The sequence below is a fragment of the Shimia marina genome, assembly GCF_001458175.1.
Classification (GTDB): Bacteria; Pseudomonadota; Alphaproteobacteria; order Rhodobacterales; family Rhodobacteraceae; genus Shimia; species Shimia marina.
This window is the reverse complement of the sequence record NZ_CYPW01000006.1, coordinates 227,287-284,957: the sequence shown is the minus strand read 5'-3', so window position 1 is coordinate 284,957 and position 57,671 is coordinate 227,287. Positions and strand designations below refer to the sequence as shown.

49 protein-coding genes and 1 tRNA gene (2 of these 50 only partly in view) are annotated in these 57,671 nt (G+C 59.0%); 32 read left to right on the top strand and 18 right to left on the bottom strand.

Features of this window, described 5'->3' with window-relative positions:
• The 3 genes from SHM7688_RS03210 to leuC form a co-directional block, all read right to left on the bottom strand.
• On the bottom strand, nt 1–125 hold the 5' end (the start) of the coding sequence (locus SHM7688_RS03210; RefSeq protein ID WP_058238555.1) for a GNAT family N-acetyltransferase. The gene continues 406 nt to the left of window position 1, outside the view; 125 of the gene's 531 nt are visible here — the first part of the coding sequence; the start codon lies at nt 123–125; its stop codon lies beyond the left edge, outside the window.
• Nucleotides 126–190: 65 nt separating this feature from the next.
• Nucleotides 191–796: a 3-isopropylmalate dehydratase small subunit gene (gene leuD, locus SHM7688_RS03205; RefSeq protein ID WP_058238554.1), complete on the bottom strand. Its 606-nt coding sequence runs from the start codon at nt 794–796 to the stop codon at nt 191–193.
• 12 nt (nt 797–808) lie between these two features.
• A complete protein-coding gene (gene leuC, locus SHM7688_RS03200; protein WP_058238553.1) occupies nt 809–2,215 on the bottom strand; it encodes a 3-isopropylmalate dehydratase large subunit in 1,407 nt (468 codons plus the stop codon).
• A 273-nt stretch (nt 2,216–2,488) separates the two neighbouring features.
• Here leuC and SHM7688_RS03195 point away from each other — a divergent pair, with 273 nt between their 5' ends.
• From SHM7688_RS03195 to rlmH, 3 genes are all read left to right on the top strand, one after another.
• Complete coding sequence (locus tag SHM7688_RS03195; protein WP_083498891.1) at nt 2,489–3,931, top strand: mechanosensitive ion channel family protein; 1,443 nt, start codon at nt 2,489–2,491, stop codon at nt 3,929–3,931.
• Between the two features lie 281 nt (nt 3,932–4,212).
• A complete protein-coding gene (rsfS, locus tag SHM7688_RS03190; RefSeq protein WP_223229161.1) occupies nt 4,213–4,596 on the top strand; it encodes a ribosome silencing factor in 384 nt (127 codons plus the stop codon).
• A 53-nt stretch (nt 4,597–4,649) separates the two neighbouring features.
• A complete protein-coding gene (gene rlmH, locus SHM7688_RS03185; protein WP_058238978.1) occupies nt 4,650–5,120 on the top strand; it encodes a 23S rRNA (pseudouridine(1915)-N(3))-methyltransferase RlmH in 471 nt (156 codons plus the stop codon).
• 27 nt (nt 5,121–5,147) lie between these two features.
• Here the strand turns inward: rlmH and SHM7688_RS03180 are convergent, their stop codons facing one another.
• On the bottom strand, nt 5,148–5,846 hold the full coding sequence (locus tag SHM7688_RS03180; RefSeq protein WP_058238552.1) for a DUF599 domain-containing protein: 699 nt from the start codon (nt 5,844–5,846) through the stop codon (nt 5,148–5,150).
• Nucleotides 5,847–6,007: 161 nt separating this feature from the next.
• Here SHM7688_RS03180 and SHM7688_RS03175 point away from each other — a divergent pair, with 161 nt between their 5' ends.
• The 4 genes from SHM7688_RS03175 (at nt 6,008) to SHM7688_RS03160 (ending at nt 9,670) form a co-directional block, all read left to right on the top strand.
• Complete coding sequence (locus SHM7688_RS03175; protein ID WP_083498889.1) at nt 6,008–6,799, top strand: trypsin-like serine peptidase; 792 nt, start codon at nt 6,008–6,010, stop codon at nt 6,797–6,799.
• Between the two features lie 32 nt (nt 6,800–6,831).
• Nucleotides 6,832–7,650 (top strand): trypsin-like serine peptidase, encoded by an 819-nt coding sequence (locus tag SHM7688_RS03170; RefSeq protein WP_058238551.1) that lies wholly within the window; start codon nt 6,832–6,834, stop codon nt 7,648–7,650.
• A 190-nt stretch (nt 7,651–7,840) separates the two neighbouring features.
• Nucleotides 7,841–8,314, top strand: coding sequence for an Hsp20 family protein (locus tag SHM7688_RS03165; protein ID WP_058238550.1), 474 nt, complete (start codon nt 7,841–7,843; stop codon nt 8,312–8,314).
• 153 nt (nt 8,315–8,467) lie between these two features.
• Nucleotides 8,468–9,670 carry an MFS transporter gene (locus tag SHM7688_RS03160; RefSeq protein WP_058238549.1) on the top strand — a complete coding sequence of 401 codons (1,203 nt, stop codon included), beginning with the start codon at nt 8,468–8,470 and terminating at the stop codon, nt 9,668–9,670.
• Between the two features lie 55 nt (nt 9,671–9,725).
• On the opposite strand, the gene SHM7688_RS03155 is transcribed toward SHM7688_RS03160, so the two are convergent.
• Entirely contained in the window at nt 9,726–11,912 is a 2,187-nt protein-coding gene (locus SHM7688_RS03155; protein ID WP_058238548.1) for an esterase-like activity of phytase family protein, read from the bottom strand.
• 170 nt (nt 11,913–12,082) lie between these two features.
• On the opposite strand from SHM7688_RS03155, the gene SHM7688_RS03150 reads away from it, so the two are divergent.
• The gene (locus SHM7688_RS03150; protein WP_058238976.1) at nt 12,083–12,862 is read left to right on the top strand and encodes a hormone-sensitive lipase; all 780 of its coding nucleotides are present in this window, start codon (nt 12,083–12,085) and stop codon (nt 12,860–12,862) included.
• Here SHM7688_RS03150 and SHM7688_RS03145 read toward each other — a convergent pair.
• Nucleotides 12,859–13,830, bottom strand: a complete 972-nt coding sequence (locus SHM7688_RS03145) for a P1 family peptidase (RefSeq protein WP_058238547.1) — start codon at nt 13,828–13,830, stop codon at nt 12,859–12,861. The two genes, SHM7688_RS03150 and SHM7688_RS03145, sit on opposite strands and share 4 nt — an antisense overlap.
• A 229-nt stretch (nt 13,831–14,059) precedes the next feature.
• Here SHM7688_RS03145 and SHM7688_RS03140 point away from each other — a divergent pair, with 229 nt between their 5' ends.
• Nucleotides 14,060–15,268: an aminopeptidase P family protein gene (locus SHM7688_RS03140; RefSeq protein ID WP_058238546.1), complete on the top strand. Its 1,209-nt coding sequence runs from the start codon at nt 14,060–14,062 to the stop codon at nt 15,266–15,268.
• Between the two features lie 81 nt (nt 15,269–15,349).
• Here the strand turns inward: SHM7688_RS03140 and SHM7688_RS03135 are convergent, their stop codons facing one another.
• Entirely contained in the window at nt 15,350–15,775 is a 426-nt protein-coding gene (locus tag SHM7688_RS03135) for an organic hydroperoxide resistance protein (RefSeq protein ID WP_058238545.1), read from the bottom strand.
• Nucleotides 15,776–15,898: 123 nt separating this feature from the next.
• On the opposite strand from SHM7688_RS03135, the gene SHM7688_RS03130 reads away from it, so the two are divergent.
• Nucleotides 15,899–16,363, top strand: coding sequence for a MarR family winged helix-turn-helix transcriptional regulator (locus SHM7688_RS03130; RefSeq protein ID WP_058238544.1), 465 nt, complete (start codon nt 15,899–15,901; stop codon nt 16,361–16,363).
• 427 nt (nt 16,364–16,790) lie between these two features.
• Here SHM7688_RS03130 and SHM7688_RS03125 read toward each other — a convergent pair whose 3' ends face one another.
• From SHM7688_RS03125 to deoC, 3 genes are all read right to left on the bottom strand, one after another.
• Entirely contained in the window at nt 16,791–18,896 is a 2,106-nt protein-coding gene (locus SHM7688_RS03125; protein ID WP_058238543.1) for a methyl-accepting chemotaxis protein, read from the bottom strand.
• Between the two features lie 230 nt (nt 18,897–19,126).
• Nucleotides 19,127–21,472 carry an aldehyde dehydrogenase family protein gene (locus tag SHM7688_RS03120; protein ID WP_058238542.1) on the bottom strand — a complete coding sequence of 782 codons (2,346 nt, stop codon included), beginning with the start codon at nt 21,470–21,472 and terminating at the stop codon, nt 19,127–19,129.
• 12 nt (nt 21,473–21,484) lie between these two features.
• Nucleotides 21,485–22,477 carry a deoxyribose-phosphate aldolase gene (deoC, locus tag SHM7688_RS03115; protein ID WP_058238975.1) on the bottom strand — a complete coding sequence of 331 codons (993 nt, stop codon included), beginning with the start codon at nt 22,475–22,477 and terminating at the stop codon, nt 21,485–21,487.
• Between the two features lie 215 nt (nt 22,478–22,692).
• Here deoC and SHM7688_RS03110 point away from each other — a divergent pair, with 215 nt between their 5' ends.
• From SHM7688_RS03110 to SHM7688_RS03095, 4 genes are read left to right on the top strand one after another with little or no spacing between them, the layout of a single operon-like run.
• Nucleotides 22,693–23,631 (top strand): metal ABC transporter solute-binding protein, Zn/Mn family, encoded by a 939-nt coding sequence (locus tag SHM7688_RS03110; RefSeq protein WP_223229162.1) that lies wholly within the window; start codon nt 22,693–22,695, stop codon nt 23,629–23,631.
• A 10-nt stretch (nt 23,632–23,641) separates the two neighbouring features.
• Complete coding sequence (locus SHM7688_RS03105; protein WP_083498947.1) at nt 23,642–24,448, top strand: metal ABC transporter ATP-binding protein; 807 nt, start codon at nt 23,642–23,644, stop codon at nt 24,446–24,448.
• Between the two features lie 3 nt (nt 24,449–24,451).
• Complete coding sequence (locus SHM7688_RS03100) at nt 24,452–25,657, top strand: metal ABC transporter permease (protein WP_058238540.1); 1,206 nt, start codon at nt 24,452–24,454, stop codon at nt 25,655–25,657.
• Nucleotides 25,654–26,580, top strand: a complete 927-nt coding sequence (locus tag SHM7688_RS03095; RefSeq protein WP_058238539.1) for a metal ABC transporter permease — start codon at nt 25,654–25,656, stop codon at nt 26,578–26,580. Before SHM7688_RS03100 ends, SHM7688_RS03095 begins: the two co-directional genes overlap by 4 nt.
• Nucleotides 26,581–26,591: 11 nt before the next feature.
• Here the strand turns inward: SHM7688_RS03095 and SHM7688_RS03090 are convergent, their stop codons facing one another.
• Nucleotides 26,592–28,340, bottom strand: a complete 1,749-nt coding sequence (locus tag SHM7688_RS03090; RefSeq protein ID WP_058238973.1) for a SulP family inorganic anion transporter — start codon at nt 28,338–28,340, stop codon at nt 26,592–26,594.
• A gap of 264 nt (nt 28,341–28,604) precedes the next feature.
• Nucleotides 28,605–29,957, bottom strand: a complete 1,353-nt coding sequence (locus SHM7688_RS03085; RefSeq protein WP_058238538.1) for an aminotransferase class III-fold pyridoxal phosphate-dependent enzyme — start codon at nt 29,955–29,957, stop codon at nt 28,605–28,607.
• Nucleotides 29,958–30,152: 195 nt separating this feature from the next.
• Here SHM7688_RS03085 and mutL point away from each other — a divergent pair, with 195 nt between their 5' ends.
• From mutL to SHM7688_RS03070, 3 genes are all read left to right on the top strand, one after another.
• A complete protein-coding gene (gene mutL, locus SHM7688_RS03080; protein WP_058238537.1) occupies nt 30,153–32,096 on the top strand; it encodes a DNA mismatch repair endonuclease MutL in 1,944 nt (647 codons plus the stop codon).
• Nucleotides 32,096–33,415 carry a DNA recombination protein RmuC gene (locus SHM7688_RS03075; protein WP_058238972.1) on the top strand — a complete coding sequence of 440 codons (1,320 nt, stop codon included), beginning with the start codon at nt 32,096–32,098 and terminating at the stop codon, nt 33,413–33,415. The genes mutL and SHM7688_RS03075 overlap by 1 nt, the downstream gene beginning before the upstream one ends.
• Nucleotides 33,416–33,643: 228 nt before the next feature.
• Nucleotides 33,644–33,970 carry a DUF3775 domain-containing protein gene (locus tag SHM7688_RS03070; protein ID WP_058238971.1) on the top strand — a complete coding sequence of 109 codons (327 nt, stop codon included), beginning with the start codon at nt 33,644–33,646 and terminating at the stop codon, nt 33,968–33,970.
• Between the two features lie 17 nt (nt 33,971–33,987).
• Here SHM7688_RS03070 and SHM7688_RS03065 read toward each other — a convergent pair whose 3' ends face one another.
• Entirely contained in the window at nt 33,988–34,566 is a 579-nt protein-coding gene (locus SHM7688_RS03065; RefSeq protein ID WP_058238536.1) for a TetR/AcrR family transcriptional regulator, read from the bottom strand.
• 103 nt (nt 34,567–34,669) lie between these two features.
• Between SHM7688_RS03065 and SHM7688_RS03060 the strand changes: the two genes are divergently transcribed.
• Nucleotides 34,670–35,263: an NAD(P)H-dependent oxidoreductase gene (locus tag SHM7688_RS03060; RefSeq protein ID WP_058238535.1), complete on the top strand. Its 594-nt coding sequence runs from the start codon at nt 34,670–34,672 to the stop codon at nt 35,261–35,263.
• Between the two features lie 73 nt (nt 35,264–35,336).
• On the opposite strand, the gene SHM7688_RS03055 is transcribed toward SHM7688_RS03060, so the two are convergent.
• Both SHM7688_RS03055 and SHM7688_RS03050 read right to left on the bottom strand, forming a co-directional pair.
• On the bottom strand, nt 35,337–36,479 hold the full coding sequence (locus tag SHM7688_RS03055) for a saccharopine dehydrogenase C-terminal domain-containing protein (RefSeq protein ID WP_058238534.1): 1,143 nt from the start codon (nt 36,477–36,479) through the stop codon (nt 35,337–35,339).
• 14 nt (nt 36,480–36,493) lie between these two features.
• Complete coding sequence (locus SHM7688_RS03050; RefSeq protein WP_058238533.1) at nt 36,494–37,549, bottom strand: saccharopine dehydrogenase; 1,056 nt, start codon at nt 37,547–37,549, stop codon at nt 36,494–36,496.
• 293 nt (nt 37,550–37,842) lie between these two features.
• Between SHM7688_RS03050 and polA the strand changes: the two genes are divergently transcribed.
• Nucleotides 37,843–40,641: a DNA polymerase I gene (gene polA / locus SHM7688_RS03040; RefSeq protein WP_058238531.1), complete on the top strand. Its 2,799-nt coding sequence runs from the start codon at nt 37,843–37,845 to the stop codon at nt 40,639–40,641.
• A 74-nt stretch (nt 40,642–40,715) separates the two neighbouring features.
• On the opposite strand, the gene SHM7688_RS03035 is transcribed toward polA, so the two are convergent.
• Complete coding sequence (locus tag SHM7688_RS03035; protein WP_058238530.1) at nt 40,716–41,468, bottom strand: hydroxypyruvate isomerase family protein; 753 nt, start codon at nt 41,466–41,468, stop codon at nt 40,716–40,718.
• A gap of 101 nt (nt 41,469–41,569) precedes the next feature.
• Complete coding sequence (locus SHM7688_RS03030; protein WP_058238970.1) at nt 41,570–42,172, bottom strand: DUF1285 domain-containing protein; 603 nt, start codon at nt 42,170–42,172, stop codon at nt 41,570–41,572.
• Between the two features lie 67 nt (nt 42,173–42,239).
• On the opposite strand from SHM7688_RS03030, the gene SHM7688_RS03025 reads away from it, so the two are divergent.
• The 12 genes from SHM7688_RS03025 to SHM7688_RS02970 all read left to right on the top strand — a co-directional run bounded on the left by SHM7688_RS03025 (nt 42,240) and on the right by SHM7688_RS02970 (nt 57,071).
• Complete coding sequence (locus SHM7688_RS03025; RefSeq protein WP_058238529.1) at nt 42,240–43,247, top strand: AAA family ATPase; 1,008 nt, start codon at nt 42,240–42,242, stop codon at nt 43,245–43,247.
• Complete coding sequence (locus SHM7688_RS03020; RefSeq protein ID WP_058238528.1) at nt 43,244–44,146, top strand: DUF58 domain-containing protein; 903 nt, start codon at nt 43,244–43,246, stop codon at nt 44,144–44,146. Before SHM7688_RS03025 ends, SHM7688_RS03020 begins: the two co-directional genes overlap by 4 nt.
• Nucleotides 44,143–46,959: a DUF4159 domain-containing protein gene (locus tag SHM7688_RS03015; RefSeq protein WP_058238527.1), complete on the top strand. Its 2,817-nt coding sequence runs from the start codon at nt 44,143–44,145 to the stop codon at nt 46,957–46,959. Before SHM7688_RS03020 ends, SHM7688_RS03015 begins: the two co-directional genes overlap by 4 nt.
• Nucleotides 46,956–49,013, top strand: a complete 2,058-nt coding sequence (locus tag SHM7688_RS03010) for a hypothetical protein (protein WP_058238526.1) — start codon at nt 46,956–46,958, stop codon at nt 49,011–49,013. The genes SHM7688_RS03015 and SHM7688_RS03010 overlap by 4 nt, the downstream gene beginning before the upstream one ends.
• Nucleotides 49,014–49,147: 134 nt before the next feature.
• On the top strand, nt 49,148–50,677 hold the full coding sequence (gpmI, locus tag SHM7688_RS03005) for a 2,3-bisphosphoglycerate-independent phosphoglycerate mutase (protein ID WP_058238525.1): 1,530 nt from the start codon (nt 49,148–49,150) through the stop codon (nt 50,675–50,677).
• Between the two features lie 32 nt (nt 50,678–50,709).
• Complete coding sequence (locus tag SHM7688_RS03000; protein ID WP_058238969.1) at nt 50,710–51,822, top strand: murein hydrolase activator EnvC family protein; 1,113 nt, start codon at nt 50,710–50,712, stop codon at nt 51,820–51,822.
• A gap of 3 nt (nt 51,823–51,825) precedes the next feature.
• Nucleotides 51,826–53,163: a S41 family peptidase gene (locus tag SHM7688_RS02995; protein ID WP_058238524.1), complete on the top strand. Its 1,338-nt coding sequence runs from the start codon at nt 51,826–51,828 to the stop codon at nt 53,161–53,163.
• A 263-nt stretch (nt 53,164–53,426) separates the two neighbouring features.
• Nucleotides 53,427–53,909, top strand: a complete 483-nt coding sequence (locus SHM7688_RS02990) for an RNA pyrophosphohydrolase (RefSeq protein WP_058238523.1) — start codon at nt 53,427–53,429, stop codon at nt 53,907–53,909.
• Nucleotides 53,910–53,962: 53 nt separating this feature from the next.
• A tRNA-Arg gene (locus tag SHM7688_RS02985) sits at nt 53,963–54,039 on the top strand.
• 154 nt (nt 54,040–54,193) lie between these two features.
• The gene (locus SHM7688_RS02980; RefSeq protein WP_058238522.1) at nt 54,194–55,051 is read left to right on the top strand and encodes a hypothetical protein; all 858 of its coding nucleotides are present in this window, start codon (nt 54,194–54,196) and stop codon (nt 55,049–55,051) included.
• Nucleotides 55,052–55,191: 140 nt separating this feature from the next.
• Entirely contained in the window at nt 55,192–55,518 is a 327-nt protein-coding gene (locus tag SHM7688_RS02975; RefSeq protein ID WP_223229163.1) for a plasmid mobilization protein, read from the top strand.
• The gene (locus SHM7688_RS02970) at nt 55,515–57,071 is read left to right on the top strand and encodes a relaxase family protein (protein WP_058238521.1); all 1,557 of its coding nucleotides are present in this window, start codon (nt 55,515–55,517) and stop codon (nt 57,069–57,071) included. Before SHM7688_RS02975 ends, SHM7688_RS02970 begins: the two co-directional genes overlap by 4 nt.
• Nucleotides 57,072–57,245: 174 nt before the next feature.
• Here SHM7688_RS02970 and SHM7688_RS02965 read toward each other — a convergent pair whose 3' ends face one another.
• The gene (locus SHM7688_RS02965; RefSeq protein WP_083498887.1) at nt 57,246–57,593 is read right to left on the bottom strand and encodes an ArsR/SmtB family transcription factor; all 348 of its coding nucleotides are present in this window, start codon (nt 57,591–57,593) and stop codon (nt 57,246–57,248) included.
• Nucleotides 57,594–57,624: 31 nt separating this feature from the next.
• Here SHM7688_RS02965 and SHM7688_RS20130 point away from each other — a divergent pair, with 31 nt between their 5' ends.
• Nucleotides 57,625–57,671, top strand: partial view of a PhzF family phenazine biosynthesis protein gene (locus tag SHM7688_RS20130; RefSeq protein ID WP_199556608.1) — the 5' portion only. The gene runs 439 nt beyond the window's last position; the window shows 47 of its 486 coding nt (coding positions 1–47); it begins with the start codon at nt 57,625–57,627; the stop codon falls past the right edge of the window.

Below are 57,671 nucleotides of genomic sequence, written 5' to 3'. Positions count from 1 at the left end.
GGCCAGGCGGCCACCCACTTGCTGATCGAAGGTGTCATCAGATTGGTGAGGGCCGAAGCATCTTGCAGCCGACACGCGCGCACCAAGAGGCGGCTGGTTTCAAAAGAGGCCGTGTTTAGGCGCATCGCCCCCTCCAAAAGAAAAAACGCGGCGCATCGGGGGCGCCGCGTTTGATTGACTTAAACTTAGGTCAGACCCAAGGGCGCTCTGCGCCGGCCTTGGCTTCATAAGCGTCGATGGAGGTTTCTTTCTCCATGGTCAGGCCAATGTCATCCAAACCGTTCAGCAGGCAGTGCTTTTTGAAGGCGTCCACTTCGAACTTGATCACTTCGCCATCCGACGTTGTGATCTCTTGGGCTTCCAGATCAACGGTCATGCGCGCGTTGGCACCTTTTTCCGCATCGGCCATCAGGATATCAACCTGCTCTTGTGGCAGCGCGATGGGCAGCATGCCGTTCTTGAAGCTGTTGTTGAAGAAGATGTCGGCAAAAGAGGTGGAGACAATCACCTTGATGCCAAAATCATCCAGCGCCCATGGCGCGTGCTCACGCGAAGAGCCACAGCCGAAGTTGTCACCCGCGATCAGGATCTGAGCCTCGCGATACTGCGCTTTGTTCAGGACGAAATCCGGGATCTCCGTGCCGTCGCGATTGTAGCGCATCTCATCAAACAGGCTCACACCAAAGCCGGTCCGCTGGATCGACTTCAGAAAGCGCTTGGGGATGATCATGTCGGTGTCGATATTCACCAGCGGCATGGGCGCTGCGATACCGGAAAAGGTTTCGAATTTTTTCATAACGCTGGCTCCTTACATCAGCTCGCGAATGTCGGTGAGCTTGCCGGTGAGTGCGGCAGCTGCGGCCATGGCTGGGGACACAAGGTGTGTGCGGCCCTTATAGCCCTGACGGCCTTCGAAGTTGCGGTTTGAGGTGGAGGCGCAACGCTCGTTCTCAGACAGCTGATCGGGGTTCATTGCCAGACACATGGAGCAGCCTGCCAGACGCCATTCAAAGCCCGCCTCACGGAAGATATCCGCCAGACCTTCTTCTTCGGCCTGTGCGCGTACAAGGCCAGAGCCCGGCACGATCATGGCGCGCATGCCTTCCTTGATCTTCTTACCCTTCAGCACTTCGGCGGCGGCACGCATGTCTTCGATGCGACCGTTGGTGCAGGAGCCGATGAAGACGGTGTCGATCTCGATGTCGGTCAGCTTCTGGCCCGGGGTCAGACCCATATACTCAATGGAGCGACGCGCAGCTTCGACCTTGCCGCCTTCAAAATCTTCTGGCGCAGGCACAACACCAGTGATCGGCAGTACATCTTCCGGGCTGGTGCCCCAGGTCACAACCGGCTGAATGTCTTCGCCCTTCAGGGTCACCACTTTATCGAAATGTGCGCCTTCGTCGGTGTAGAGCGTTTTCCAATACTCCAGCGCCTGCTCCCAAGCACCCGCCTTCGGAGCGTGTGGGCGGCCTTTGCAATAGTCAAAGGTGGTTTCGTCTGGGGCGATCAGACCGGCACGGGCGCCGCCCTCAATGGCCATGTTACAGACTGTCATGCGGCCTTCCATGGACAGATCGCGGATGGCCTCACCACAATATTCAATGACATAGCCTGTGCCGCCACCGGTGCCGGTTTCACCAATCACAGCCAGTGTGATGTCCTTGGCGGTCACGCCCGGCTTCAGCTTGCCGGTGATCTCCACCTTCATGTTTTTGGATTTTTTCTGGATCAGCGTCTGGGTGGCGAGCACGTGCTCCACCTCAGAGGTGCCGATGCCATGCGCCAGCGCGCCAAATGCGCCGTGGGTCGCGGTGTGGCTGTCGCCACAGACCACAGTCATGCCCGGCAGGGTCCAGCCGTTTTCCGGGCCAACGATGTGCACGATGCCCTGACGTACGTCAGACACCGGATAGTAATGCACGCCAAACTCTTTGGCGTTTTTGTCCAGCGCCTCAACCTGAATGCGCGATTCTTCGGTCATCTGCGCAGGGTCTTCGCGACCCGCCGTGGTGGGGACGTTGTGATCCGGCACGGCAATGGTTTTTTCTGGCGCACGCACCTTGCGTCCCGCCATGCGCAGGCCTTCAAACGCCTGCGGGCTGGTCACTTCGTGAACAAGGTGACGGTCAATATAAAGCAGGCAGGTGCCATCGTCAGCTTCGTGGGCGACATGGGCATCCCAGATCTTATCATAGAGCGTTTTGGGGGACATTGGTCCTCTCCATTCTGTTTGTATAGCTAGAAGAAATGGCTGTCAGAAAGGCGCAGCAATGCTGCGCCGCAAGCTCATAGCGCGGCGACGACGGATTTCGACTGACCAAAGAATCGCCATGGCAAAAAGGCGCGGTCAGAGATGTCGTAGATGCGTTTCATATGATCCCAGTACACGGACAGGCGGATTCCTTCAAGCAGAAGCCACAGAGAAGTGACGCAGGGTGCAGAATGCTGCGTTGCCTCGACGCAGGGCCACGTGCAAGGATGATGCATGGAAGAAGAGCTCCAGACATCCGCCGCCGATGCCGTTGATCCCTCTGCGGCGACGGACGAAACCGAGTTGGATCGTATCGCAGGCGCCGAGCGCCACGTGCCTGATACGGACGTTCCGCAAGATAGCACCGAAACAACCGAGATCGCGCTGGGCATATGGGCGCGGTTGGTGGATTTCTCCGAGAGCCTGTTGCGCCCTTGGGCGGCTTATCAGGTGGTGATCGCGCTGGTCCTCATAGCAGTGGCCTATGGATTGGCTTTTGTTTTCAAGCCGCGGTTTTACGCTTGGCTGAAGACGCGCGAGGGATGGCCGAAATGGCGTTATCGCTATGCCATGATGATGCATCGGCGCATGGCGCTGTTTATTTTCAATGTGTTGATCTGGTTCACCGTGTGGGGGATGCGCGCGGCTACCTGGCCGAGCCGTTCCTACCTTCTGGTTGGGCTTGCCAATCTGGCATTGGCCTGGCTGGTGGTTGTTGTGGTGCTTCGGGTGGTGCAGAACACCACGCTCCGCGCTTTTCTGAGATATGGCGCTTGGATCTGGGTCACTTTGGTGCTGACGGGGCTGCGTGACGATGCCGTCTTGTTGATGGACAGTATGGCATTGGTGTTTGGCGAAACCCGGATTTCGCTTTGGATGATTGCGCAGGCGATTTTGATGCTGGGCGTGACCTTCGCACTCACGCGGCTGGCCTCCCGTCAGGCCGATGCACGGCTGATGCGCAGTGAAGACATATCGCCCTCCATGCGGGTTCTGTTTGGCAAGCTGTTACAAGTGTTTTTCTACAGTGCTGCCTTTTTTATTGGTTTGCGCATCATTGGGTTTGACCTCAAGGGACTGGCGTTTCTGACCGGTTTTATTGGCGTGGGGCTTGGCTTTGGCCTCCAAAAGGTGGTGTCTAACCTTGTGTCCGGGCTGATCATTCTGATGGACAAGTCTATCAAGCCCGGTGATGTGATCTCGCTTGGAGAAACCTTTGGCTGGATTAACTCTTTGGGCGCGCGCTACGTCAGTGTGGTGACAAGGGACGGGCGCGAGTTTTTGATACCGAATGAGGATTTGATCACCAATCAGGTGGTGAATTGGTCTCATTCCAACACCTATGTGCGGCTCGATATCTACTTTGGCACGGCTTACGGTGATGATCCGCATCAGGTGCGCAGAGTGGCGGTGGAGGCGGCCAAATCTGTTGAGCGCGTTCTGACCTATCCCAATACGCCTGTCTGCCATATTGTGAGTTTTGGAGACAGCAGCGTGGATTACATTCTGCGGTTCTGGATCAAGGACCCGACGGGTGGGCTGACCAACATCCGGGGCAATGTATATCTGGCGCTTTGGGATGCGTTTCAGGCAGAGGGCATTTCACTGCCGTTCCCGCAACGCGAGGTGCGGGTACTCCAGGAGGCCGAGGACACCCCGCGCCCATCAATGCCTTAACGTTTTTCCGAGGCCGATGGGGGCAGAAAATGAGTGCCATTGCGAGATTTTGCCCCGCAGCAATTGGAGCTGCAATGCCTCAACATATCTTGGAGGGCGATGGCGCGATGGAGATTTCTGTCTTTGGCGCATGGAAAATACGCGATTTTTAAGGGTTTTGCGGAATCCATCTTGCCTTTCGTTGAGAAAACGTCCAACCGGTGCTATCTTGAATTTATGCCCGGCACCGGGGCTGACGGGTGCGCTACAAGGAGGGCAGACTTCTGTCTTTGAACACTGACGTGGCAAATGCTGCTGACACAGGTCCGATTGTGACGTCGGACTCTTCGGATGCGACAAGCGAGGCACTGCTTGCCCGTATCCTCACCTCACTGGATGAAGATAAAGCTGAAGACGTGGCGCAGATTGATCTGCGCGGCAAAACGTCGATTGGCGATTATATGGTGATCTGCTCCGGGCGCTCTTCGCGTCAGGTTGTGGCGCTTGCCGAAAAACTGGTGGAACGTCTCAAACATGAGTTTGGCCGCGCCGCGAAAGTGGAAGGCAAGGACACAGGGGATTGGGTTCTGGTCGATACCGGTGATGTGATTGTACATATCTTCCGCCCTGAAGTGCGCGAGTTCTATCAACTCGAAAAGATGTGGGTCCCCGGCGGCTCCGCATAGAGTTTCAGGCGGCCCTCTGACGATCTGGAGAGCCGGAAGGACAACGTATGGCACTGAAGGTGCATATCTGCGCCGTGGGCCGGCTCCGGTCTGGCCCTGAGCGCGACCTGCTTGACGATTACCTGACGCGGTTTGATCGCACGGGCCGGGCCTTGGGGCTTGGGCCTGTGGCGGTGCATGAGGTTGAAGATCGCAAAGGCGGCGGTATGGCTGCCGAGGCGAACTTGCTGGAAGGGGTGATCCCCAAAGGCGCCGTCATCTGTGCGCTGGATGAGCGTGGCAAGGTGATGAGCAGCCCGGATTTTGCCACACAGATTTCTGGTTGGCGCGATGACGGGCGCAGCGATCTGGCTTTCGTGATCGGCGGTGCGGATGGGATCGATCCGAGCTTGCGGGCGCGGGTGGATGCCAAATTGAGCTTTGGCAAAATGGTCTGGCCACATATGTTGGTGCGCGTGATGCTGAGCGAACAGCTCTACCGCGCGGCCAGTATTCTGGCAGGCGCGCCCTACCACCGGGTATAGCTGCGCACCAAGGCAGATTACGCCGGTTTAACGGGGCTCTTTCAGCAGCGCGGCTCTGGATTGGGAGGCGAATTCACGTCGTCCCAGAACGATCACCGTGACCATCACCGCCAACAACAGGGCCAGCGGCCCGAGAATCCAGCAGATGGCGGCCAAGGCAAAATATATCGCGCGGATCCCGCGGTTGAAGCTGCGGGAGGCGGTGATGTTGATGGCACCTGCTTTCTGAGCGCGTGACAGGGCTGCGGGGTGCTCTGCGTCATTGGGCACAGCGGCCATCAGGACCGAGCAATAGCCGAACAGGCGATGTGACCAGACAAACTTCAGAAAGGCATTGCCGATGAAGAGCAGCACAAGCACCAGCTTGAGCTCCAAAACCAGCGCCGGCTCTGCGCTTTGGGTGAGGTCACGGGTGACGCCTGCTATTTGATCAGTGTTGCCAATCAAGGCCACCAGAGCGCCAATGGCGATCATGGAGGAGGAGGCAAAGAACGCTGTGCTTTGGCGTAGGTTCCCCATGATTTGGGCATCAAACACCCGCACGTTGCGCTCCACATAATGTACCATCCATTCCTGCCGATAGAATGCCATGAGGCGCGACACAGACGGGTGGTTTTTCGGCGGGTTCTCAATGAGATGCGTTGTGATGATCCAAGCAAGCACAATCACTGCAACCGCGATGGCATCAAGTGTGGAAAACTGGGTGGAGAGCGTGTTCAGAGTCATGGGGCATACCATAGCGCCTCGTCTCCGCGCTTGCCAGCGGCCCCAGAACCTTGGCGGATGGGGAAATGATCTATCATTGGGCGTTGGCTTGCCCTAATTCCGCCTTAGCTTCGGGGTAGATCAAGGTTAATCAAACCAGAGCCCCTTCTGATGGAGATCCCATGCTGTTGCGTTTTACAGTGCTGTTCACGATGTTTTTGGCGTCTTTTGCCGCTGCGCAGGATTCGGGACTACGCCGTCTTGATACCGGAGAAGACAGCCGCCAATGGGGCGCGGTTGGGCGTCTGGAAATTGATGGGCGGGGATTTTGCACCGGGACTTTGATCGCGCCGGATCTGGTGTTGACGGCGGCACATTGTTTGTTTGCCAAAGGCAGCGGTGCGCCCCATGCGATTGGTGCAATTGAATTTCGGGCAGGCTGGCGCAATGGGCGTGCGGAAGCCTATCGCACGGTGCGGCGCGCGACTGTCCATCCGAAGTATGCGCGGTCGGATACGGCATCGACTGAGAATATTCAGAATGATCTGGCGCTTCTTGAGCTGCATCACCCCGTTCGCAACACGACGATTGATCCATTTGAAACCACTGGTGGGCTGCGCAAGGGCTCTCAGATCGGTGTGGTGTCTTATGCGGTTGGCCGCGCAGAAGCCCCCTCTTTGCAAGAGATGTGTCAAGTGATGGGGCGTCAGCGCGGGGTGCATGTGCTGTCCTGCAATATCGATTTTGGCAGCAGCGGCGCACCGGTGTTTGTGTTTGATCGCGACCAGGTGCGCATTGCGTCCGTGGTTGCGGCCAAGGCGGATCTGAAGGGCAGTAAAGTGGCGTTGGGTGCCGCGCTGGATCACAGCCTGCCTGAGCTTCTGGCAGCTCATGAGGCGGAGCCCTTTCAGGCGACAGGCACGGCGTCTTTGCAGGATCGCAGCGCAACAGGGGCAAAGTTTATTCGCCCATAATCGGCGCGAACTGAGGTTTGGAGGAGATGGCGATGCGGGTCTTGGGATGTCTGTTCTCTGTGATTTTGAGCGTGATCACGCAGCCTTTGGCCGCAGAGGAGCGTTTGCAGCCCTTGCTGCGCCGTGGGGATTTACTGGGGTGGGAGGCGATAGGGCGCCTGGACGCCGCCGGTGCCGGGTTTTGCACCGCTGCGCTTATTGCGCCCGATCAGGTGCTGACCGCAGCGCATTGTGTGTTTGACGCAAATGGGCGCCTTCTGCCCGCGGATCAGATTATGTTTCGAGCGGGTTATGTTGAGGGGCAGTCCCTGACGGAGCGGCAGGTCAATCGCATCGTTGTTGATGCGGGCTATCAGGACAGCGCGGATGGCAAAATCAGCACCAAAATGATCCCGCATGATGTTGCGCTGTTGCGGCTGGCCTCTCCAATCTCAAGTTCGGAGGCGGATCCTTTTGCGATCCATGTGGACCCGCAGGAGGGAGAGAAAGTCTCTGTGCTGAGTTATGGTCGTGGGCGCAGTGAGCATCTGTCGTGGCAGCGCGATTGTTCCATTCTGGAGCGCGGCTGGGGGATGTTGACCTTTGATTGCAACGTGACTTTTGGCTCTTCGGGAGCGCCTGTTTTTGTGCGCTATGGCAATCGGGTGCGGATCCTTTCGGTGGTCTCTGCGACCGGGGACAATCCAGAGGGGCAGAAGGTTTCCTTTGGCATGGAGCTGCCGGAGGTTGTGGCGGAGTTGAAGCGGCGTATGCGGGTTGGAGACCGGCCCGTGGCGCAGGCCCCAGCGGGCGTGAAACGTATCCAGATTGGCACACGCAGCACGTCTGGGGCCAAGTTTGTACGCCCTTAGTCATCTGTTAGTTATTTGATTTGTTTTGGATTTTCTATTTTTCAAGCCGCTGTGAAAGACAGGGGCTTGAAACCCCAGTATCTGCGCATACCTCTATTTTCGTAAGGCGCCGCAATCGGGTCTTACGCATAACCGCCTGTCCCTCGGGAAGGCATTATACATATTGTTGTCGCTCAATGGAGGATAACCCATGCGCACTTTTGATCTGGCTCCGCTGTACCGGTCGACCGTTGGTTTTGATCAGTTGGCAAATATGATGGACCGTGTTCTGTCCAATGATGTCGCCCAGCCGAGCTACCCCCCATATAATATCGAGAAGACCGCCAATGATGCCTATCGCATCTCTTTGGCGGTTGCCGGATTTGGCGCAGATGACCTGAGCATTGAGGTCAAGGAAAATGCGCTGATCGTGACCGCCAAGAAAGGCGATGACGCCAAGGATAAAACATATCTGCACCGTGGGATTGCCACCCGCGCTTTTGAACGGCGCTTCCATCTGGCGGACCATGTGCGCGTCACGGGCGCGAGCCATGAGGATGGTATGCTGCATATTGATTTGCAGCGTGAAATTCCTGAGGCGCTCAAGCCGCGGCGCATTGAGATTTCCACAGGCGCACCCAAGGCCGTGGAGCAGGATGTGGTGGACGCGAAGGCCGTCAACTGATCCGAAGAAACCAACTGACAGATCCTCCTCCCTTGCTGTCAGCCCCATGAAGGGGAGCGCGCGTTCCGATTGGGGCGCGCGTTTTTCGTTGGTTGCACTCTTAACATGTTCAGTTCAGACTGCCCCGATGATTTCTGACAGTAGGAGTGGCGCGTGAATTTGGGCGCTTTGAAATCGGCCAATTTTCGCGCCTATGTCTTTGGAGCCGCTTTCGGATTGCTGGCCATCTGGATGCAGCGCATTGCGATGGGCTGGCTGGCCTGGGAGATGACGGGCTCTTCGAGTTTTGTTGGCTTTATTGCCATGCTGTTGTTTGCGCCATCCATCATGCTGTCGCCGTTGATGGGTGTCTGGGTGGACCGGATGAACGTCAAACATGCGGTCTTGGCTGTTCAAGGCTGTAACTTCCTGTTGTGCGGCCTGCTTTGGGCGATTGTAGCGACAGGTATGGAAACACCGTTTCTATTGGCGTTGCTCTCCCTGCTGATTGGCATGGTGATGGCCGCCAATCATCCGGTGCGCATGGCGCTGACGCCTCGGTTGGTGCGGCGCGAATATGTCGGGTCCGTCGTGACCATTGTGGCGATTAATTTCAATATTGCGCGTATGGTGGGGCCGGCGGTGGGCGGCGTTTTGATTGCAACGATTGGCGTGGGGCACACGCTTTTGGTGCAGTGGCTTTTGTTTGTGCCCTATCTGGTGGCCCTGTCGCGCCTGTCGCTGCGCCCACGTCGGCAGACCGGCAGTGCGCAGGAGCCGTTCTTTCAGGCATTGGCCGCAGGGGTGCGCTATGTCTGGCAGACCTCAGCGGTGCGGGAGGCCATGTTTGTGGCCGGGGTGCTGGCCTTGGTGGCGCGGGGCGCGCTGGAAGTCTTGCCACCGTTGGCAGATGGCGTCTTTGGCCGCGGGGCTGACGGGCTGGGCGTGTTGATGAGTGTCACCGGGATTGGCGCAATTGTGGGTGGTTTCTCTCAGGCGGCCCTGCCACCGCAAGTGCCGGGGCGGCTGCCGTTGCTGACCCGTCTGGCGATTGTGTTGGGGCTCTGTCTTGTGGCGCTGCTTGGGCTGGTGAACCATTGGCATATGGCGCTGGCCGTAGCGGCGGGCATGTCTTTTGTGACCACGGTGACCGCGATTTCAACGCAGACGGCGATTCAGCTCGATCTTGAGGATGATATGCGGGGGCGTGTGATGAGCCTTTGGGCTGTGATCGCAGCAGGCGGATCGGCGCTTGGCGCTGGCGCGATTGGTGGGATGGCGGAGTGGCTGGGGTTCCAGGGCGCATTGGTGTGGTCGGGCAGTTTGGCTGCTGCCAGCGTGGCCGTTTATCTCATGTGGATGCGGCTAAAGGCATAAGCCCCGCTGCCGAGGAGGCAACGGGGCTCTGACTGGTCTGACGGGGAGAGTCTGATCAGTTGGCGGCAGGTTCGATATTGCCGATGTTCAGGAAAATTGTCTCACCGGAGTGGTCATCTACACCGTCATTGTCGGTTGAGAAGAAAGCGGTGCCATCTTCCAGAATGGCCAGACCTTCGACCTTGTCCAGAACATAGCCTCCGGTGGAGGTGAGATCTGGCAGCAGGTCACGCACCAGCGTTTTGGACACCACTGGCAGGGGGCCACCAAGGGGGGCAGGCACCATTTCGGAAGCGGAGATGCGGTAGATTTTCTTGGTCACGGCGCGGTGGTCGTGTTGATTGTCACGCTCCACAACATAGACCCAGTCCCCGTGGGCAACGATTTCTGAGAGACCGACCCAACCGGTTGCTGGCTCGGCTTTGGGGTAGTGCACGGCGCCCCATTCCTTTGTCTCAAGGTTATAGGCCACAAGCTTCACGTGGTTTTTGGGATCGTCTTTCCATTCCCGCTGCACCGCCATCCAAAGGGTGTCGCCAATTCTGGTGATGCCCTCAAAGCCGAAGCGTTTTTCAACAGCCATCAGCTCTGCGGGGAGGCCGATTTCGCCTTTGCGATCCTTGATCAGACCCTCTGCAGAGACGTGGTAAATCGCATGAGGGACCACGCGGTCGGTGCGGCCTTCGGACGCCACGTAGAAGCCGCCTTTGCCATCAAGTGTGATGCCTTCCATGTCGATCTTCTGGGCAGGCGTACCATTTTGACGGTGAACGCGGATCACATCGACGATGCGGGCCGGTGTCTGGGTGGTGTCGATTTTGAAGATAGACGGCTGGAAGCCATAGAAACTGTCATTCACCGCCCAGATGATGCCGTCCTTGTCGGCAACCATGCTCGAGAGCGCGCCCCAGCCGATCAATTCATCAGCGCCTTCCGAGGTCAGATGCGGATAAGAGGCCGGTGCATTCTGATATTCAAAAAGCATCACATGCGCCCGCGCGCCGCCGTCTTCGATCAGGTCTTTTTCGTTCGCCGAAATCAACAGGTTGCGCTCTGGAATGGCCACATAGCCTTCTGGACCAACACCGGAGGGCAGAAGCTGCTTCAGAACAGGGGAGGCTGGGTTGGTGACATCATAGACCCCCACAACAGAGGCGCGTTCGGCACCTACAAACACATAAGGTGTGCCGTTGAAACTGGCGAAGGTCACGCTCTCAGGCTCCACACCTTTGCTGTCAGAGCGTTTGTCCGGATAGTGACCGATCTGGATGATGGCTTTTTCAAAGTCGGTGCCGCTTTCGTACACAACGGTGCCGTCCTTGTGGAAGATGGTCCAGCCACGGGAGCCGCCATCCATATCGCCTTCGTTGGCGGTGGCGAAATGACTGTCATCAATCCAAGTCACCGCATCCGGCTCACGCAGGCGGGCTTTCTGGCTCTCAGTGAAGATCAGGGCGCCGCGCTCGTCGGTGGCATCAATGCCGTCCAGATCCACCGCGCCTGCGGAGAAGTGAGAGATCACCTCACCCTCTTTGGAGACAACCACCATGTGGTTGTTTTCCTGCAGGGTCACAACCGTTTCCCCCAGCGCGTTGATCGAAACATACTCTGGTTCCGGATCTTCGGGGGAGACCTCTGCGAGGCCCGTCATATCGACCATGCGCAGTGTGTCACAGGCGAGCGCGCCGTCAGTCAGCGAGACCATGGCCAGCATGCCCGCAGGCATTTGACCGGTGCGGCCATCGCCAAGGTCTTCGTCACGCTCGTTTTCAATGGCAACCGAAACAAAGCTCTGATCCGGTGCAATGGCGACGCTGTCTGGTTGACCGCCCAGATCACAAGAGGCGGCGACGGTGCCGTCTGTGATATTGATGGCCTGAAGCACGCCGGAGGGCTGTGTGTAGCTTTCAGAGGTGTTTACGCCGACGATGGCGACATCGCCGATGATGCCAACAGAGGTCGGCTCCCCCACAAGGGCCACATTGCCCAAGGGCTGGGGGCTGCTCGGATCGGAGATGTCGATGCGGCCCAGCACGCCCAGCGGGCTGTCTGTATAGACCAGTGTCATGCCGTCTTGGGTGGCGGCAATGATTTCCGGGGAGGTTTCGCGTTGGGTGTCTTCGCCTTCGGCCATGTTTTTGACAACAGGGAACGAGGCGATGCGGTTGAAGTTCATCTCGGCGGCGGCATGACCAGCGGTCAGGGCCAACGCGGAGGTCAGGCATAGGTTGCGCAGCAACATTTTGCATCTCCATGTTGAATTCTGCGCTGGGCGTCGCATGGGGAGGTGACGCGCCTGTAACGGTGGCATGACAGATTTGTTAAAGACCCGAGGCCCCCTCTCAAAAGCGGTTTGAGCTTGCCCCTGCTTTCGCGCAGAGTGCCAGATAGATCTGTTTGGGGGAGATTGAGATGGATTGGGATGATGCCTATTCCAATGGGGCGTATATTGCCGGGGCGGATGGGTTTCCACCGCGGTGGGCAAAAGAGGCGGCCGCATTTCGCACTTCCGCAGGGGCGCAGGAGGATGTGGCCTACGGGGCTGGCGCGCGCCAGAAGCTTGATCTGATCACGCCAAAAGGTGCGGCCAAAGGGCTTTTTGTGTTTGTGCATGGCGGCTACTGGATGGCCTTTGATAAATCCTATTGGAGCCATCTAGCACGGGCGGCCGTCGCACAGGGGTGGGCTGTCGCTATCCCGTCTTATGATCTGGCGCCTGAGGTGCGGATTTCTGACATCACTGGCCAGATTGCTGAGGCCGTGACCAAAGCCTCGGCAATGGTTGAAGGACCAATCGTCTTGGCGGGGCATTCGGCTGGTGGCCATCTGGTGGCGCGCATGATCTGCGCGGGTGTCTTGCGGGAAGAGGTTGCGCAGCGCATCACGCGCGTCATGCCGATTTCACCGGTTGCGGATCTGCGCCCGCTGATGCGAACTGCGATGAATGAGAAACTGCATTTGGATGCGGCGGAATGTGAGGCGGAAAGCCCGGTGTGGCAGCGCCCGCGCGCTGGCGTGGCGGTGACCGTTCTGGTTGGGGCGCAGGAGCGGCCTGTGTTTCTCGATCAGGCGCGTTGGCTGTCTGAGGCATGGGGCTGTGATCGCATCGTGGCAGGCGGGAAGCACCATTTTGATGTCATCGATACTTTTGCGGATGCGCAGAGTGACGTGGCACGCATGCTGTTTGCCTAGGGATTCATGCAGGGCAAAAGATCGCCTGGCTTTGGCGTGGCGTGCCAGACACCCCGCGCAATGGCCCGCGCGAGACAGGTGGCGGCGGCATGACCTATCCACAATGTGTCGGCAATCTCATCGCTGAGCGGTTTGGCATCGGTGCTGACGCCAAAGATCAAATCTCCATCCATCGGGGTATGTGACGGGACCAAGGCGCGGGCCATGCCGTCATGGGCGGCTGTCGCCATGCGGGTGCATTGCGCCTGTGTCAATGCGGCGTCGGTTGCGACAATGGCGATGGTGGTATTGTGACTGGACAGCTTGGTATTGGGCAGTGTGGTCGGCGCGTTGGGCAACAGACCTCTGCCACCAAATTCGGCGTCGATCTCCCAAGGTGCGGCCCAGAAGTGTTGCCCATCTGGGGAGGCGTCGCCAAGTGCATTGACCGCGACCAAAGCCCCGACCGTATGGCCGGATGGCAAAATTATGGATGCAGAGCCAAGACCGCCTATGTGGGAGGCGAGGGTGCAGCCGGTGCCCGCGCCAAGGGAGCCAAGCGCAAACTCTGTATCCGCCGCAGCCAGCGCCGCAGCACCGAGGGCTTTATAGGGGTTGTCACCCCAGCTTTTATCGCCGCCATTGAGCAGATCGAACAGAATGGCACCGGGCACGATGGGGACGGTCTGATCCCCAACCGGGAAACCGCGCCCTTGGTGGCGCAGTGCATCTGCCACGCCAGAAGAGGCATCCAAACCAAAGGCCGAACCGCCCGATAGGGTGAGCGCATCGACCTGCTGCACGGTTTTGTCCGGGGCCAGAAGATCTGTTTCCCGGGTGCCGGGGGCCCCGCCCATCACGCTGACCCCACAGGTGAACGGTGCTGCGCCAATCAGAACACTGGCCCCACTTTTGAGGGTGTCATCCTGTGCATGGCCGACGCGCAGGCCTGCAATGTCGGTGATGAGGTTGTTGGGTCCGGTTTGCATGGCTGCCTCCTGTGGTGTCACCGTAAGCGCAAAAAACTTGGGCGCAAGGTTGTGCGCGCTTGGGTTGTGTCAGAATTTGCTTGTCCAATCCGGCATGATTTGTGCAATATCTGAGCCAGCACTGGCGATGGCGTCGCCACATTCCAACATCAGGCGGGTCACACCTGCACGGAATGCGCTTTTATCTTATCAGTCCTGAACGCCGGGACCTCTTTGATCGGAGGTCGAAATGACTGCACGTCCTGAATTCTATCGTTTCCACAATGGTGAAAAAGCGCCTTTGCAATTTGCTGAGGCGGAATATGCCGCGCGCGTGACGGGATTGCGCGCCATTATGGCTGCGCATGGGGTGGATGCCGCTGTGTTCACATCCATGCACAATGTGTCCTACTATTCTGGGTTCACTTATTGTGCCTTTGGCCGGCCCTATGCGGTGGTGGTGACCGCGTCTGATTGTGTGACCATCTCTGCAGGGATTGATGCAGGGCAGCCCTGGCGGCGCTGTTATGGCGACAATATCACCTATACGGATTGGCAGCGCGATAATTACTGGCGTGCGATCAAATCCATCACGGGGGAAGCTGCGGCGATTGGCTATGAAAGTGACCACCTGACCATGCTGCAGCAGGGCAAGTTGCAAAGCTTCCTTGCACCATCAAAGATGGTGGATTTGTATGAGCCTACCATGCGCCAGCGTATGCATAAGAGTGCGGCGGAAATTGCGCTGATCCGGGCCGGGGCCGCGGTGGCCGATGTGGGGGGCTATGCGATCCGTGACGCCATCAAGGAAGGCGTGCGTGAGATTGACGTGGCCATGGCTGGGCGTGACGCGATGGAGCTTGAGATTGCCAAAAGATTCCCGGATGCCGAGTATCGCGACACTTGGGTTTGGTTTCAGTCCGGGATCAACACCGATGGGGCGCATAACCCCGTGACCGCACGCAAATTGCAGCGTGGGGATATCCTGTCACTCAATACCTTTCCGATGATCTCCGGCTATTACACCGCGTTGGAGCGGACGCTTTTTGTGGGCGAGGTGGATGATGCCAGCCTCAAGCTGTGGGAGGCCAATGTGGGGGCGCATGAGCTGGGCATTTCGTTGCTGAAGCCCGGCGCGAGCTGCGCTGAGGTGACGGAACAGATCAATGCGTTCTTTGCGGCGCGCGATTTGCTGCAATATCGCACCTTTGGCTATGGGCACAGCTTTGGTGTGCTGAGCCACTATTATGGGCGCGAGGCGGGGTTGGAGCTTCGGGAAGACATTCCAACGGTGCTGGAGCCGGGTATGGTTATTTCGATGGAGCCGATGCTGACCATTGCGGAAGGTGAACCGGGCGCGGGTGGATATCGGGAACATGATATTCTGGTGATCACAGACGACGGCAATGAGAATATCACCGGCTATCCCTATGGTCCTGAGTTCAACGTTGTGGGGTGATCCAGCGGTCGCGCCCTGACGGGCGCGGCTCGATTTGGCCGCCCTTGAAGGGGCGGCCGGTTTTGTCCATGTTGAACGCGCTTATGCCAACTCTGGTGTGATCTCTAGATTGCCACGTGTGGCATGGCTATAGGGGCATGTGGCGTGAGCCGTGGCAATCAGTGCTTCTGCTGCTGTCTTGTCCATGCCGGGCAGTGTCACCTTCAAGCCAACGTCCAGTCCAAATCCAGCATCTTCGCGGGGGCCAATGCCAACCGTTGCCGTGACGGTGGCATCCGCAGGCAGTGTGGTTTTTTGCTGCATGGCGATGAATTTCATCGCAGACAGAAAGCAAGCTGCGTAGCCTGCCGCAAACATCTGTTCGGGGTTGGTGCCTTCACCGCCCGCACCGCCAAGTTCAGCGGGGGTGGACAGAACAGTGTCCAGCTTGCCATCCTGAGAGGTGACGCGGCCCTCGCGACCACCAGTGGCGGTGGCGGAGGTGGTGTAGAGAGTGGATTGCAGCATGTGAGTCTCCATAATATATCGTGCACGATTTAATATGGGGCGATTTAGGTGGTTGGCACGAGATTCGTCAAGTCTTGTGATTTAATCGCGTGCGATTTAATGTCTCAGTGAAGGGGATTTCTAATGTCGAGCGATGCGCACTCTATTCTGGATCGGATGCTGTGCTTTGAAGTTTATAGCACTGAGCATGCTTTTGCGCGCCTCTACAAAGCGCTCTTAGCGCCTTATGGGCTGACCTATCCTCAGTTCCTGGTCTTAGTGTTGCTGTGGGAGCAATGCCCCCAGACTGTGAACGGCTTGGGGGGACAGTTGGGGCTGCAAAGTAGCACGCTGACCCCCCTTCTTAAGCGGATGGAGAAAGCCGGGCTTGTGGTTAGAACGCGGGACCCGGAAGATGAGCGCCGTGTTCGTGTGTCTGTGACGGCAGCAGGAAAGGCACTGCGTGCGAATGTCCATGACATCGGCCGCTGTGTCGCCGATGCGACGGGCATGGAAGAGGCTGAGCTGTTTGATTTGATGCGCAGCTTACGCAGATTGCGTGGCGGTCTGCAGGGCAGTGTTCTGACTGGTGTCAGCCTGTCAGATTGACGGAAGGTGAAACTCGACCTTTGCCGTTGAACAATACCTTTCCATCTGTCTTCTCTAAAATGTCTGAGCAGGTTGTGCATATGGCCGACCGGCCAGGGCACGTCGGTTGAAAGAGGCCGGTAAACGGGGGCTAGAAGAAAGAGGTAAAATTGGCGCGTGAGGAGCGCTCATGACCTCAAATTTTCAAGAGGCGCTGTGGATGGTGAGCGCAACAGACTGCGCTGATCGACGCCAGCTATCTCCTCCAAACGAAGGAGACATAAATGGAAGCCAGTTGGGGCGATTGATCTCCTACCGTAACTCAATCACACGCATCGAAAGGATGCGGCTGATAAGATCAAGGGAGGAAACATGAATGGTCGTTGGGGCCGAACATGGGGCGAAAGTACCGCTCAATCATTGTGGTATTGGTCGAAGTCAAGCGTCTTTAGGCCACGGATTGCATGCGTTCTTGGCTGGAAACAGTCAAAGAAAACTGGGTCACCATACCTTCCAGCGCGTCTGCCTGGTTTTTCAAAATCGTACAGGTGCTGTTCACATCTTGTGCCATGGTTGCATTGTGTTGTGTGACCTCTTCAATGTGCGACACACCGCTATTGATCTCACCTAAGCCAGCGGCCTGCTCTGCTGTGCCTTCTGCCATTTCTGCCACCAGATCTGAGATATGTGTGACACGTTGCACGATGCTCTCCAGAGCGGTGCCGGTTTTGTGAACAAGATCAACGCCCGCATTGACACTTTTGGTGCTTTCACCAACCAGATCTTGAATTTCGCGCGCTGCGCCTGAAGACTTCTGTGCCAAGGCGCGCACTTCGGAGGCGACAACCGCGAAACCACTTCCTGCATCGCCTGCCCGGGCGGCTTCCACACCAGCGTTCAGTGCAAGGAGATTGGTTTGAAAAGCGATGTCCTCGATGACGCTGACAATTTGGCCAATCTCGTTCGAAGATGCGGAAATATCGGCCATGGCATCGACAGCGGCGCGTACGATGTCACCGCTATCGGTGGCCTCTTTCTTCGCGGTCTCCGTGGTCATTTGCACGTTGCGCGCTCCATTCGCTGCGGTCTGCACGCTGCCTGTGATATCTTTCAGAGCGCTCGCGGTTTGCTCCAGAGTTGTGGCCTGACTTTCAGTCCGCTGAGACAGGTCTTCGGATGATTGGCTGAAGCTCAATGCGCTGTTGCGCACATTTTTGGTGGTCTCAGCAAAGCTGACCAATGTGTCGTTTAGTTTATGGGCCGTCGTGTTGAAGTCCTGGCGTAGCCCCTCGTATTCCTCAGGGAAGGGTTTTTCGAAATGCTGTGTCAGGTCTCCGTCGGCCAATTTCGCGAGACCTTGGCGGATTTCCGTCACAACAAAGTCCTGATCGTATTTGATGCGTTCCTGCTCTTCCTTGAGGGCCTCTGCATCATTGCGCATTTGAATGCTGTCCTGTTTGAAATGATACACGGCATTGGCCATGCGGCTCAACTCGTCTTTCCCGTCAATGCCTTCGACATAGACATTAAAATCCCCTTCGGTGAATTTGCGGATTACTGAGATCAGGTACTGAATGCGACCGATCATACGCTCAAAGGAGATAACGGCGAAGGTCAGCGTCAGCAGAGTGGCGATGGCACCAATCAAGGCCAGTCGGATAAAGGCGCGCTGTGCCTCTGATTCGATGGTATGGGTCAGCGTATTGACTTCCTCCACAAAGGCGAGTTCACGTTCGCGCAACAGATCAATCCAGCGGGTCGATATCTGAAACCATTCAGGGGCTGTCATGCCATTGAAATTGCCATCTGTATATCCTTCAGAGATCACTTTTCGCGCCTGTTCTATCGCTTGAAATTCCGGTGTTGCGTGCAATTCGTCGAGCCAGCCTTCTCCAGGCAAAGCCCCGGAAGTTTCTTTAAGGAGCGCTTTTTGCGCCCCTCCAAGAGACACATAGCGGTCATGTAAGGCCAGAGAAAAGCCCGCGCCAAGGCCAGTGGCCCCCATGGCACGTTCCAGGCCCGCGTTTTCTTTCGCCGCCCCCACCATGGCGCGCGCTGCAAGCAAGGCGATCAGGCGGCTATCATTGCCAGCAATGCCTGTTGGGCGGGAAATATCGAGCATGTCATTGATGGTTTTTGTATAAAATTTTGCCATTTGAGGCACTGTGATCTGAAAGCCGTCCACGGCCGTGCGTATCTCAGACAGCCTTGCAATATCCGCTGCAATTTTTTCAAAGGCCTCAGGGTATTTGTTTTTTAACTCCTCAACTGCGCCCTGGTATGTATCAATTGCGTTCTCTGTGCTTTTGCGTTGTTGAGACAGCTCACTGTCAAAATTCACTCCGGCAGAAGAGAGATAGCCCGCAGAGTATCCGCGCTCTTTCTGTAATTCGTGAATGACGGCTCCGACAATGGCGCCTTCCTGTGCCTGAAGTGTGGTCGCATGCGCCCCTGCGACAGCTTTTTTCTCATGAGAAATATCATGGTAGATGAATGCACCGGCAACGGCGAACAGAGGGCCGATGACCAACAGCATAACAAGTCGTAATTTCATTGGTTTGCTCCACTCAGCAGTAATTGTGCTTACCTCTAAGTGGAAAATCCTTATGTCTGATTAAGGGCGGTCCCTTGAAAAAGTGAGAATAGAAGTGGGGTTTATTTATTTGGTTGTTTCTCTATTTAGTTAATCAACTAATGGGTGGGTTTATTTATCGAAATGCTCAAAAGAAAACCCTGCCAATTGAATTGGCAGGGGGTGGTCCAGGTCTTGTGCGTAGGAAGAGGTTATTCTCCGTAAGGCACCCAGATGTTTTTCACCTCTGTTGAAGCCTCCAGGAAGCTGTGCCCTTCGCCTTCCGCGCTGAGCCAATCCCGAGCGCATCCATTGTTCACCCAGGTGCGTTTGAGATTTCCCGCGCTGGCGGCCTCAATCTCTTGGGACAGCGGAGAAGACGAAAAGGACCAGACGGCATCGACATCCAGATGACCGGCCAGCGGCGTGGCCAGCTCTGCATGAGAGCCGGTGAGGATATTGACCACGCCAGCGGGGACATCAGAGGTTTCCAGCACCTGATAGAAATCCGTCGCTGCCAGAGGGTAGGCTTCAGACGTCACAAGCACTGTGCGGTTGCCCATCGCGATGGCGGGTGCCATGGCAGAGATCAACCCGAGCAGAGGGGCGTCGTCTGCACAGAAAGCGCCAATCACCCCAACGGGTTCCTTCATTGCAAGTGCAACGCCGCGAATGGGCACCCCATGGGCCTGCCCGTCATATTTGTCTGCCCAGGCGGCATAGGTGAAAAGGCGGCGGATCGAGGTCTCGACCTCTGCAGCGCCGGTCTTTCCGCCGGTCAGAAGGTTCACGCGTGTGGCAAACTCTTCTTTGCGCGCGGAGAGATTTTCCGCGATGTAGTATAGAATTTGCGCGCGCAGATGACCTGTGGTGCCGGACCAGCCTTTTGCGCCCTGTGCGGCTTCCACCGCGTTGCGCAGGTCTTTGCGGTTGGCAATTGGTACCTGTCCCAACAGCGCACCATTTTTGCCATATATGTTCTGGCTGTAACCGCCATCAGGGCGCGCCTGTTTGCCGCCAATATAAAGCTTTGCGGTGCGGTCCAGCGGATCTACCGGCCCCTTGTCGCCAGAGAAAGCTTCAACAGGTTTGAGCGCTTTGGCTGTGCCTTTGGGTTTTGTGTAAGCGCAGAGCCCTTCCCAGCCGCCTTCGCGGCCATAGCCGCTTTCTCGACGGCCGCCAAAGCCAGCGGCGGCGTCAAACAGATTGGTTGCATTGACCCACACCACTCCGGCCACCAGTTTTGGCGCAATATCCAGCGCCAGATTGACGTTTTCTGTCCACAGGGTCGCCGCCAGCCCGTAGCGGGTGTTGTTGGCCAGTGCGACGGCCTCAGTTGGGGTGCGGAAGGTGGTGGAGACAAGCACGGGCCCGAAGATTTCTTCCTGCATCAGCTTGGACGAAGGGGCGAGGCCGGTGATCAGGGTAGGGGCATAAAAACAGCCTTCTACGGGCAGGGTGACAGGGGCCTGATAGAGAACGCCATCCGTATTACCATCCACCATGTCGGTGATGCTCTGTAGCTGAGTGGGATCCACAACCGCACCCACATCGATGCATTTGTCCAGCGGATTGCCCATGCGCAGTGTGGCCATGCGGGCTTTGAGTTTGCTGTGGAAGCGCTCGGCGATGCCCTCTTGCACCAGCAAGCGAGACCCGGCACAGCAGACTTGCCCCTGATTGAACCAGATGGCGTCCACAAGGCCCTCAATCGCACTGTCGATATCGGCATCGTCAAAGACGATATAGGCAGATTTGCCGCCCAGTTCGAGGGTCAGAGATTTGCCCGTTCCTGCGGTGGTTTCGCGGATGCGTTTGCCGACCTCGGTGGAGCCTGTGAAGGCGATTTTGTCGATGTCTTCATGGGTGGTGATCATCTCACCCACCGTGCCGTCACCGGTGACGATATTGACCACCCCGGCTGGCAGGCCTGCCTGTTGGCAGATGTCGGCAAAGGCCAGTGCGGTCAGCGAGGTGTATTCGGCGGGTTTGAGCACCACGGTGTTGCCCATGGCCAGCGCAGGTGCGACCTTCCACGCCAGCATCAGCAGCGGGAAGTTCCACGGGATGATTTGACCACAGACGCCGAGCGCTTGCGCGTTGGGCAGTTCACTTTCCATCAGCTGGGCCATGCCTGCGTGATAGTAGAAGTGGCGCTGCACCTGGGGAATGTCGATGTCCCGGCTTTCGCGGATCGGTTTGCCGTTGTCGAGCGTCTCCAGCACCGCAAAGAGGCGGCTGTGTTTTTGCAGCAGGCGGGCGAGCGCATAAAGGTATTTGGCGCGGCCATGGCCGCCGAGGCCTTCCCATTTGGGTTGCGCCTTTCGTGCAGCTTTCACAGCTGCGTCGATGTCTTCCTGTGACGCTTGTGTCAGATCGGCAAGGGTCTCGCCATTGGCGGGGTTCTTGGATTGGAAGTCTTTGCGTGGTTTTGTCCAGGTGCCGTCGAGGAAATGTCCAAAGGCTGCGCCCTGGTCCACGATCCAGGCAAAGGCATCAGCGGCACTTTCAGGGGCGGGGCCGTAGTCCATGGTCTCAAAAATCTCTTTAACGGTCATTGTGTCGGCTCCTTACGCCATCGCATGGCGGTGGCTGGCCGAATAGTGGCCGGTGACATGGTGCTCAAGCTGGCGCTCAATGTCGCCCAGCAGGGACGAGGCGCCAAAGCGGAAGAGATCGGGCTGCAGCCAGCGATCGCCCAGCTCATCTTTGATCAATGAGAGGTAGACCAGCGCGTCTTTGGCTTTGGAAATGCCGCCCGCCGGTTTGTAGCCCACGCGGAACCCTGTGCGCTCATAATAGTCACGGATCGCGCGGATCATCACAAGGGAGACTGGCAGGGTTGCGTTCACGCTTTCCTTGCCGGTGGAGGTCTTGATGAAATCTGCGCCGGCCATCATACACACCAGAGACGCGCGGGCCACATTGCGCAATGTGCCCAATTCACCAGTGGCCAGAATGGCTTTTACATGAGCGTCACCACAGGCTGCCCGCATTTCGGACATTTCCTCATAAAGCGCTTGCCAGTTGCCTTGCAGCACATGGCGACGGGTGATGACGATATCGATTTCTTCGGCACCGGCTTTGACGCTCTCGCCAATCTCTGCGATGCGCAGGTGATAGGGGGACAGGCCCGCCGGGAAGCCCGTGGACACGGCGGCCACAGGAATGCCAGAGCCTTGAAGCGCGCCCACGGCGGTTTCGACCATATCGTGATAGACACAGACCGCGCCGGTGGTCAGGCCGGTCATGCCAAGCGCCTCCAGCAGATCAGCCCGCACAGGCTGTTTCGCCTTGGCGCAAAGCCGTTCAACGCGGCCTTGGCTGTCGTCACCGGACAATGTGGTCAGATCAATCAGGGAGATCGCCTTGCACAGCCATGCGGCCTGATAGTCTTTCTTGACTGAACGGCGGCCCGGCAAGGTCTTCGCGCGGCGCTCAATGGCGGATGTATTGGCCTGCGCAGAGCGCACCCAGTCAAGGTCCAGTGCCATTCCCGGATTGCGCGGTTCCAGCGCGGTAGGCAGCTGGTGCCCTTCGGCAGTCGTGGTGGGCGTGTGCATCATTCTATCCTGTTGCGGAAAAACAGGCTCCAAAGTGCCTCATTTTATGACGCTTTGGCAAGGTACTGTGATGTTGTTTAGGCGCATTTTTGATCATGTGGTCAATTAAAAGATGAGAATAAGTCGCAATTGCGTTGACAGACGTGAGAATGGTTCTCATATTCAACTCAAGGCGAGTAAATAGGTGAAAAATGCGAATCCTCCGCAGAAGTTTTATGGCCGCAGCCCTTGCGGCATTGGCAAGCACAGCCGCGCCCGTGTTAGCGGATACCGCGCTCAAAGTTGTGGCGACCACCGGTATGATTGCAGACACGGCGCGTCGTATTGGCGGCGACAGTGTGGATGTGAAAGGTTTGATGGGGCCGGGGGTGGATCCGCATGCCTATCGTCAGACCCGCACGGATATCTTGGCAATGACCAAGGCGGATCTGGTGCTCTGGCACGGCCTCTACCTTGAAGCGCAAATGGAAGAATTCTTCCACGATCTGGAAGCCAAGGGCAACGTTGTGGCGGTGACGGATACGCTGCCGCGTGATCTGCTGCGGGGACATGATGACTATGCCGACAAATATGACCCCCACGTCTGGATGGATCCGCGCCTTTGGGTGTTTGTGGCCGAGCGCGTACAAGATGCTTTGACGCAGGCGCGCCCTGAGCAAGCCGCATATTTCGCGGAAAACGCCGAAGCCTTCTTGGCAGATCTCAATGCGCTGTCTGACTATGCGCAGACGAGCCTTACATCTGTACCGCAGGATGCGCGTATCCTGCTGACCGCGCATGACGCCTTTGGCTATTTTGGTCAGGCCTATGGATTTGAGGTGATGGGCATTCAAGGCATATCCACCGAGTCCGAAGCCGGTCTGAATCGCATCAGCGCCTTAGTGGATATGTTGGTGGACCGCCAGATTGGGGCCGTGTTTGTAGAAAGCTCTGTCTCTGACCGTTCCATCCGCGCCTTGGTCGAAGGCGCCGCTGCACGCGGGCACGAAGTGACGATTGGAGGTGAGTTGTTCTCTGACGCGATGGGGGAAAACGGCACCTATGAAGGCACCTATGTGGGTATGATTGATCACAATATCACCGTGATTTCTCGTGCACTTGGCGGAGACGCCCCTGTACGTGGCATGGCCGATCGCCTGTCTGCAGGCACATAAGGAAACTGTGATGAACGTGGAATTGGTTGCAAATAAAGGAGAGGTGCCTGCGGCGCCTCTTCCCGCCCACAGTCCTTTGGCAATTAGAGGCATGACGGTGTCTTACGGACAGAAACCAGTTGTGTTTTCTGTGGATATGACCGTTGTTGAGGGATCCATGACGGCCATTATTGGGCCCAATGGGGCTGGGAAATCGACACTGTTGAAAGCCGCTTTGGGGATTGTCACCCCTCTGGCCGGGCAGGCGCAGGTGTTTGGGCAACCTTTGAAGGCAGCCCGTCACCGGATTGCCTATGTGCCACAGCGCGCGAGCGTTGACTGGGATTTCCCAACGCGCGTGATTGATGTGGTGCTCATGGGCCTGTCTCGCGAGTTGGGCCTGCTGGGGCGCATTCGTGGACATCATAAGGAAAAAGCTCTCGCGTGCCTTGCGCGGGTTGGCATGACGGATTTTGCGGATCGTCAGATTGGTCAATTGTCCGGCGGCCAGCAACAGCGTGTCTTTCTGGCCCGGGCACTGGCGCAGAATGCGGATCTTTATCTGCTGGATGAGCCTTTTGCCGGTGTGGACGCTGCCACGGAAAAAGCCATTATTGAGGTCCTCAAAGGATTGAAATCAGAAGGCAAAACAGTGGTGTCCGTGCATCATGATCTGACCACGGTGCGCAGTTATTTTGACCGTGTGTTCCTGATCAATACGCGCAAAATGGCCGAAGGCAGTGTGACGGAGGCCTTTACGCCTGAAACGCTCAATCAAACCTATGGCGGGCGACTGGCAACAGGCCAGATTGATCAGCTGGAACTGGCTGCGGGCTAAGCGATGTTGTGGAGTGCTCTGACGCTACAGCTTGGCTATAATGCCACGCTGGTGACCATTGGTGCGACCCTGCTGGGCATTGCCGCAGGGGTGACAGGCACGTTCCTCTACCTACGCAAGCGTGCGCTGGTCAGCGACGCCATCAGCCATGCCACCCTACCGGGTGTGGGGCTGGCCTTCATCCTGATGGTCTTGCTGGGCGGCGATGGGCGCTCTTTGCCCGGTCTGCTGCTGGGGGCCGCCATATCGTCTTGGATTGGGCTCTTGTGTGTGAACTGGCTGACGCGACACACCCGCCTGTCCGAAGATGCCGCCATCGGCGCTGTGCTGTCGGTCTTCTTTGGGTTTGGCATTGTCCTGCTGACGGTGATCCAAAGTCTGGGATCCGGGCGTGCAGCCGGTTTGGAAGGCTTTCTGCTGGGTGCCACTGCGGGCATGTTGTTCAACGAGGCGCTGGTGATTGCTGTGGGCGGTGCTCTGACGCTGGTCGCCGTTGTGATTTTGCGCCGTCCCATGACCCTGCTGGCCTTTGATCCGGAATATGCAGCGGCGCGGGGCATCAATGTTGCGCGTATGGATCTCGCCATTATGGCGCTTGCCTTGGCCGTAACAGTGATTGGTCTGAAAATCGTTGGCCTTATTCTGATTGTGGCGATGCTGATCATTCCCCCGGTCTCCGCCCGGTTCTGGACCGATCGTACGGATCATATGGTGCTGGTGTCAGGGCTGTGTGGTGGGGTGGCCTCATGGATCGGCGCGGCCGTATCTGCCAGTGCGCCTGCGCTGCCAACTGGCCCCATCATTGTGTTGACAAGCTTTGCTCTGTTTGTGCTGTCGCTGTTGCTGGCGCCACGTCGCGGCGTTTTGGCAGCGGTGATCCGTCATCGCCGGTTTCAGCGTCGGGTGCATCTGCGTCAGGGCCTCCTTGCGCTTGCACAGGGGCAGCCCATTTATGAGGCCTATACAATGCGGTTGCTGCGGCGCAGTGGGTTGGCCCATGCCGATGGGGTGCCAACCGATATCGGCAAAGCGCGTGCCGCCAAAGCGCTGCGCGACGAAACCCGCTGGCAGCTGGTGCGCCGCGATCAGGCCTTCGAAAGCGCAGCCGCGCTCTATGATGGGCTGCGCGATATCGAAACGGTCCTGACCCCGGACCAAATCCAAGAAATCGACCGCCGTATGGGCGGCCCGAGAGAGGTGACACCGTGAGTGGTGAAGAGTTTGTCCCCCTTTCCCTGACGCCCTTGTTGATTGGGATTTTGGCCGCTGTGGCCTGTGCGCTGCCGGGGAACTTCCTGCTCCTGCGCAGGCAGGCGCTGATTGGAGACGCGATCTCCCACGTGGTTCTTCCCGGCATTGTCGTGGCTTTCCTGCTCACAGGAATTGTCGCAGCCGTCCCGATGATGCTGGGCGCTGCGGGCGCGGCCGTGGTGGCCGTTTTGATGATCGAAGCCATCCGCCGATTGGGCAATATCGAGCCGGGCGCCGCGATGGGGCTCACATTCACCACGCTGTTTGCCGCCGGTGTTCTGCTTCTGGAGCAGAGCGACACCTCTGGCGTACATCTGGATGTGGAACATGCACTCTACGGCAATCTGGAAAGCCTGATCTGGCTGGAGGCTTCAGGGTGGGCGAGTGTGCTGGATCCTGTGGCCCTGTCGGGTCTGCCGCCGGAGCTCGGGCGTGTTGCCGTGGCCACTCTCGGTGTGATGGCCTTCCTGTGGATCGCGTGGCGGCCCTTGGTGGTGTCCACATTTGATGAAGGCTTTGCGCAGTCTCTTGGGATGCACACGACGGGCTTGGGTATTGCTGTGGTGATCGTCTCAGCCTTGGCCGCGGTGGCGGCATTTGATGCGGTGGGCTCTATCATCGTGATCGCCATGTTCATTTGCCCGCCTGCCGCCGCGCGGCTGATGACCAACCGTCTGGAGGTGCAGATTGGGTGGAGCGTGGTGTTTGCGGTGCTGTCTGCCGTGCTGGGATATGTGTTTGCCGGCTATGGTCCCCTATGGCTCGGCTATGACCACGCGGTGAGCGCGGCGGGCATGATTGCCACCGTCTCCGGCGTGATCCTTGCCTTGGCCGCAGGCTTCGCGCCACATCGTCATCGCAGCGGTGCTCCTGCCCTGTGAGAGCGACCGTCTTAGGCCGTGATCTTTGATGGGGGCTCTGTTGGGGCCGTCAACCTGTCCCAGGCCTCATATTGGGACAGGAAGATGTCGCCACTCAGCTCTTCCAGAAAATGACTGCGTTTGAGACGGTCCATCACCGGCCCCTTCACCTCTGAGAAATGCAGCCGGATGTTCATCTCTTTGAGGCGCGTATTGATCGCCTCCAGACTTTCCAACGCGCTCAGGTCGATCTCGTTCACAGCAGAGGCCATCAGCACGACATCCGTGATGGGCTGATCACAGACCACCCGGTCGTAGACATAGTCTTCCAGATAGCGGGCGTTGGCGAAGTACAGGCTTTCGTCAATCCGCAGAGAGACGAGATGCGGCGTGGTTTTGACAGTGTGACGCAGAATATTGCGGAAATGCTGTGTGCCGGGCACCAAGCCTACCTCGGCCACATGTGGGCGCGATGTTTTGTAAAGATGCAACCCGATGGACAGCACGACCCCCGCGCTGACGCCCACTTCCACTCCCAATCCCAGCGTCAGGGCAATGGTGGTGGCAACGGCGGCAAAATCGACCCGCGAATATCTCCAAGCGTGACGCAGAATTGAGAGATCAACAAGGCTCAGCACGGCCACGATGATGGTTGCGGCAAGGGTGGCCTTGGGCAGAAAGAACAGCAGAGGCGTGAGGAACATTGCGGCGAGCGCGATGCCGATGGCGGTAAAGGCGCCAGCCGCAGGAGTTTGTGCGCCGGCATCAAAGTTCACCACCGATCGAGCAAAGCCACCGGTGACCGGGTATCCGCCTGAGAGGGCCGAGGCGATGTTAGAGGTGCCCAGGCCAATGAGTTCCTGGTCGGGGTCAATGCGCTGACGTCTTTTGGCCGCCAGCGTCTGCGCCACGGAGACACTTTCCACAAAGCCGATAATCGAGATCAACATGGCCGCAAGAAAGAGATCAGACCAGAGGCCGGGGGCAAAACTTGGCAGTGTGAGCGGCGGCAGGCCGGTGGGCACCTCCCCCACAATTGCGACGCCTTTGTCGCCAAGGTCAAAAGCATATGCCGCCAGCGTTGTGGCGGCCACCGCAGCCACGGGGCCTGCTTTGGTGAGCACATCTGCAAGACGTGGGGGCACCCCCAGACGCGCGAGCAGCGGTTTCAGTCCTTTGCGGGTCCAGAACAGAAATCCCATTGCTGTGCTGCCAAGCAGGAGGGTGTAGAGGTTGATCTCTGGCAGATGCGCGAGCAGCGATATCAGCAGCTCTGGCAGGGTATGGCCATGTGCGCTGACACCAAAGATGTGTTTGAGCTGACTTGTGGCAATGAGGATACCGGAAGCGGTGATAAAGCCTGCAATCACTGGATGTGACAGGAAATTGGCCAGAAAACCGAGGCGTAGAAGGCCCATGCCTGTCAGCATCACCCCGGAAATAAACGCCAGCGCGATGGCGGCAGCGATGTAATCCGTTGTGCTGTCCAGATTGAGGGTGCCCACAGCCGCCGCTGTCATCAGCGAGACCACGGCCACAGGCCCCACCGCAAGCACGCGAGAGGTCCCAAAGATCGCATAGGCCACAAGCGGCAGGATGGAGGCATAAAGCCCCACTTCCGGTGGCAAACCTGCCAATAGCGCATAGGCCAGCGACTGTGGGATCAGCATGATGGTGACAATCACCGCCGCGAGCAGATCCGCTTCCAACGTGGGTCTGGTATAGGTCCGCCCCCAAGCGAGGATCGGGAAATAGCGCGCGATTTTGGAGCGGTCTGTCATGCAAGCCTCATGCGGTCTGGCGGTGCGCGACATATACATTCAAAAAAATGAATAAGAAAGCCTCTCTGTGAGATCAGGCCCGTCTGTTTGCTCAAGTTGGCTCTGTGGGTTTCCCGCGGGGCGGCAACGCACAGCGAAAGAGAGACGCAGTGTGGTTGCGCGTTATGGCTGCGCGGCGCGCAACAGGCTCAAGGCCATGCCTTGAGCCGGGCCCAACATCCGGTGCGGCCCCGAAGGGCCGCTTCCGGATGGCGGGAGCTTTTGTCAGGCGGCGGCGAAACCTGCGTCCAGCGCGCTGAGAATTGTGTCCACTTCGCCTTTGGAAATGGTCAGCGGGGGCGACATCAGAATATTATGCATGCCCAGACGCACCATGGCACCAGCCTGATAGGCGGTCTCATGGATCTTCTTCATGGTGGCCATGTCCATGGGCGTTTTGGCGCCTTTGTCAGAGACCAGCTCAATGCCTGTCATGAGGCCATGGCCCCCGCGCACATCCCCGATGATGTCATATTTTTCTGCCAGCTTCAGAACCCCCTCATAAAGCTGCGTGCCGCGCGCGGCCGCATTGGTTTTCAGATCCAGGCGCTGGGTCTCTGCCAGACAGGCGACCACGGCGGCGGATCCCACCGGATGGGCAGAATAGGTATAGCCATGGAAAATGCCGGCTTCGCCAGAGGTGTCGTTTTCAAACACATCTGCCACTTTGTCATTCATCAAACAGGCGCCCACCGGGAAATAGCCCGAGGTGATGCCCTTGGCCGTGGTCATCATGTCAGGTTTCACACCCCAGTGCCGTGCCCCGGACCAATCCCCGGTGCGGCCAAAACCGGTGATCACCTCATCTGAAATCATCAGAATGCCGTGGCGGTCACAGATCTCGCGCATGAGCTTCATGAAAGAGGCATCCGGCACGATCACCCCACCTGCGCCTTGAATCGGCTCCATGATGAAGGCCGCAATGGTGTTGGCCCCCTGGAAGGCAATCTCATCCTCAAAGGCGGCGGCAATGTTTTGTGCAAGCTGTGCCGGATCGGTTTCGTGAAACGGATTGCGATAGCTGTAGGGGGAGGGCAGGTGGAAACAGCCGGGCAGCAGTGGCTCATAGTTGATGCGGAAGCGGTTGTTACCATTGACACTGGCCCCGCCAAAATGCGTGCCGTGATAGCCTTTCTTCAGGCTGAGGAATTTGGTGCGGGTCGGTTCTCCACGCAGGCGATGATATTGGCGCGCCAGCCGCAGGGCGGTTTCCACGGAATCGGACCCACCAGAGGTGAAAAACACCCGCGTCATGCCGTCCTTGACGAAAAACTCCCGCACCGCGTAAGAGGCCTCAATGGCCGCCGGGTTGGAGCTGCCGGCGAAAGCGGAATAATACGGCAGATCATAGAGCTGCTTGGCAATTGCCTCTTTCACCACATCATTGGAATAGCCGAGGTTCACACACCAAAGGCCGCCCACGGCGTCCACGGCAGAATGCCCGTCAATATCGGTGATGTTCACCCCTTCAGCGGTCTTGATGATCTTTGGTGGTGTGCTGTGCGAATCGGCGGGCGCGCCCATCGGATGCCAGAGGTGGCGGGCGTTGTTTTCCTTGAGGAAGTTGTCGTCTTTCATCGGTGGGCTCCCTTGGTGGCGGGGCAATGCCCCGCGTCGTCATAATTTGATCAAATTATGGGGAAGGCCTTTTGTCCTGTCCAGCGAAACTGCGCTGAACTGTGTGCGAAAGGGTGGATTTTTCGAGGTGTCTTAGCACCGTACACCGGCAATGGCGGTGGTAGAATCAAACAGGAACATGCTAGATTTCGTCTCATGCCTGTGGATAACCCCAATATAAGCGCCCCGCCCCAAGCGGATCAGCCCGTCATTCGTCAATTGGACGATGCGGCGATCAATAGAATTGCGGCAGGAGAGGTGGTCGAACGCCCTGCATCCGCCGTGAAAGAGCTGGTGGAAAACGCTATTGATGCGGGCGGCCGACGGATTGAAATTGCCTATGCAGATGGGGGCAAGACCCTCATTCGCATCACCGATGATGGCTGTGGCATCACCGAAGCGCAGCTGCCTCTGGCGCTATCGCGCCACGCTACGTCCAAAATTGATGGCAGCGATCTTCTGGACATCCACACCTTTGGCTTTCGCGGGGAGGCTCTGCCCTCGCTGGGGGCGGTGGGGCGTCTGAGCATCACTTCGCGTGTCGGCCGCGCCGCGGCGGCCAGCATCGCAGTCGAAGGCGGCCAGATGGGGCCGGTGAAACCTGCTGCCCTGTCGGGCGGCACCATCGTCGAGCTGCGGGATCTGTTTTATGCCACGCCCGCCCGTCTGAAATTCATGCGCAGCGACCGTGCAGAGGCGCAGGCGATCACCGATGTGGTCAAACGCCTCGCCATGGCGGAACCCTTTATTGGCTTCACTCTGCGCGATGTGACCGGTGGCGGCGAAGGGCGTGTCACCTTTCGGGCCGAGGCGGAAAGTGGCGATCTGTTTGATGCCCTGCATGGGCGGCTGGCGCGGATTCTGGGTAAAGAGTTTGCCGAAAACGCGCTGAAAATTGATGCAGAGCGCGAAGGGCTGCGCCTGATCGGCTATGCCGCGCTGCCCACCTATTCGCGCGGCTCTTCTGTGGCCCAATATCTGTTTGTGAACGGCCGCCCGGTGAAGGACAAACTGCTGGTTGGCGCGCTGCGCGGAGCCTATTTTGATTATCTCAGCCGTGACCGCCACCCGGCGGCGGCGCTGTTCATTGATTGTGATCCGCATCTGGTGGATGTGAACGTGCACCCGGCCAAGAGTGAGGTGCGGTTTCGCGATCCGGGGCTGGCGCGGGGGCTGATTGTCTCCAGCCTGCGCCATGCGCTGGCGGAAGCGGGCCATCGCGCCTCCACCACGGTGGCCAATTCCACCCTCAATGCCTTTCGCCCCGAACCGCTTGGCGCGCTGGGTGCTGCGTCGGTTGCGCCCCCCGATGGACAGGCGCGGGTTTATCAGATGGACCGCCCAAGCCTTGGCGCACGCACGGCTGCCTATCAGGCGCAGGCCCCTGCATTTACGCCCTCCCCCTCTGGCTCCTCACCGTCGGAAACAGGTTTTTCCGAGTTGACCGAGGCCTATTCTGCGCGGGTGGAGCCCTTCCCCGATGACACCACCGCGCTGTCGCAGGCTGCTGCGACCGAAGGTCTGCCGCTGGGTGCGGCGCGGGCGCAGGTGCATGAGAACTATATCGTCGCGCAAACAGAGACCGGCATGGTGATTGTTGATCAGCATGCGGCTCATGAGCGTCTGGTCTATGAAAAACTCAAACGTCAGATGGCCGAAAACGGCGTGGCGGCGCAGGCTTTGTTGATCCCGGAAATCGTGGAACTCTCTGAGGACGACTGTGCCCGGATCATGAGTGTGGCCGAACCGCTCTCCAGCCTTGGCTTGACGATTGAGGCCTTCGGCGGTGGGGCTGTGGCCGTGCGGGAAACCCCGGCGCTGCTGGGCGAAGTCAATGCGCGGGCCATGGTGCTCGATATTCTGGATGAGCTGGATGACACGGGCGAAAGCATGCTGGTGCAGGCCAAGCTTGAGGCCATTTTAAGCCGGGTGGCCTGCCATGGATCGATCCGCTCAGGGCGGCGCATGCGCGCCGAAGAGATGAACGCGCTGTTGCGCGAGATGGAGGCCACGCCGCATTCCGGGCAATGCAATCACGGGCGGCCAACCTATGTGGAATTGAAACTGGCCGATATTGAACGGCTGTTTGGGCGGACATGATGGACGGTATGGATCTGGCCTTGGCCAATATGGAAACGGCAACGCTCTATGTATTGGGGGGCCTGGGGCTGGCGGTGCTGTTGCTGTTTGTGATGCTGCGCGCCACAGCGCAGGCGCGGGCGGCACAGACGGAGGCCTTCATTGCCCAGCATATGGGGCAGATGGCACAGCGGGTGGATCAGCTCGCCACCGGGCAGGCGCAGCTGGATGGCGGTCTGCGCGCGCAGGCCCAATCCCAAAGCCAGATTGCCACCTTGATGGAGCAGCGGCTCGGAGAGGTGCAGGTCAACCTGCATGAAAACCTCGCCAAGGTGCAGCGCAGCACAGGCGAAAATCTGGCCTCCATGCAGCAGAAGATGGCCGACACGCTGGCGGTGCAACAGCTGCAGATGCAGGAGAACCTCTCCAATATGCAGATGCGCACCGGCACGGCGCTGAATGAGATGCAGGAGAAGCTCAACACCTCGCTGATGGGCAACGCCAAACAGACGGCGACCTCACTCACCCAGTTGCAGGAGCGGTTGCAGACCATCGACAAGGCCCAGGAAAACATCACGCGGCTCTCCGGGGATGTGCTGAGCTTGCAGGATATCCTGTCCAACAAACAGACGCGCGGGGCCTTTGGGGAGATTCAGCTCACCGATATCGTCTCCAAAGCGCTGCCCAGCGACAGCTATGCGCTGCAACAGACACTCTCCAATGGCAAACGGGCGGATTGCCTGATCCACCTGCCCAATCCCCCCGGCCCCATTGTGATCGACAGCAAATTCCCGTTGGAAGCTTATGAGGCCATGCTGTCGTCTGAAACCGAGGCCGCGCTGAAGGCGGGCATTCAGATGTTCAAAACCTCGGTGCGCAAACACATCAAGGATATTTCTGAGAAATACATCATCGAAGGGGAAACCGCCGATGGGGCTCTGATGTTCCTGCCCTCGGAGGCGGTCTATGCGGAGCTGCATGCCAAATTCCCGGATCTGGTGCGCGAGGGTTTTGCCGCGCGGGTGTGGATTGTCTCCCCCACCACCTGCATGGCGACGCTCAACACCATGCGTGCCATTCTCAAAGATGCCCGGATGCGCGAACAGGCTGGGGCCATTCGCCGCGAGCTGGGCCTGCTCTACGCGGATGTGGAGCGGCTGGGCACGCGGGTGGACAATCTCGATCGCCACTTTGGTCAGGCCGCCAAGGATATCAGTGAAATCAAGATCAGCGCGGATAAGGCCGGACGACGCGCACGCCGGTTGGACAACTTTGATTTTGAAGAGATTGCCCAGCCGGAGGACAATAAAGTTGTGCCGCTGAGCAAACCGGAAAGCTGACCGGCGACCGGAGCGGGGTTAGGCCATTGGCGGTTGCCGCTTGTGGGCGGGGCGCAGCCCCGCAGGCTCAAGGCAGAGCCTTGAGCCGTGCCCAAGGGATGGAAGCACAGCTTGCTGTGCATCCCATACCACGGGAGCCTGTCCGTCTTGCTTGAAAACAGTTTGCGCCATGTCAAAGACGCGGTGCAGTCTGCTTGGGACAGTGGTGCAGACAAAGGGAGACGCGAAATGCTTGAGATTTCTGCATGGAAAGTGGCGCAGGTTGTGCTGATGGCGCGTGAACTCGACCGAGCCGAAGGCGAGTTGCGGGCCTTTATTGACCGTTTGAACGAAGACGAGCAGGCCAGCCTTGTGGCGGTGATGTGGATCGGTCGCGACAGCTTCACGGTGGATGACATCGGTGAAGCTTTGATGACGGCAAAGACTGAAAACACAGTCCCCACCGCTGATTACCTGCTGGGCTCGCCGCATCTGTCCGACCATCTGGAAAACGGTATGGAGGCATTGGGCCTGTCGCTTTCAGATGAAGAAGATGATCTGGTGCGGGGCGGCTAAGCGCGCTCGCGCTCCGATCAGCTTTGGGGCGTCAGCCACGCCGCCAGATAGACTTGCAAACGCTCTCTGATCGAGAGACTGTTGTGTAGGCTGCAAAACATCAGGGAAATCGCCTGTATGGCAAAGGCCTGCACGCCCTCTGCCTGCAGCTGAGCTGAAATATCCGTGCGGAAAGGCCGCTGCGCGAGCCAGTCTGTCACCACCTGCTCATGGCGCCCGAAGGTCATGGCGATGGGCCCGATCTCTCGCTGCGCGGCCGCCCCTGAATGGCGCAAAATCACATCAAACACATAGCGCTCGCAGCTCATGAAAGCAGCAAGCGGCATTAGGGCATCGGTCATCTCGGCACTTGTGCGGGGTGCAGGCAGGGCTGCGATCTGATCCAGATGGCGGTCGATCTCTTTGCCAATTAGGTGGTCCATCAAAGCGTCTTTGTCTTTGAAATGCGCAAAAAACGTGCCTTTGGCGACGCCTGCACGTTTTACCACGTCCTCCACCCTGAGTGCTTCATATCCGCCCTCTGCGATGACAGCGGTGGCCGCGTCCAAAAGCTTGGTGCGGGTTTTTAATGTGCGTTGTTGAACTGCTTTGGCCATATCACCTTTCTATATGATTTCTGACCGTGGTCAAATTTTAATTGACCGCGGTCACTTTTTGGTGGAATAAAATTGACCATGGTCATTATTTTGGAGAATCATGATGTCATCGAAACGTATTTTTGTCCTGAATGGGCACCCGGCGGCGCAGTCGCTGACCGGCAGCTTGGCGGAGAGCTATGCCAATGCGGCGCGCAAGGCCGGTCATCAGGTGCGCCTGATCCAATTGCATGATCTGCAGTTTGACATGGATTATGGATTTGGCGGCTATGAGCGCCAAAAACCACTTGAGCCCGAATTGGAACAGTTGCTCACGGATCTGGAATGGGCGGAGCATGTAGTGGTTGCGACGCCAATGTGGTGGGGCGGGCTGCCTGCCAAGCTGAAAGGTCTGTTTGATCGCGCGCTGCTGCCGGGGCGGACCTTTGACACGCGCAACACCACCCCGCTTGGATTGCCCGCACCCCTGTTGACCGGAAAAACCGGGCGCATTCTGCTGTTGTCAGACACGCCGGGCTGGGTGTTTCGTCTGTTCTATCGCGATGCCCTGGCTGTGCAGCTGCGTCGCCAGATCTTGGAGTTTGTGGGGATCAAACCCGCCAAGGTCAGCACGTTTTCCGGCACGAGCCATCCCAAAGACGGCCTTGTGGCGCGGTGGCAAAGCCGTGTTGCCAAAATGGGTGCCTTGGGCCTGTGAGGACACCCAACGAAAACGGGCCTGAAAGTCTCCCCTTCAGGCCCGTATATTTAACTTTTTGCGGCCAATTAGATCAGGCGGTGTGATCCACGATCTGCATGTGCTGCGCCAAAGTGCCAATATGGGAGAGCCACTCAGAGACCAGCGCTTCCTCAGAGGGCGCAGCATGCACACCGGCGGCAATTTTACCATCAATCACAGCTTCAATGGCCAGCGACACCGGAATAGAGACAAGCCGCGCCATGGCGGTGCCGCGCACATCCCCCCAGGCGTCCATCGCATAGGTCTTGTGATACACCTCTGCACCGTCTTTCTCCGCCTTCAGCCCAACACAGAGAATAACGCGGTCCGGCTCACCTTCGTCATAGGAGTTTTCCTCCCAGAACTGATCGGACATTTCTTTGAGGCGGGCATCGCCCTCAGGCCCTGAAAGGGTTTCGATCTCGGTAAACACATCGCCCCAGGCCTCGGCCCAGCCATTGAGACGCAGCGTGCCGCGCACAAAGGTATCGACCTTCCAGTTGGGGTCAAATTTGTAGTCTTCCATGAAAGGAATGCTGTCGCGGTTTGGATAAACCTCAAAGGTTTCCGCCTCCGCCAGAGGGGCCTCATAACTGCTGATCGCGTCCCAGGGACGGTTTACATCCAAGGGGGCGCCGTCGCGGATGGAGCGAGATGGGGAGCGCAGGGCTTTCAACACGCCCAGTGGCGACCAGCTGAATTTGTAGCGGAACGGGTTGGCCACCTTTGGCACGCCACCGCAATAACTGATGAAGCTGAGGGTGTTGTCGGTGTCATAGGCGTCAGAGGCGCGGTAGTCGGCCACCAAAGCATGCGCCATCAGGTGGTCAATCCCCGGATCCAACCCCACCTCGTTCACGCAGGCCACGCCAGCGGCTTTGGCTTTGGCATCCAGCGCTTTCATTTCGGGCGCAATGTAGGAAGAGCTGACGAAATGCGCGCCCTTGGCGATGCACAGTTCGGCAAGCGGCACATGCCAGTCACCCGGCAACATGGAGACCACAACGTCGCCAGACACCAGCACTGCGCCGAGGGCGTCGATGTCAAAGACGCGGATGTCTTTGGTCAGGTCGCCCACTGCCTCTTCGGCTTTGGCAATTGTGCGGTTCCAGACAGTGACCGCGCGGCCTGCTTCAAGCAGGCGGCGCAGGCCGGGAATGGCCGAGAGGCCAGTGCCACACCAGTGAATTGTCATGTCTCTAACTCCCCTCAGAGATCTTTGGAATGGGTTTTGAAATCGGCCTCAGCGCGGGTCCAGACACCGCCGCTGAGGTCATCAAGTGTCAGCAGCGTGTCCAGCAATTGCGCGGCGTAATCCTCAGAGCTTTCGACCGGCAGCATGGAGGGCAGGTTGTCAATCGCCATCACATCCAGCACCGGCGCTTCGGCCACGCGCAATGCTGGTGCGTCCCATGTGGTGGCGCGATCATAGACCGGCACCGGGTTGTAATCGCTGTCCGGATCGCAGGCCACATCGCCAATGGCGGTGAGCTGACGCTCTGTGGTCAAAGCCTCTTGAGGCACAAACACCGGCGTGCCGGGGCGCGCAAAGATACAGTTCAGGAACAGATCATGTGCCAGAATTTCCGGAAACGGCCCCCCAGAGGCGGTTTCTGCCATGTCCCACTTTGTGACGGAACAGCCCATCGCTTCCAAAAGGTCCGCCGCACCGGTGCCCACGCGCCCCAGCGCACCGATCACAATGGCAGAAGGCCGGTCTGTGGCCAGCGCGTCCAACTCTGCGCCAAGATCCGCCAAAAGCGCATCTTTTCCTTTATAGACTCCCACCGGCGCACAAATGGCGCCGCGGTGTTGTGCGGCCCAGGATTTCAGGGTCACAGCCGCCCCGGCATAGCCCGCCCAATAGCCAAAGGCGGCCACACGGCGACCGGTGTCATCCACCAGATATTCCAGATCATACAATGTGCCGCCGCCCGCCTTGAAGCGCTTGAGCAAGGCCACGCCGGAATGCTGCCCTTTGAAGGCATGGCCAAACATAATGTGGCGATGCAGCAGCGGGGAGCCATCTTCCGGCAGCTCCTTTAGACCAAAGATGATCGCATCCTTGGGCGCGTCAGGCCAGCTGTTCTCTGCGGCAATGTCACAGCCCACGGCTTTGTAGCCTGCGATTGGGATCGCGCGCACGGAGCTTTCCTCAACGGTCACCCGGATGCCTTTGTCCATCAGCGCCTTTGCGCCTTCGGGTGTCAGACCCACCCGCTCTTCATTTGGCCGCTGTTCGGCCCGTACCCACAGATGAGTCATCTCGGCTCCCCTCATAGTTGCGGCTCCATAGACCAGCCCACTGCGCCGAAAGCAAGAGGCTCCCGCCCGTCGTCTGCTTGGCACAGCCAAGCCTCCTCCCGTTGGGCCCGGCTCAGCTGCCGCTGAGCCTGTCGCGCCCGCAGGCTTCCTCTTGATATAAATATCCCGGGGGAGTCATCGCTCGCGATGACGGGGGCAGCGCCCCCAAACACGATTTCCTGACAGGTTTTCGACTGGTGCCAAAGCGGGGGGCATGGCACAACGGAGCCACGCAAGCACAACAGGAGCGCACCATGGGTTTTGGCAAAGGATGTCACCTGCATCTGATCGACGGATCGGCCTTCATTTTTCGGGCCTATCACGCATTGCCCCCGCTGACGCGCAAATCTGACGGGCTGCCCATCGGCGCGGTGTCTGGCTTTTGCAACATGTTGCAGCGCTATATCGAGGACAACGCTGGCCCGGATGCCCCCACCCATGTCGCGGTGATCTTTGACCATTCCGGCAAAAGCTTCCGCAATGACCTGTATGATCAATATAAGGCCAATCGCCCGCCTGCGCCCGAAGATCTGAAGCCGCAGTTCCCGCTGACGCGCGACGCCACCCGTGCTTTCAACATCGCCTGCAAGGAAATCGAAGGCTTTGAGGCCGATGACATCATCGCCACCCTGGCCTGTCAGGCGCGCGCGGCAAGTGGGCGGTGCACCATCATCAGCTCCGACAAGGACCTGATGCAGTTGGTGGGCGATGGTGTGGAAATGCTCGACGCCATGAAAAACAAACGCATCGACCGCGAGGGTGTCATTGAAAAATTCGGTGTCGGCCCGGAGCGTGTGGTGGATGTTCAGGCGCTGGCGGGTGATAGCGTGGACAACGTCCCCGGTGCACCGGGGATCGGCATCAAGACCGCAGCCTTGCTGATCAATGAATATGGCTCCCTTGAAGATCTGCTGGATCGGGCCGAAGAAATCAAACAGCCCAAGCGGCGCCAGACCCTGATTGAAAAACGAGATCAGATTGAACTGTCCAAGCAGCTTGTGCAGCTGGATTGCGACATGGCGCTGGACTTTACGCTGGATGATCTGGAAGTGCAGGATGCGGATCCGGAAAAGCTTCTGGGCTTCTTGGCAGAGATGGAATTGCGCACGCTTATCAAGCGCGCAGCTGATAAGCTGGGCGTAGAGGCCCCCTCTTTGCCCGAGCCCGCGCTGGCGGCAGCTGAAGATGCCTCTGCGGCAGAAGACATCCCCTTTGATGCGGCCAAATACGAATGGGTCAAAGACCGCGCCGCGCTGGATCGCTGGATTGCTGCCATCTACAAGCGCGGCTATGTGGCGGTGGATACGGAAACCAACTCGCTGGATGAGATGGTCGCCGAACTGGCGGGCATCTGTCTGAGTGTGGAGCCGGGGGAGGCCTGTTATATCCCGGTTGGCCACAAAAAGGGCGCAAGCGACGATCTGTTTGGCGGGGAGGAGCTGCAAGAGGATCAGCTGCCTCTGACGGAGGTGCTGGATGCGCTGCAGCCGATGCTGGAAGATCCGGCGATCCTGAAAATCTTCCAGAATGCAAAATATGACTGCAAGGTCTTTGCCAATTACAAAATCGCCGTCACCCCGGTGGATGACACCATGCTGTTGTCGTATGCGCTGCACGCGGGGGAGCACAATCACGGCATGGATGCCCTCAGCGAGCGGTATCTTAACCACCAGCCGATCCCGATCAAAACCCTGATTGGCAGTGGCAAGAGCATGATCACCTTTGACAAGGTCGCCATCGCCGATGCGCTGCCCTATGCGGCGGAGGATGCGGATATCACGCTGCGCCTGTGGCAACTCTTCAAACCCAAGCTGCACCGCCGTCAGGTCAGCACGGTCTATGAAACACTCGAACGGCCGCTGGTGCCGGTGCTGGCCCAGATGGAGCGCTACGGTATCAAGGTAGATCGTGACACATTGAGCCGCATGTCCAACGCCTTTGCCCAGAAAATGGCCGGGCTTGAGGCGGAAATCCATGAACTCGCCGGTCAGGAGTTCAACGTCGGATCTCCCAAACAGCTGGGCGAGATCCTGTTTGACAAACTGGAACTGCCCGGCGGCAAGAAAGGCAAAACCGGGGCTTATGCCACTGGTGTGGATATTCTTGAAGATCTGGCCACCGAACATGCGCTGCCGGGTCTTGTGCTGGATTGGCGTCAGCTCAGCAAGCTGAAGTCCACCTACACTGATGCGCTGCAGACGCATATCAATGCAGAGACAGGCCGTGTGCACACCTCTTATGTGCAGACCGGGGCCAACACCGGGCGCCTGTCCTCCACCGATCCCAACCTGCAGAATATTCCCGTGCGCTCTGAAGAGGGGCGGCGCATCCGCGAAGCCTTTGTGGCCGAAGAAGGCAAAGCCCTGATCAGCCTTGACTACTCTCAGGTGGAGCTGCGCATTCTGGCCCATATCGCGGATATTGATGCCCTAAAGGAAGCCTTCCGCGATGGCCGCGACATCCACGCCATGACCGCCTCTGAGGTTTTTGGGGTGCCGCTGGACGAGATGACCAGTGAAATCCGCCGTCGCGCCAAGGCCATCAACTTTGGGGTGATCTACGGCGTCTCAGGCTTTGGACTGGCGCGCAATCTGCGCATTCCGCGTGGCGAAGCGCAGGATTTCATCAACCGATATTTTGAGCGCTTCCCCGGCATCCGGACCTATATGGATGACACCAAGGAATTCGCCAAAACCCATGGTTACGTCCAGACCCTCTTTGGCCGTAAAATCCACACGCCAGAGATCAATGCCAAAGGCCCGCGTGCGAGCTTTGCCTATCGTGCGGCCATCAACGCGCCGATTCAGGGCACTGCGGCCGATATCATCCGTCGCGCCATGATCCGCATGCCTGAGGCGATCAAGGACCTGCCGGCCAAAATGCTGTTGCAGGTGCACGACGAATTGATCTTTGAGGTGGAAGACAGCGCCGTTGATGCCACAATCGCCGCCGCGCGGGAGGTGATGCAAGGTGCGACGGAACCGGCGATCAAGCTTGACGTGCCACTGATTGTGGATGCGGGGCGCGGTGCCAATTGGGCGGAGGCGCATTAAACCTACCGGCGTCAGTTGGCCTTCAATATTCAATGCGCTGCGCATGTCAGGCGTAGCGCAGGTTCAGGCTCATATCACTTGAGCCAGCCCAACCCCTGTTCGGTGCGTTTCTTCGGCGTGTATTCGGCGCTCACCACCCCGCTGTAGCCGCTTTCATCCAGCATTTTGAAAAATGCCGGGTAGTCGAGATGCTTGCTGGCAATCGGTTCATGACGGTCTGGCAGCCCACCGATCTGCACATGGCGCACACGGGATTTGTGCTTTTCCCAGCAGGCGATCACATCGCCATGGATGCGAAAGGCATGATAGGTGTCAAATTGCAGGGCAAGATTGGGTGCGTTGACCTCATCCAATATCTCGGCGGCCAGATCAAAATCATTGAGGAAATAACCGGGCATGTCCACATCATTTATGGGCTCAATCGTGAGCTGCTGTTGGGGGGCAAAATCACAGGCCCATTTCAAATTCTCCACGAAGGTCTGCCGGGCGTCCGCCCCGCTCGCCGCCCCAGCCATGATGTGCACAAGGCGCGCGCGTAGCATTTGCGCATAGCGCAACGTGCGGCGAAAATCGCGTTGAAACCGCTCTGAGAGCCCCGGCACTGCGGCAAAGCCCCTGTCTCCCCCGGTGTAATTGGGGGGCGGGCAGTTGATCAGCTCCAGCGACAGCCCGTTGCGCAGCAGAGCGCGCTGGGTTTCCGGCCCCGGCGTATCATAGGGAAAAAGCACTTCCACCGCTTCAAACCCCGCTTCGGCAGCCGCATCATAGCGGTCCAGTTCCGGGAATTCGGCAAACAACAGTGTCAGATTGGCGGCAAATCGTGGCATATGGCTCTCCTCGACACAGGTATCCCAGCTTTCACGCCCTGCGAACAGGCTGAAATCACACCATTTTGACAGATCGGCATGGCTCCGCCGCTCCCTCGTTTTCAGTCGAGAGCCTCAGAGGGCAAAAACGGAAAGAAAGTGCCGGCTGAGGTGACGCCAAACATGCTGGTGCCATCCACATCCTGATGCGTGCCCAGGTCCACAAGTCGGTAAAAGGCCTTGCGGCTGATGCGGGCTTCAAGATTGGCACGCACGGTCACATAGGGCGCTGGCTCTTGGGTGGTCGGGTCGAACTCTACGCGGATGGGCGTGTCGGCCCCGGCGGTGACGCGGTCGCCCACATGGGTGACAAAGCTGATCGTCTGATCTTTGCCACTGGCGGGCTCTGCGGTTGTAACGTCAAAATCTTCGGCCACAAAAGGCGCATCTTCCACAGTGATGCCCACTTTTTCCACAGGGGTGACAAGCACATAGCTGTCTCCGTCCTTGCGCAGGATGTTGGAAAACAGCCGTACCAATGCGGGGCGATTGATCGGGCTGCCCTGATAAAACCATGTGCCATCGCGCGCGATGCGCATGTCCAGATCTCCGCAATGGGGCGGGTTCCACAGGTGCACGGGGGCCGGGCCGTTGCCTTTGCTGGCGGCTTTGGCGGAGGCGGCGATATTGTCTGCGTCAACTTTCACAGGAAATTGTTCCCTCATTGCTTTTGCCATTTTCTCTGAGCGCGTTACTGTCAAAGTAAGCACAAAGAGGTACGGGAGTGAACCGATGTCAGATGAGGCCAATCTTGTCGCAGAAGTGGAAGCGCTGGGCCAGCAGCTGGCCGAGGCCAAGGCGGCGATCACACGCCGGTTCATTGGGCAGGAACGTGTGGTGAAGTTGACGCTTTCGGCCTTGCTCTGTGGAGGGCACGCGCTTTTGATTGGCCTGCCGGGGCTGGGCAAAACGCGGCTGGTGGACACGCTCTCTACCGTGATGGGGCTCAATGGCAACCGCGTGCAGTTCACCCCGGATCTGATGCCTGCTGATATTCTGGGCTCTGAAGTGCTGGAGAAAGGCAAAGGCGGCACGCGGGAATTTCGATTCGTGCCTGGGCCGATTTTTTGCCAGTTGCTGATGGCGGATGAGATCAACCGCGCCAGCCCGCGGACCCAATCGGCGCTTTTGCAGGCGATGCAGGAAAAACAAGTGACCGTGGCAGGCGCTGACCGCCCGCTGGATGCGCCCTTTCATGTGTTGGCCACGCAGAACCCGATTGAACAAGAGGGCACCTACCCGTTGCCAGAGGCGCAGCTGGACCGGTTTCTGGTGCAGATTGATGTGCCCTATCCGGATCGTGACACCGAACGGGATATCCTTCTGGCGACCACTGGCGTTGCCGAAGAGGCGGCCCATGAAGTGTTTGATGCCGAGGCGCTGATTGCAGCGCAGACCCTGCTGCGGCGCATGCCGGTTGGGGAAAGCGTGATGGAGCTGATACTGGATCTGGTGCGGGCCTGTCGTCCGGATGATGAAAGCGCCAGCGAGGCGGTGCGCGAAAACATCGCTTGGGGGCCGGGGCCGCGTGCGGCGCAGGCGCTGATGATGACCGTGCGCGCGCAAGCGCTGCTGCAGGGGCGCCTTGCCCCGAACGCACAGGATGTGATCGACATGGCCGGACCTGTGTTGAGCCATCGCATGGCCTTGACCTTCGCGGCGCGGGCGCGTGGTGAATCGCTGGCCGCGCTGATTGCACAGACGGTGGCGCGGTTTGATCCCATGGGGGCCGCCGCGTGAGCAGCGCTGCGCTGCATCTGCGCAGCCGTGCGGAGGCGGAAGCGGCGCGCCTGCCGCCCCTGCTGGCACAGGCAGAGCATCTGGCGGGTACGGTCCTTTTGGGCGAACATGGCCGCAGACGCGCGGGCATGGGCGATGATTTCTGGCAATACCGCCCGGTGATGCCCGGGGACAGCCTGCGCATGATTGACTGGCGGCGTTCGGCCAAATCGGATGCGCAATTTGTGCGTCAGCGGGAATGGCAGGTCGCCCAGTCGGTCATGATGTGGGTAGACACGGCCTCGTCGATGCATTTCTCCGGAGACGCTGCCTTGCCCAGCAAGGCGGATCGCGCCCGGGTGCTGGCCATGGCGCTGGCCATTCTGCTGATCCGCAGCGGTGAACGTGTTGGTCTGACCGGCACGGATTTGCCCCCGCGCCGCGGCGAGGCGCAGATCCTGCGTCTTGCGGAGATGTTTCTGCGCGATGCTCCCGAAGGTGAGGCGCTGGATGATGGCGCTCCGGACTATGGTGTGCCAGAGGCGCGGGCCATGCTGCCCCATGCGCGGGCGGTGTTCATGTCTGATTTCATGGGGGATTTTGAGGCGGTGACCGCCGCCTTGACCAAAGCGGCAGATCGCGGTGTGCGCGGGCTGTGCCTTCAGGTGCTGGACCCTGTAGAGGAAGCTTTCCCGTTCAAGGGGCGGGCCATTTTTGAAAGCATGGGGGGCACGCTGCGCCATGACACCAAAAAGGCAGACGATCTGAAAACCCGCTATCTGGAGCGGTTGGCGGAGCGCCGGGCGCAGCTCAAAGATCTCTGCCGTGCAACGGGCTGGCTGTTTGGGCACCATAGCACATCGCAATCCGCCCAATCCGCGCTGCTTTGGGCGCATCGCGCGCTGGGCCATAGCGCATGATTGGCGGGATTCCCATAGGGTTTGCCGCGCCTTGGGTGTTGGCCGCGCTGGTGGGCCTGCCGCTGCTGTGGCTGATCTTGCGGGCAATCCCCCCTGCGCCCATCCGGCGCCGGTTTCCCGGCGTGGTTTTGCTTTTGGGGCTGTCTGACGAAGACACGGTGACAGATCGCACCCCTTGGTGGTTGCTGCTGCTGCGCAGCCTTGCTCTGGCTGCGGTGATTGTGGGGCTGGCGGGGCCTCTGCTCAATCCTCAGACGCGCACGGCCAGTAGTGCCCCCTTGTTGATTGTGATGGATGCGGGCTGGGCCTCAGCGCCTGACTGGCGCGCCCGTCAGGAGATGGTGACAGCCCTGCTTGATGAGGCCGCACGAGAGGGGCGTTTGGCAGCGGTGCAGCGTTTGAGCGCGCCTGATCCTTTGCTGCCTTTGCAGTTCGCGCCGGCGGATGCGGTGCAGTCCCGGCTTGCAGGTGTGCTGCCCATGGCGTGGCGCGCCGATGCAGAGATGACAGCGGCCTTCGCACAAGTGCTTGGAGAGACGGCGTTTGACACGGTCTGGCTCTCCGATGGGCTGGCCAGCGATGGGCGCGCCGCGCTTCTGGAGGCCTTGCAGGCACGTGGCTCTGTGCGGGGGGTGGAAACCGGTCTTGGCACTGTGGCTTTGATGCCGCCAAGCTATGCGGAGGGGCGTTTGATCCTGCGCGCACGGCGCAGCGTTGCGGGCATTGAACAGGAGGTCACCGTGCAGGCGATTGGCACCGACCTGGGTGGTGCGGAGCGGGTGTTGGCCACTCTGCCGCTGCGCTTTGAGCAAGGCGCGCAGTCGAGCGAAAACGCCCTTGTCTTGCCCAGTGAGCTGCGCGCGCGGCTGACGCGGTTTGAGGTTGCGGGCCTGCGGTCGGCAGGGGCCGTGGCGCTGAGCGATGATCGGCTGCGGCGTCGGGAAGTGGCACTGATTGCGGGGCGCGAGGACCGTGAAGGTCTGCAATTGTTGTCCCCGCTGCACTATCTGCGACAGGCGCTGGTGCCGACGGCGGATGTGATTGAAGGCGCGTTGATGGATGTGCTGCCCGCCAATCCGGATGTGATTGTGATGGCCGATATTGCCGTGCTGTCAGAAGGAGAGAGTGCGGCCATCCTGGCGTGGCTTGAAGGAGGCGGCGTGCTCTTGCGCTTTGCCGGGCCCGCACTTGCCGCCAGCGAGGTGAGCCGCACCTCCGAAGATCCGCTCTTGCCGGTGCGGCTGCGCGCCGGGGGGCGCAGCGTGGGCGGCGCGATGAGCTGGGGGGAGCCCAAAGCACTTGCGCCCTTCCCACAGGACAGCCCATTCGTTGGTCTCAGAGTGCCCGAAGACGTGACCGTCACCGCGCAGGTGATGGCCCAGCCGGATCCCACTCTGGCGGATCGGGTGATCGCCAGCCTGAGCGATGGCACGCCCCTGGTGACACGCAAAGCGGTCGGAGACGGGCAGGTGGTCTTGATGCATGTCACCGCCAATGCGCAATGGTCTGGCCTGCCGCTGTCAGGGCTGTTTGTTCAGATGCTGGATCGGCTGGCTGTGCTGAGTGCGGCTGGACAGGGCAGCGGGCCGGAAGCGGCCGCACAGCTGGCGGGCACCACATGGCAGCCAGTAAAGGTGCTTGATGGGTTTGGGCGCTTGCAGGATGCACAGACATTGCCTGGCGTTGCCGGAGAGCGTCTGGCCGCAGGGAATGTGGGGCCGCAAATGCCGCCGGGGCTTTATCAGGCCGCAGACAAGGCGCTGGCGCTGCCGGTGGTGAACGAAGACACCGCGCTTGCCCCCGCCCGCTGGCCCGCGTCGGTGCCGGTAGAAGGGCTGCGCGGGGCGGTGACCACCGATCTTTCGGGATATTTTCTGGCCGCTGCGCTCTGTCTTCTGGCCTTGGATGTGCTGGCCTCTCTCTGGGTGTCTGGCCGCCTGTGGTCGGCACGCGTGGTGGCGCTGGCGGGGGCAGCGGTGCTCTCCATGATGCTGATGGCGCCTGAGCTACAGGCGCAGAGCAGCCTGCCAACGCCCGAGGTGCGCGCGCCACAAGAGGCCCCCACAAAGGCAGGCAACAGCCGGGAGATGGTCTTGGGTCATGTGCGCACCGGCAATCGCGACGTGGATGAGATTGCGCTGGCCGGGCTGCGTGGACTTAGCAATGTGCTTTACTTCCGCACCTCCATTGAGCCCGCCGCGCCGGAGTCCGTGGATCTTGAAACCGATGAGTTGGCATTTTACCCCTTTTTGTACTGGCCGATCACGCCAGATCAGCCAAGCCCGTCGCGCGAGGCCTATGCGAAGCTCAACGCCTATCTGCGCTCTGGTGGCATGATCCTATTTGACACAAGAGATGCGGATGTGGCGGGCTTTGGTGCCTCGAGTCCGACTGGGCGTAAATTGCAGCGGCTGGCGGCCGGGCTGGATATCCCGGCGCTGGAACCCTTGCCGCAGGATCATGTGCTGACACGTACGTTTTATCTGCTACAGGATTTTCCGGGCCGCTACATGAGCCGGGATGTCTGGGTCGAAGCAGCACCGCCAGATGCGGAGCAGGTCGAAGGCATGCCATTTCGCAATCTCAATGATGGGGTCACCCCGGTGGTAATTGGCGGCAATGATTGGGCGGCGGCCTGGGCTGTTGATCGTCGCGGCAATACGCTGTTTCCCGTTGGGCGCGGCCGTGGCGGAGAACGACAGAGAGAGCTGGCCTACCGGTTTGGGGTGAATCTGATCATGCATGTGCTGACAGGAAACTACAAAAGCGATCAGGTGCATGTGCCTGCTTTGCTGGATCGGTTGGGGCAATGATCGCATCTGTGGTGTTTGATCCGATTGTGCCGCTTTGGCTGCTGATAGGGCTGGCCACGCTGTCCCTCTTGGCCGTGTCTGTGGCGCTTTGGCGGGGGCTGACCGGGTGGGTCTGGCGTGGGCTGGCCGCATGTGTGGTGCTTGTCACGTTGGCGGAGCCGGTGTGGCAGACGGAAAACCGGGCCCCTCTGAGTGACATTGTGCTGATGCTGGAAGATCGCTCTGCCAGCCAGTCGCTCTCTGATCGTGGCGCACAGACCTCGGCGGCGGCAGAGGCGCTGGCCGCGCGGCTGGCGGCGCGCCCAAATACCGAACTGCGCCGCATTGTGGTGCGGGACAGCACCGGCGGCAGCGCGGCCAGCGATGGCGGCACAGAAATAATGGCCGCGCTTTCAGAGGCTTTGGCGCAGGAGCCGCGCGGTCGGATTGCGGGCATTGTCGCGCTCAGTGACGGGCAGGTGCATGACGTCGAACGCGCACCGGATCTGCCTGCGCCCTTCCATCTGTTGCTCACCGGGCGCGCGGGAGATTGGGATCGTCGTCTCACCATTCGCAATGCGCCCGCTTTTGCTATTCTCGGAGAGCCGGTCACCCTGACCCTGCGCATTGAAGACAGCGGCGCGGCACCCGCGGATGTGGATCGTGTGGCGCTGGATATCGCCATTGACGGTCAGGAGCCACAGCGCTTTGCCGTGCCGGTGGGGCGTGACATTGAGCTGCCGGTGACGCTGCCTCATGGCGGGCGCAATGTGATCCAGTTTTCCGTGCCAGAGGCCGAAGGAGAATTGACCGACCGCAACAACGCCGCGCTTGTGCAGATCAACGGTGTGCGCGATCGCCTGCGCGTACTTCTGGTCTCCGGGGAGCCGCATCCGGGCGGGCGGACATGGCGCAACCTTCTCAAATCTGACGCCTCGGTGGATCTTGTGCATTTCACCATCCTGCGCCCGCCAGAAAAACAGGATGGCGTGCCGGTGAGTGAACTGTCGCTGATCGCCTTTCCCACGCGGGAGCTGTTTCTGGAGAAGATAGACGATTTTGATCTGATCATTTTTGATCGCTACCAACGGCGCGGGATTCTGCCCTCGCTTTATCTGGACAACGTCGCAAACTATGTGCGCAAGGGCGGGGCTGTGCTGGTGGCGGCGGGGCCGGATTATGCCAGCGCCGACAGTATTTATCGCAGCCCCTTGGCCGAGGTTCTTCCCGCCAGCCCAACCGCGCGGGTGGTGGATGAGGCCTTTGTGCCAGAAATCAGCCCACTTGGCATGCGCCACCCGGTCACCGCCGGGTTGCCGCAACAGGACACATGGGGCCGTTGGCTGCGCCAGATCGAAGTGACCCCGGATGCGGGCGATGTGCTGATGACCGGGGCAGAGGGGCGTCCACTTCTGGTTTTGAACCGGGTGGAGGACGGCCGGGTGGCTTTGCTGGCCTCTGATCACGCTTGGCTCTGGGCGCGCGGTTTTGAAGGCGGAGGCCCTCAGCTGGAATTGCTGCGGCGTCTGGCCCATTGGATGATGGGAGAGCCTGAGCTGGAAGAAGAGGCGCTCTGGGCAGAGCCAACAGGGCAGCGCCTGCGCATTATCCGGCGCAGTCTTGCACCGCAGGTCGGCGCGGTGACGGTGACCACCCCCTCTGGCGAAACGGTGGAGGTGCCCCTTCAAGAACAGCATCCGGGGCATTTTGAGGCTGTCTATGATGGCGCGGAGATTGGCCTCTATCGTTTGCGTCAAGGGGATCAGGAAACGGTGGTGGGGCTGGGTCCCGCTGCGCCGCGTGAATTTGAACAGACCGTGGCCAGTGCCGAGCCGCTTGCGCCATTGCAGGAAGCCACACGCGGCGGGGTGCTGCGTCTCGAAGAGGGCGTGCCGGGGCTGCGCAACGTGCGCGCCGGGCGCCCGGCGGCGGGGCGGAGCTGGATTGGTCTGACCCCCAGAGAGGCCTATGAAACATTGGATGTGGCACGGATGCCCTTGCTGCCGGGCTGGCTGGTTCTGTTGCTGGCGGCCGGGTTCCTGCTCACGGGCTGGCTGCGTGAGGGGCGGCGCTGATTTGCTTTCTGCTTCGGCGGGCAGCACATCGTTCACCACTTCCCAATCCTCTTGGCAAAGTTTCACAAAACCGGTTCCTTCGCCGCCACGGCCCATGTAGAACGCACGGGAGTGACAGTTGGAGCAGACAGATTATGGCATCCCCCCTTCCTTCCAAGCCCGTTGTTTTGTGTATTCTGGACGGCTGGGGCCTGTCTGATGCCACCGAGGCCAATGCGCCTTACCTTGCCAAGACCCCGCATTTTGATGCCATGATGGCGGATGGTCCCAATGCCACGCTGATCACCCATGGCCCGGATGTCGGCCTGCCAAGCGGGCAGATGGGCAACTCTGAAGTGGGCCATACCAATATCGGCGCGGGCCGGGTTGTGGCGATGGATCTGGGGCAGATTGATCTGGCCATCGAAGATGGGTCGTTCTTTGATAATGAGGCGCTTGTTGCCTTTATTGACAGGCTGAAGGCAACCGGCGGCACTGCCCATCTGATGGGGGTTGTTTCCGATGGGGGCGTGCATGGGCACATCACCCATGTGCTCGCCGCGATCAAGGCCATCGCAGCGGCCGGTGTGCCGGTCGTGTTGCATGCCATCACCGATGGACGTGATGTGGCCCCCAAATCTGCGCTTGGCTATTTTGAAACGCTGCTGTCTCAGATGCCCGAGGGGGCCTCTGTTGGTACGGTGACTGGACGGTATTACGCCATGGACCGGGACAACCGCTGGGAGCGTGTGTCGCAAGCCTATACGGCCTGGACCAAAGCCGACGGTGTGCAGCGCGCCACAGATGCGACCTCGGCAATCGAAGCGGCTTATGCGCGTGAGGAAAGCGATGAGTTCATCGCGGCCACTGTGATCGGCGATTATGCTGGGGCCAAAGACGGAGACGGATTTTTCTGTCTGAACTTCCGTGCCGACCGTGCCCGCGAAATCCTTGCCGCATTGGCGCAGCCGGGTTTTGACGCGTTTGACGTCACCGGACGTCCGGCTTGGGCCGCCGTTCTGGGCATGGTCGATTACTCCGATAGGCATAATCAGTATATGACCACGGCTTATCCGAAACAGGAGATTGTCAACACGCTGGGCGAGTGGGTCGCCAAACAGGGCAAGACCCAGTTCCGTCTGGCCGAAACAGAAAAATATCCGCATGTCACCTTCTTCCTGAATGGCGGAGAAGAGACGCCTTCACAAGGCGAAGACCGCTTTATGCCTCTCTCGCCCAAAGTGGCGACCTATGACCTTCAGCCTGAAATGAGCGCCGATGAGGTCACCGAGAAATTCGTGGCCGCGATTGCGCAGGGCTATGATCTGATCGTGACCAACTATGCCAACCCAGACATGGTCGGCCACACCGGTAGCCTTGAGGCCGCAATGGCCGCCTGTGAGGCGGTGGATCGCGGGCTGGGGCAGGTACGTGCCGCGCTTGAGAAGGTGGGCGGCACCATGATTGTCACCGCAGATCACGGCAATTGCGAAGTGATGGTGGATCCGCAAACCGGCGGGCCACATACGGCTCACACCACCAATCTTGTGCCTGTGGTGCTGGTGAATGGCCCAGAAGGCGCCACCCTGCGCGCCGGGCGTCTGGCGGATCTGGCCCCTACACTGCTACAGCTCATGGGGCTGGCGCAGCCCGCCGAAATGACCGGTGAGAGCCTGATCGCTTGAACAGGGTGCGCGGCCATATTCTGGCGCTGCTGATGGCCTGCGCCTTCAGTGCTCCTGCCATGGCGCAGACCGATCCGGCCGAGGCCGCGCGGCTCGCGGCCGATCAATTGGAAGCGGCGTCTGTTGCATTGGCGCAGGCCTCAAGCAGCCGTGATCAGGTGAAATCCCTGACCGGGGTGGTACATGCCTATGAGGAAGGGCTGACCGCGCTGCGCGCCGGGCTGCGCCGGGCCTCGATCCGCGAAGCGCAGCTGTCCAAACAACTCAAGGCGCAAGAGGCCGAAATCGCACGGCTTTTGGGCGTGTTGCAGAACATGAGTACCGGCCCAGCCGAAGTGATCATGGTGCACCCCGGCGGCCCGATGGGAACGGCGCGTTCGGGGATGATCGTGGCCGATGTCACCCCTGCACTGGAACGCCAGGCGGCACAGCTGCGCCGGGATCTTGAAGAAGTCACCATCCTGCGCAGCCTGCAGGAAGGCGCGGCAGAGACATTGCAGCAGGGGCTGGCCGGGGCACAGGATGCGCGCACCGCACTCAGCAAGGCCATCGCCGATCGGGTGGACCCACCGCTCCGTTTTTCTGAGGATCCGGTGCAAACCGCTTTGCTGATTGCCTCCACCGAAACCCTGGAAGGGTTCGCCAGTGCGCTGGTCGATCTTCAGGTCGAAGGCCTTGAAGATATCGCCTTGCCGGATGTGACCACGCGCAAGGGCACATTGCCGCTGCCAGTGGCGGCAACCGTGCTGCGTGCCGCAGGCGAAGCAGATGCCGCAGGCATCCGGCGCCCGGGCATTGTGCTGGCCACACGTCCCAATGCGCTGGTCGTCACCCCGACACCGGCAACCATTCGCTATCGCGGACCTTTGCTGGATTTCGGCAATGTGATGATCCTTGAGCCGCAACCGGGTGTATTGTTCATATTGGCCGGGTTGGCGCAGGTCTATGGCGATGTCGGTGAAGTGCTTGCCGAAGGCGCGCCCGTGGGGTTGATGGGAGGAAATGCGCTGGAAAGCGGCGCTATTCTCTCACAGTCTGGTGAAGCCTCTGGCAATGGGCGCACAGAAACGCTCTATATAGAGATCAGAGAGGGCAAATCGCCCGTGGACCCGGCAACGTGGTTCCAAGTGAATGAGGATGGATAAGCAATGAAGAAATTCGTCGCCGCCGCTGCGGGAGGCATCGTGGCCGGGCTTTTGGTCACCACCCAGGTGGCCGGGCCGCTTTTGGCTCAGGAAAGCGAGCGCAAGACCAATGTCTATGAACAGCTTGATCTGTTTGGCGACATCTTTGAGCGGATCCGCATTCAATATGTCGAAGAAGTCGATGAGGGGGACCTGATCGAGGCGGCCATCAACGGCATGCTGACCTCGTTGGATCCGCACTCCAGCTATCTGTCGCCGGATGATGCGGATGACATGCGGGTGCAGACGCGGGGCGAATTTGGCGGCCTGGGCATCGAAGTCACACAGGAAGAGGGCTTTGTGAAAGTTGTCTCCCCGATTGATGACACGCCAGCCGATGCCGCAGGGATCGAAGCGGGCGATTACATCACCCATGTGGATGGCGAAAGCGTGCTGGGGCTTAATCTTGATGAAGCGGTGGAAAAGATGCGCGGCCCTGTGGGCAGCGAGATCGTGATCACCGTGGTGCGTGAAGGCGAGCCAGAGCCGTTTGACGTCACCATCATCCGCGACACCATTAAGCTGACCGCCGTGCGCTCCCGTACCGAAGGCGACAGCGTCGTGCTGCGTGTGACCACCTTCAACGATCAGACCACGCCAAACCTCGAAGCAGGCTTTGCAGAGCAGGTCGAGGCGCTGGGCGGTCTGGACAACGTGAATGGCATCGTGCTTGATCTGCGCAACAACCCCGGCGGTCTGCTGACGCAGGCGATCACCGTGTCTGACAGTTTCCTTGAGAAAGGCGAGATCGTCTCCACACGTGGCCGCAACCCGCAGGACGGGGAGCGCTATAACGCCACGCCGGGCGATTTGGCCGAAGGCAAGCCGATTGTGGTGCTGATCAACGGTGGCTCCGCCTCTGCCTCCGAGATTGTGGCCGGCGCGCTTCAGGATCACCGCCGCGCAATTGTTGTGGGTACTAAGAGCTTCGGCAAAGGGTCTGTACAGACCGTGATGCCATTGCGCGGCGATGGGGCGATGCGCCTGACCACGGCGCGCTATTACACGCCGTCTGGCCGCTCCATTCAGGCGCTGGGTGTCAGCCCGGACATCGTTGTGGAACAACCGCGCCGTCAGCCTGAAGAGGAAGCCGCCGAGGAAGAAACCAACCGCTTCTCTCGTTCTGAAGCGGATCTGCGTGGCAGCCTCAACAATGACAGTCTGACAGAGGATGAAATCCGCCAGATTGAGGAAGACCGCACCAAAGCAGAAGAGGCCGCAAAACTGCGCGAAGAGGATTATCAGCTCGCCTATGCGCTGGATATTCTCAAAGGTCTCTCCGCATTGGGTCCCAAAGAGTAAGCCTCTTGATCAATGTATTGCAAAGGCGCCCCATGGGGCGCCTTTTTTGTTGGGAGGCGCTTTGGCTAAAGTGTTTCGGGTTCTACCTCAATCACCTCGCGACACGAATGTCCCGAGAATGCCATAGGCATGGCAGGGTATTCGTGTCTCAAGTTGAGGCCGAAACGCTACAGAGACCTATGAGAGCGGTAGCAAATAAGCGATTCAGCTCAGACGCAAACTGCTATAGGACAGAAACATCGCCTGTGAGAGGAGTCTTAATCATGACCGAGCAAGAGATCGAACAACTGCCCTATCGCAAAAACGTGGGTGTGATGCTTGTGAATGGCGCGGGCCATGTCTTTGTCGGTCAGCGCATCGACAGTCAGACCCCCGCTTGGCAGATGCCGCAGGGCGGTATCGACAAAGGCGAAGAGCCCCGCGTGGCAGCCTTGCGTGAGCTCGAAGAAGAAACCGGCGTTTCCGCAGATCTGGTCACCATTGAGGCAGAGACAGAGGGCTGGATTGCCTATGATCTTCCACGCGAAATTCAGGCCAAGATCTGGAAAGGCAAATATCGCGGTCAAAAGCAGAAATGGTATCTGATGCGCTTTCACGGCACGGATGATCAGGTCACCATCGAGGTGGAGCACCAAGAGTTTTCCAAATGGCGCTGGCTTCCGGTGGATCAGCTTGTGGACAACATCGTCCCCTTCAAACGCGCCGTCTATGAAGAGGTTGTCGCGGCCTTTGGCAACAAGGTCTGAGCGCAGATATCTGCATGACAATCTCTCAACGCGAGGCTAGAACGCTCCCGCGTGGCTCCGTGGCTCAACTGGATAGAGCAGCCCCCTCCTAAGGGGCAGGTTGCAGGTTCGAATCCTGCCGGGGTCGCCAAAAACACCTGAAAAATATGGCTTATTTACAGGACGTTGTGCGGAAGACTGCAAAAAGTCCCGTCAGCTTTCGGGCCGTAATCGACTGAAACGGCCGATTTCTCGTACAAAACCTGTACAAAATTCGCACGTTTGTGCGTATTTGGGGGCCAATCATGAGCCGCCATAGCTTTGATCCCGAAATCGCGGGACGTGTTGGCCTGAACGCGGCGGTGATTTTCCAGAACATCACCCTCTGGATCGAGAAGAACCAAGCCAACCGCCGCAACCTTCGAGACGGGCGGTATTGGACCTACAATTCGATCTCGGCCTTTGGCGAGTTGTTCCCCTATCTGAGCGAGAAGCAGATCCGCACAGCGCTCGAAAAGCTGGTCAGCGCGGAGCTGATCATCAAGGGCAATTTCAGCGATGATCGTTATGATCGGACCTGCTGGTATGCCTTGGGAAACTCCATTTGCCCAAATGGGCAAATGGATCCGACCGAAAGGGAAAATGATGCATTTGCCCCTGAGGGCAAGCCATCTGCCCCAGAGGGCAAATCCTATAAGAACAGATATAAACCATATCAAAAACCAAATCCTTCGCACGCGAAGGCGGCGGTGGAGGATGAGATTTCAGAAAAGATTTTGTCCGCCTATCCCGAAGATCGCATTCGCGGCAAGGCGGTTTACCTCTCACAAATCCGCCACGCGTTGGCCGATGGTGTGGATGCTAAAGACCTCGAGGAAGCCGTGCGGACCTATGCGACCGAAAGCGAAGGCTTCACCCGCTCCAGGGTTTGCTTCTCCGACAATTGGTTCACGTCTGGCCGTTGGTTCAAATACCTTCAGGAGGTTGAGGAGGCGCGAGAAGCAGGCAAAGCCAAAGAGGCTGAATTGCTGAAAGGTTTGGCCGATTGGGTCACGGACAAGCACCCCCTTTGCCGCCACATAACACCCGGCCAAGTGACCGCTTTGCTAGCCGCGAACCTAGTCAGCTCAGCTGAAATCGAAGCGGCGGGGCTTAGCGCATGAGTGCGATCGGTCTCCACAAAGAGCAGAGAGCAAGGTTACCCACCGATTACATCGGCGGGACTTGTGAGGGGCGGCCAGCCTCCCCTTCAAACCCCAACCAAACGCACGCAAGCGGCGTCAAAGAGGGCCTTTCCGAGAGCGTGATCTTTCGATGCACCCCGTCGGAAAAGGCCACGCTTGTGGCCAAGGCGCGCGCCGCTGGCCTGCCCAATGCAACGCTGATGCGCGAGGCATTGGGGCTGACCGAGGCGCGTCGGCGCAAGCCCGTCCCCCGAGTTGACACGCAGCTGACCTTTGCGATTGCCCGCGTCGGCGGCAACCTCAATCAGCTCTCCCGCTGGATCAACGGCGCGGTCAAATCCGGCCGCGCGAGCCAGGTGGATGCGCTCAAGGTCGCGACGCAGCTTGTGGCCATCGAGCGACAATTGGCGCAGATCGTGGCGGCACACACGGACGTTGGCGAATGATCATGTCGTTCTTCTCCACCGGTACGGGAGGCGGTGCAGCCCCCATCGACTACCTGACCGCGCGCGAAGTTCTGGCCTATGACGAGAACCGCAATCTGATCCGTGATGACAACGGCCAGCCGCAAACCAAGATCCGCGACCCGCTGCCCGAGGTGCTGCACGGCAATCCCGATCAGACCCGCGACCTTATTGATGCGAGCTCCAACAAATGGAGCTACACGGCAGGTGTGATCAGCTTTGCCGACAGCGACGATCCCAGTCCCGCCGCCCAGCAAGAGGCCATTGAGCTATTTGAGGCTCTGGCCTTTGCTGGGCTGGACAGGGATCAATACGATTGTCTCTGGGTGCGCCACTCGCATGAAGGCAATGTCGAGCTGCACTTTTGCACGCCACGCCTTGAGCTGAGCACGGGCAAAGCGTTGAACATCGCACCGCCAGGCCATGAAAACGCCTTTTCCAGCCTGCGTGATTTGATGAACAAGACGCACGGTTGGGCAGACCCTTTGGAGCCAGATCACGCTCGCGAAGTGAGGGCGACGACTGAAGCGCCGACGCGCGCGCAAGGTCGCGAAGCGCTGCACGATTGGATCCTCGATCAGATCAGCGTCGGCACCATCACCGACCGCGCCAGCATGATCGATGCTTTGGCCGATGCAGGCTTTGATATCCCCCGTGCCAGCAAGAATTACATCACAGCCAAAGACCCCGACACCGGCGAGCGCTGGCGTTTGAAAGGAGAGATTTTCCATGACGACTGGCAAGCCGAACCGCCTCGCCGAGAAATTGAACGCGGACCTGGAGACAGTACGCAGCGACCACGCCGCCTTGATGGCATCTCAACTGGAGAGCTTCAGGAGCGACTTCAGCAGCATTGCGACCAGCGCGCTGCATACAATCGAGACCGATATCAGGTTCTTTCTGAGCGACAGCAGGAGCGAGTTGGAGAGGCGGAGCGAGACGATCAGGCGCTGGTTGACGATCTCACCCTGGGTGATCGTGGTGATGGTCTCATCCTGGATCGCGACAGTGCTGATCGCGAGTTGGTTTTGGACGGGCTTGATCACGCGCTCGGAGATGACGAGGCTTGGCCTGACACGGATCGAACAGGCTGGGCAGACATGGGTGACGCTGGACCCCGACCGGACCGAATTGAAGACCTGCACCATGGCCGGGACGCCGGTCATCTGTATCGAGATCAAGGAACCCTAGATGACACAGTCCCTGACAGCATTGGAACGCGAATTGCTCGCATCCGTCGAACGGTTGGTGACGGCCTGCGAGAGCTCAGCCAAGGAATTGCACGCCTTGGAGAAACGCTCGACCAGCAGGATCGAAAGCAAGGTGAATGGCTTGGCGCATTGCGTGGCGCTATTGATGAAATCACATCTCACGTCCGTCACCACATTGGCCGACTTGCTGCGCGAGGAGCAGAATTACGCGACGCTGCAAGCGGAGTTAGAGACCAGCTGGAAACTAGCGAAAGACGCCGAGAAGCGACTGAAAGAGAGTTAGACGCGAGAGATAGCCACCGCAGCGCCGGACATTCGCTTTGATCTAACTGCAAATGTTGGCGTGGTTCGAGGGTCTGCAGTGAGACCATTTTGACCAATGCTGCGCGGGGCACAAATGTCCGCTCTTTGGGCCCTGCTAAGAACGACCGTTTTTGGCGCATAGGTTCTGGCAAGGGATTTATGTCCGGTGTGCGCGCTTTGCAGGCACAAGATCACTCAAGTTGAATGTTTACTCCCGGTCAACACGTGCACGCTCTCAAGTAAGTGACGAAGCCGGTCTTCTTGCAATTTGTAGAACACCCAATTCTTAATTCGTTTGCTTTTGACCAAGCCAGCTTCTTGAAGGACTTTCATGTGGTTGGTCACTGTCGGCTGTTTCAGGCCAATCTTCTCGGTGATGAAACCGACACAAACACCGTCACTCACCAGGTCACCGTCCACTTGCGGCGGGAAGTGTTGTTCGGGCTTGGCCAGCCAATGAACAATGCGCAAGCGATTGTCGTGCGACAGCGCGCTGAGGGCTTGCGCCATTGACTCGAAGTCCTGATCTGAATAGGTATTCATCTATATAGATTCCTCGCTATGCAGATGCTTTATGACACCCTTAAATCAAACCTTCAACTTCACCCATTGTGATGTTTT

Coding starts and splice junctions, on each gene's coding strand:
- leuD (WP_058238554.1), bottom strand. CDS start 796: ATGAAAAAATTCGAAACCTTTTCCGGTATCGCAGCGCCCATGCCGCTG.
- leuC (WP_058238553.1), bottom strand. CDS start 2,215: ATGTCCCCCAAAACGCTCTATGATAAGATCTGGGATGCCCATGTCGCC.
- SHM7688_RS03195 (WP_083498891.1), top strand. CDS start 2,489: ATGGAAGAAGAGCTCCAGACATCCGCCGCCGATGCCGTTGATCCCTCT.
- SHM7688_RS03180 (WP_058238552.1), bottom strand. CDS start 5,846: ATGACTCTGAACACGCTCTCCACCCAGTTTTCCACACTTGATGCCATC.
- SHM7688_RS03175 (WP_083498889.1), top strand. CDS start 6,008: ATGCTGTTGCGTTTTACAGTGCTGTTCACGATGTTTTTGGCGTCTTTT.
- SHM7688_RS03170 (WP_058238551.1), top strand. CDS start 6,832: ATGCGGGTCTTGGGATGTCTGTTCTCTGTGATTTTGAGCGTGATCACG.
- SHM7688_RS03165 (WP_058238550.1), top strand. CDS start 7,841: ATGCGCACTTTTGATCTGGCTCCGCTGTACCGGTCGACCGTTGGTTTT.
- SHM7688_RS03155 (WP_058238548.1), bottom strand. CDS start 11,912: ATGTTGCTGCGCAACCTATGCCTGACCTCCGCGTTGGCCCTGACCGCT.
- SHM7688_RS03150 (WP_058238976.1), top strand. CDS start 12,083: ATGGATTGGGATGATGCCTATTCCAATGGGGCGTATATTGCCGGGGCG.
- SHM7688_RS03145 (WP_058238547.1), bottom strand. CDS start 13,830: ATGCAAACCGGACCCAACAACCTCATCACCGACATTGCAGGCCTGCGC.
- SHM7688_RS03140 (WP_058238546.1), top strand. CDS start 14,060: ATGACTGCACGTCCTGAATTCTATCGTTTCCACAATGGTGAAAAAGCG.
- SHM7688_RS03135 (WP_058238545.1), bottom strand. CDS start 15,775: ATGCTGCAATCCACTCTCTACACCACCTCCGCCACCGCCACTGGTGGT.
- SHM7688_RS03130 (WP_058238544.1), top strand. CDS start 15,899: ATGTCGAGCGATGCGCACTCTATTCTGGATCGGATGCTGTGCTTTGAA.
- SHM7688_RS03125 (WP_058238543.1), bottom strand. CDS start 18,896: ATGAAATTACGACTTGTTATGCTGTTGGTCATCGGCCCTCTGTTCGCC.
- SHM7688_RS03120 (WP_058238542.1), bottom strand. CDS start 21,472: ATGACCGTTAAAGAGATTTTTGAGACCATGGACTACGGCCCCGCCCCT.
- deoC (WP_058238975.1), bottom strand. CDS start 22,477: ATGCACACGCCCACCACGACTGCCGAAGGGCACCAGCTGCCTACCGCG.
- SHM7688_RS03110 (WP_223229162.1), top strand. CDS start 22,693: ATGGCCGCAGCCCTTGCGGCATTGGCAAGCACAGCCGCGCCCGTGTTA.
- SHM7688_RS03105 (WP_083498947.1), top strand. CDS start 23,642: ATGAACGTGGAATTGGTTGCAAATAAAGGAGAGGTGCCTGCGGCGCCT.
- SHM7688_RS03100 (WP_058238540.1), top strand. CDS start 24,452: ATGTTGTGGAGTGCTCTGACGCTACAGCTTGGCTATAATGCCACGCTG.
- SHM7688_RS03090 (WP_058238973.1), bottom strand. CDS start 28,340: ATGACAGACCGCTCCAAAATCGCGCGCTATTTCCCGATCCTCGCTTGG.
- SHM7688_RS03085 (WP_058238538.1), bottom strand. CDS start 29,957: ATGAAAGACGACAACTTCCTCAAGGAAAACAACGCCCGCCACCTCTGG.
- mutL (WP_058238537.1), top strand. CDS start 30,153: ATGCCTGTGGATAACCCCAATATAAGCGCCCCGCCCCAAGCGGATCAG.
- SHM7688_RS03075 (WP_058238972.1), top strand. CDS start 32,096: ATGGACGGTATGGATCTGGCCTTGGCCAATATGGAAACGGCAACGCTC.
- SHM7688_RS03070 (WP_058238971.1), top strand. CDS start 33,644: ATGCTTGAGATTTCTGCATGGAAAGTGGCGCAGGTTGTGCTGATGGCG.
- SHM7688_RS03065 (WP_058238536.1), bottom strand. CDS start 34,566: ATGGCCAAAGCAGTTCAACAACGCACATTAAAAACCCGCACCAAGCTT.
- SHM7688_RS03060 (WP_058238535.1), top strand. CDS start 34,670: ATGTCATCGAAACGTATTTTTGTCCTGAATGGGCACCCGGCGGCGCAG.
- SHM7688_RS03055 (WP_058238534.1), bottom strand. CDS start 36,479: ATGACAATTCACTGGTGTGGCACTGGCCTCTCGGCCATTCCCGGCCTG.
- SHM7688_RS03050 (WP_058238533.1), bottom strand. CDS start 37,549: ATGACTCATCTGTGGGTACGGGCCGAACAGCGGCCAAATGAAGAGCGG.
- polA (WP_058238531.1), top strand. CDS start 37,843: ATGGGTTTTGGCAAAGGATGTCACCTGCATCTGATCGACGGATCGGCC.
- SHM7688_RS03035 (WP_058238530.1), bottom strand. CDS start 41,468: ATGCCACGATTTGCCGCCAATCTGACACTGTTGTTTGCCGAATTCCCG.
- SHM7688_RS03030 (WP_058238970.1), bottom strand. CDS start 42,172: ATGAGGGAACAATTTCCTGTGAAAGTTGACGCAGACAATATCGCCGCC.
- SHM7688_RS03025 (WP_058238529.1), top strand. CDS start 42,240: ATGTCAGATGAGGCCAATCTTGTCGCAGAAGTGGAAGCGCTGGGCCAG.
- SHM7688_RS03015 (WP_058238527.1), top strand. CDS start 44,143: ATGATTGGCGGGATTCCCATAGGGTTTGCCGCGCCTTGGGTGTTGGCC.
- SHM7688_RS03010 (WP_058238526.1), top strand. CDS start 46,956: ATGATCGCATCTGTGGTGTTTGATCCGATTGTGCCGCTTTGGCTGCTG.
- gpmI (WP_058238525.1), top strand. CDS start 49,148: ATGGCATCCCCCCTTCCTTCCAAGCCCGTTGTTTTGTGTATTCTGGAC.
- SHM7688_RS03000 (WP_058238969.1), top strand. CDS start 50,710: ATGGCCTGCGCCTTCAGTGCTCCTGCCATGGCGCAGACCGATCCGGCC.
- SHM7688_RS02995 (WP_058238524.1), top strand. CDS start 51,826: ATGAAGAAATTCGTCGCCGCCGCTGCGGGAGGCATCGTGGCCGGGCTT.
- SHM7688_RS02990 (WP_058238523.1), top strand. CDS start 53,427: ATGACCGAGCAAGAGATCGAACAACTGCCCTATCGCAAAAACGTGGGT.
- SHM7688_RS02980 (WP_058238522.1), top strand. CDS start 54,194: ATGAGCCGCCATAGCTTTGATCCCGAAATCGCGGGACGTGTTGGCCTG.
- SHM7688_RS02970 (WP_058238521.1), top strand. CDS start 55,515: ATGATCATGTCGTTCTTCTCCACCGGTACGGGAGGCGGTGCAGCCCCC.
- SHM7688_RS02965 (WP_083498887.1), bottom strand. CDS start 57,593: ATGAATACCTATTCAGATCAGGACTTCGAGTCAATGGCGCAAGCCCTC.